Raw genomic sequence first — 53,547 nt, 5'->3', positions numbered from 1 at the left:
TTTAATGTTAAGGTTGGGTGGTAAATGGAAATAGGAAATTCATAATATTTAATGCGTGATATGGAATCTGTGAGAATCTAAGGATTTAGATTCCGCTAGAATGTGAGATATTTAATTTGTAATTAGAAAATGTGGAATCTGTGGAATCTAGAATCTATAAAACTTACACTCTTAGGTTTAAGATTCTAGATTTAGATTCTAGTTTTAGAATCTATGTGGTTTATGGGATTTTAGGAATGTTTAATTAGGAGTTATGGAATCTATAAACTTTAGATTCTAATCCTAGATTCCAAAGCACGAGTAAGGGAGAGTTTATCGATATTATCTAGTCCTACGCCTGTTGGCACACCTTGTGCGATTTTAGAAAACCTTAGATTTAAGTCTTTTAGTTTATCCTCGATATATAAAATCATCGCATCACTCGCAAGTGTCGGGGTAAAAGCAAATATTATCTCTTTTATATTATATAGATTAATATTTGCAATAATATCCTTAAAATCAATATTTTGTGTTCCATCAACGACCAAATACACACCCTCAAAAATATGGGCATCTTCAATCGTTAAAATATCTTTTGGGCTTCCTACAATACAAAGCATTCCGCTAAAAAGCCTACTTTCATCTTCACATATATTGCAGATTCTACTCTCACTGATACCGCCACAAATCTCGCACTTTTGGACACAATTTACCGCATCTTCTATGCAATGTGCGATATTTAGGGCTAAAACTTTATTTTCTATGGCTAAAGAATATGCGATTTTAAGGGCTGATTTTTTACCTATGCTTGGGATTTGCTCTAATTGCTCAATTAACAATTCAAATTTACTATTTTTCATCGCAAAAATATAGCATAAAATCACCCTTTTAGCTACAATTTATAGCAATAATGGCAAGTTTAATAAATAATTTTAAGGAGCAAATATGCAAATCAAGCAATTTATAAAGAAGTTTATCCCACAATTTATGCTAGATAAAAAGATACATATCTCCAAGCAAATAGCAAATTTCCGCACACTTAGCACACAATACGCCCAATATCAAAGCATAGTCAAATGGAGCTGTGTCGATAAAAATGGGAATCCAATCCCGTGGTATACATATCCTGCAATTGAGTTTTTGGGGAATCTAGATTTTAGCAAAAAGAATATTTTGGAATATGGCAGTGGAAATTCATCGCTATTTTGGGCGAAAAGGGCGAAAATGGTAGTTTCTATTGAAAATGATAGAGAGTGGTTTAAAGAAGTAGCTTCTAAAAAATTACCAAATCAAGAGATTTATTTAATAGAAAATAACTCTAAAGGCAATATGGGGGGGGGTAGCAGGTAAAATCCAAGATTTAAACGCTAAAGATTCCATAGATTCTAATATCTCACAAAAACAAGCAGATTCTGCGTCTTCTATAAACTCCGCACAATATAAAAATCTCCCATTATACGCCACATTCCCACTTACGCTAAATACAAAATTTGACATCATTATTATCGATGGGCTTTATCGATTTGAATGTGCAAAGGTGGCTTCAAGTCTGCTAAATCTAAGCTCAAATGATGGATATATGGTAATTTTGGATAATGCCGATTGGCATAAAAATACGGCGAAGTTTTTACGCGAAGAGTTAGATTTAATCGAAGTAGATTTTCATGGATTTGCCCCGATAAACGCCTATACGCACACCACAAGCATATTTTTATCGCGCAAATTTAGATTCCAACCAAATGGGGGAATCCAGCCCCACTACTCTATCGCTGCACTTCATCACATCGCAGATTAATCTATTTGAAAGTTCGATATAAGGCGATTAAATAGCAAGATTCTAAAAAATTTTAAGAATCTTGCAATAGCAAATATCTTTATAATGGGAGATTATATTGCCTTATTATCTTTTCGGCTTCATACATTTCTTCACTTGTTGGGATTGGAGTAGATTCTAGCTTATATGGAATCTTTAATTCTTTATATTTATAGCTACCGAGCTGATGAAATGGTATTAACTGCACTTTTTGCACACAAGAATATTGCTGTAATAATTGTGCTAATTTGTGAATCTTTTCATTTTTTAGCGTATAGCCCGGAATGCAAACATATCGTATCCAAACACATTTATTGATTTCTTGACAATAATTAAGCGTTTTTAGTGTATTTTCATTGCTCTGCTCGGTTAGCTCAATGCAATCATCTTCATCAACTTCTTTTATATCCAAAAGTAGCATATCAGCCTTATCAATGCACTTTTTAGAAAATTTCAAATCCACAAAGCCATTTGTATCAATCGCACTATGGAATCCAAGAATTTGTAAAGCATCTAACAAATGATATAAAAATTCATGTTGTAAAAGTGGCTCTCCACCAGATATGGTAACACCGCCTTTTTTGTAAAATTTCTTATAAGCTAGGATATTTTTTAGGATATTTTTTAGATTTATTTCTTGACCGCCATTCAAATCCCAAGAATCTGGATTATGGCAATAAAGACAACGCAAATAGCAACCCTGTAAAAATAACACAAAGCGAATCCCCGGACCATCTACAGCTCCAAATGTTTCAATTGAATGGATTCTGCCTTTTATTTTTTTGTAATTATCAAGAAATTGCTCTTTATTCATTTTTTGCTTTACTGCCATTTATACAACCTTTATTGATTTAGATTTTATAGCCACTTTATCCCTCCTTAAAAAGAAGGGATAGGATTTATAATTTTTGATGGAATGTTCGAGAAATTACATCCCTTTGTTGCTCTTTTGTGAGTTTGATAAAATTAACAGCATAGCCACTCACACGAATTGTTAATTGTGGATACTTTTCTGGATGTTCCATAGCATCTTCTAAAACTTCTTTTTTCAATACATTAACATTTAGATGATAACCTTCATCGCTAAAATATCCGTCCATTAGTTGAACTAGATTTTGCTTTTGTGTTTTATCATCACTTCCTATTGCTCCCGGAACGATAGAAAATGTATTTGAGATTCCATCTTTTGAATATTTGAATGGAATCTTAGCCACAGAGCAGAAGCTCGCCACACAACCACTTGTATCTCGTCCGTGCATTGGATTTGCACCCGGAGCAAATGGCTCACCTGCTTTTCTACCATCTGGAGTTGTTCCTGTTTTCTTACCATAAACTACATTTGAAGTAATAGTAAGAACGCTCATTGTAGGAATAGATTCTCTATATGTATCGTGCAAAGATAATCGTTGAGAGAAGCCTTTTACAAGACTTACGGCGATTTCATCTACTCTATCATCATTATTTCCATATTTTGGATAATCGCCCTCAATTTCAAAATCAACTATTAAATCTTGCTCATTTCTAATTGGCTTAACTTTCGCATATTTTATTGCTGAGAGTGAATCTGTAATAACAGACAAACCAGCGATTCCACCTGCCATAGTTCGCATTACATTATCATCGTGGAGTGCCATTTGTATTCTCTCATAGCAATATTTATCGTGCATATAGTGAATTACATTCAATGTATTAATATACAATCTTGCAAGCCAATCTAGTATAATATCAAGTTTTTCTCTAACCTCATCATAATTCAAATACTCACCTTCGACAGGAGCGATATTTGGTCCTACTTGCAATCCGCTTGTTTCATCTTTACCTTCATTTATCGCATATAATAATGCTTTTGCTAGATTACATCTTGCACCAAAAAACTGCATTTGTTTTCCAAGCTTCATCGGTGATACACAACAAGCAATACCATAATCATCGCCAAATTCTTCTAGCATAATCTCATCGGATTCATATTGAATGGATGATGTTTTAATGCTAACTTCCGCACAATATTCCTTAAAATTCTTAGGCAATCTAGTATTCCAAAGAACAGTCATATTCGGCTCTGGAGCTGGTCCAAGATTTGTCAATGTATGTAAGAATCTAAAGGACATTTTTGTAACCAAATGTCGCCCATCAATACACATTCCGCCAATACATTCAGTTACCCAAGTTGGGTCGCCGGAGAATAGCTCATCATATTCTGGTGTTCGCAAGAATCTAATCATTCTTAATTTCATAACAAAATGGTCTACCATCTCTTGAATTTCTTCTTCGGTATATTTGCCACTATCTAGGTCTTTTTGTGCATAAATATCAAGGAAAGTTGAGATTCTACCAATACTCATTGCCGCACCATTTTGCTCTTTTGTCGCTGCAAGATATGCAAAATATAGCCATTGAATCGCTTCTTTTACATCAGTAGCTGGTTTTGAAATGTCGAATCCATAAGATAGAGCCATTTCTTTTAATTCATTTAATGCTTTAATTTGCTCTGATAATTCCTCTCTAGCTCGTATTACATGAGAATCTACAACATCTGGGACCATTTTCTTTTTGGCTTTTACTTTTTCTTCGATTAATTTATCTACGCCATATAAAGGCACTCTTCTATAGTCCCCGATAATTCTTCCTCTACCATAAGCATCTGGTAATCCTGTAATAATGCCTACTTTTCTAGCTAAAATCATCTCATCAGTATATGCATCAAATACACCATCATTATGGGTTTTTCGGTATTTGAATACATTTGCCACATTTGGGTCTTCCTCTTTTCCATATGCATGTAATGAAGTAACCACCATTCTATAACCACCAAATGGCATAATAGACCTTTTTAATGGCTCATCTGTTTGGATTCCTACGATTTTCTCTAAATCCTTATTGATATATCCCGGTTTATGAGATGTTATAGTAGAAATAATATCGGTGCTAACATCATAAACACCATTTCTGCTACGCTCTACTTTCATTAGTTCGCAAACTCTTTCCCATAATTTCAAGGTATTATTTGTAGGGTTAGCTAAAAAATTACTATCTCCATCATATGGAGTATAATTTTTCACTATAAAATCTCTAACATTGATTTCACTTTCCCATAAACCTCCTTCAAAATTAAGATTAACTTGAGGTTTTTCTATATTACTCATGATTTAGCTCCTTTAATAATTTAATTTATAGTTAAATTGCAATGTTTAAATGATTATTTATAAACAATCTAACCATAAATATATTATAAAACAACTATGATTGTATATAGTTTTTAAAATAGTAAAATCTTTTAAATTACAGAAAAATTACAAAAATCTTTTAACTTTAGCTTAAGAAATTACGAATTATGGAAAAATATCAAAAAAAATCAATAAATTTATTATTTTTTATTGACTTTTAAGATTTATTTAGAAAGCAAAAATATTGTTATAGATATTATGCAAATCTTTATTTAATTATATGCGAGACGAATTTCGCAAAATTATCCATTATATTCCCACCTTTACGGAATCCAAGCCCACAGCTCTCATAGGCAAAAAACACATTTGGCTGATAAAAGCTCCCATTGTGCGAGTTTAGCGGATAAAATTCTTGGTAAATGCTCTTATAATTCCCATATTCGCCGCCTTTACTTTCCAAGATTCCACTAGAATCTAGAATCTCGATATTCGCCCCCTCTCTGCCAAATGAGACCTTTTTGACCTGCTTTTTATTTTTTAGCGGTTCGTATGAAGATTCCAGCAAAAGTGGGTGATTTGGAAATAAATCCCAAAGAATCTTTAAGATTCTCTTGCTTTGAAAAAGTGCGGTGTATGGGGGATTTAGAAAAATAGTATTTTTATTTTCAATCATTTTATTAATGATTAGGGCGAGTTCCGGCTCATCAATGCTGATAATCTCCCACGGCAGGAGCTTAAACAAAAACTCATATTGATTATTTTGGTAGAATACGCCCTCACTCTCGCTAAACTCCACCTCATCGATATAGCAAAATTCACTTACAAGCCCCGCATTTTTCGCACATTCCATTAGAAATTTCGTGGTTCGCTCCTCCTCGCTATTCCCACGAATGCTTGAAAATAGCACACCCCAGCCCTCATACATCTCGCCAAATCGCCCAATGTCCTCGCCTAACGTAATCATTCGCTTAAAATTATCGCTAATCGCCTCAAAGATATTGTTAAATTGAGCGTTTTCATTCATCTTGTTATGCTTTAAAATCGCCCATTGAATGAGTGCGGATTCGTAAAGCAAAGTGGGCGTATCGGCGTTAAATTCAAGCAATTTTATCGGCACTCCATCAAGCCCACCAGCAAAGTCAAATCGCCCATAAATATGCCAATGCACCTCATTTTCCCAGCTACTCTTTATGCTCTCAACTAGGCTTGTTGGGATATCTAGCTCGAAAAATAGATTGTTTTTGATGACATATTCCCCAGCCTCTACAAACATATCATAGAGCGTATTTCCCGCCTCATAAAAGGCGTCCGCCTCGCTTTGGCTCACTTCTATAACCTCATTTGAAATATAGCTCGTATTGTCGCTATCTGTGTGCCACTCCAAGCCAATCGCCTCCAACGCCCCCTTATCCAACGGCGTAACCTCAAATATTTTCATTTTTGTCCTTTTTTAAATTTTTATTTTACACCCCAGCAAAACAAGGGCTTTTAAGCTACTAAAGTGAATTTTTTGCAAAATAAGCAAAGTTTCATCGCCAAAGATTCTAGAACTTTGCCTTAGGGATTTAAAACAATCTTTCTAGCTCAACTTGCGGTTTTACAATGAGTAGAAAATCGCTTGTTCTCCTTAAGTGAGAATTTCTTTGGCTTTCTCATAATCCTCTAGCGTGTCGATTCCAATGGATTTGCTCTCTACTTTCACCATTAAAATTTTTTTATTATGCCACAGGGTGCGGAGCTGCTCTAGCTTCTCAATCTCTTCTAGGGGCGATTTTGAAAGCCCACAAAACTCCCTTAAACTTTTGGCACTAAAAGCATAAATCCCCAAATGTCCTAAATGCTCCATTGCGATATTTTCGCGATTATATGGAATCTTACTTCGTGAGAAATATAGGGCGAGATTCCTAGAATTTACCACGACTTTTACTAAATTTGGGTCATCTGCCTCCGTGTCGCTTATAGTTTTATAACAACTTGCCATAAAAATAGAATCGCTAGAATCTGTGGAATTTGACGCGGAATCTGTAGAATCCAACGCTAAATTTGCAGAATCTAGCACAAAATCCAACGCAGAATCTCCCCAATTTATCGCATTTTGCATTGCATTTTTTAGCTTTTCTATAACGCCAGGCTCGATAAATGGCTCATCGCCTTGCAAGTTTATCACCACTTCATTTTCGCCTAAGCCTAGATTTGAAACTGCCTCCGCACATCTATCCGTCCCGCTTGTGTGAGTTTTGGCAGTCATTACGCACTCGATTTTATGCTTTTTACAAACTTCCAAAATCGCCTCATCATCACACGCCACGACGCAGGAATCTAGCTCTTTCGCGATATTTGCTACACGCACGATTATCGGCACTCCATCAAGTGGCAAAAGTAGCTTATTTGGCAATCTTGTGGATTGCAATCTCGCTGGTATTATTATCATTTTTCAACCTTTTTTATTTTTTTAGATTCTAGTATATCTACACAAAGTAATATTAATATAATAAAAAAAATCACCATAGCATTTATATATACCACCTTGCTTGAAAATAGATAGTGCAAACTCCCAAGCAAACTAAAAGGCAGAATGAGAGAAGCACATTTGAAAAATAATGATTTATTGCAAAAGCTAAAAATAAACATACACAACATTAGAGCAAAAAGCAAGAATCCAAGCAAAATATATCTCCGCTTGAAAATCTCCAAAAGCACCTCACTTGGGCTAATGCCAACTATATAAAGCAAAATATGCAAAAACGCAAATAAAAATGAGCTAATGCCAATTTCTTTTTTATAGTTTTGTATAAATGATAGAAATGGAATCCTTGATAGATATTTGGATAATAGCATTAATGTTAAAAGAAATATAGATAATCTTCCAAGATAATGCAAAACTTCTGTGCTAAACTCAACACCAAAAAAGCCACTAAACACACCATAAAAAATAAAAAGTAGTGGCAAAACAAATAATACTATATATGCTATTATTTTTCTAACTAACATAATCCAATCCATTTGTATTTTAAAATATTAGATTCTATTATATTGAAAATTTTTGTGGAATCTCGTGGAATCATTGGTAGATTCTATAAATTTTTACAATCTTTGTTGTGGGTTTTTAAAAAGTAAAATATTAAATTTAATATTTCTATAATCTATTAAGGATATAATTTAACCGATATTTTAGAATCTTATAAAACGCTATTAAAGTAGCTAAAGGAATTTATATCTTGGAGAGTTCGACGAGTCAGTTGTTAATGATTATATTAGCAATAGTTTTTGTTGGGTTAAATGGATTTTTTGTATTATCAGAATTTGCGATTGTTAAGGTTAGACGCTCTAAGCTAGAAGAGTTAGCAAAGAAAAATAAGGGCAATGCGAAATTAGCATTAAAAATAACCAAAACGCTCGATACATATTTGAGTGCTACACAGCTAGGAATTACGCTTTCATCACTTGCTTTGGGTTGGATTGGTGAGCCAGCGATTGCAAGAGTTTTAGAAAAATTATTTCATTCTTTCTTTGTTGATAATCCTATCTTACTTCATACAATTAGCTTTATTATTGCTTTTACTATTATTACCGTATTGCATGTCGTTTGTGGCGAATTAATCCCTAAATCAATAGCTATAGCAAGAGCCGAACAAGCAACATTGATTGTAGCTAGACCACTTCATTTATTTAGGATTCTATTTTTTCCATTGATTAAGGTATTTGACACATTGGCTGGATTCTTTTTAAAGCGAATAGGCATAGAACCAGCCAAAGAAAACGATAGTGCCCATTCTGATGAAGAGATTAAGATAATCATAGGGGAAAGTTTAAAGGGCGGATATTTAGATTCTATCGAAAGTGAGATTCTAAAAAATGCTGTGGATTTCAGTGATACAACCGCAAAAGAAATAATGACACCTAGAAAAGATATTATATGCTTATTTGAGAATAATTCCTATGATGAAAATATAGAGATTGTAAAACAAACAAATCACACAAGATACCCATACTGCAAAGAGGGCAAAGATAATGTGTTGGGAATGATTCATATCCGTGATTTACTACAAAGCACATTGCAAAATAAAAAAGATAATAATCTATCAAGTATCGTTCGTGAGCTTATAATCGTGCCTGAAACGACATCAATTTCTAGCATTTTAATGAAAATGAATAAAAAGCAGATTCACACTGCACTTGTTGTAGATGAATATGGCGGAACGGCTGGATTGCTAACTATGGAGGATATTATTGAAGAGATTATGGGTGATATTTCCGATGAGCACGACAAGAAAAACGATGATATAATAAAAATCGATGATAACACCTATGAAATTGATGGAATGCTAGACATTGATAGTGTTGCAGAAACACTTGACTTTGAGATTCCAGAAGATGTTGAGCAAGTTACAATTGGTGGATATGTATTTAATCTTCTTGAAAAAGAACCAATTGTTGGCGATAATGTGGTAGATGGAAACTTTGTATTTGAGGTTTTAGAAGTCGATGGAATGCGTATAAAAAAGATTAGAGCTAAACGATTGCAAGATAAACTACAAGAAGATGAAAACGAAAAGGAAGCAATGTTTAGCGACTTAGTTTAATTATTTTATAATAGCTACAACATTGCGAATTAAAGAATTATTTTCTTAATTCTTTAATTCTTGCAGATTTACCTTTTTTCTCTCTTAGGTAATATAATTTAGCGCGTCTAACTCTACCTATTCTTAAAACCTCGATACTCGCCAAACTCTCGCTATAAATTGGGAAGTTTTTCTCTACGCCGATGTTATTTGCACCTATTTTGCGAATGGTAAAGCTTCGATTTACGCCATGTCCTCGAAGCGATATACATACGCCCTCAAAATATTGGATTCTAGTTTTATCACCCTCTTTGATTGTTATACCAATCTTAATAGTATCCCCTGCTTTAAATTGCGGAATTTGCTTATCTTGTATTTGAGTTTTCTCAAACATTTCTATATATCTATTTTGCATTTTTCACCTCGTCAATTTACCTATTTATGGTAGTTTTGATACATATCGGGACGAAAATATTTGGTTTTTCGTAGCGATAATTCATTTTTAAAAGCTTTAATTTTGCCATGATTTCCCTTTGAATATTCTAAAGGGACGCTTAAATTTGCATTTTTTTGCAATTTTTTATCATTTTTTGTGTGATTTTTAGTAAAAACGGGCGCTTCCAATAGATTATTTTCAAAGCTCTCGCCAAATAAAGACTCCTCATTCCCCAAAACTTGTGGGATATTCCTAGCCACACTATCGCAACCCACGAGACTTGCCAACTCACCGCCAGTCAAAATATAATCACCAATCGAAAAAACCTCATCGACAAAAGCCTCCACCACACGCTCATCAATGCCCTCGTAGCGCCCACAGATAAAAATGATGTGGCGATGGGACTTCGCCAATCGTTTTGCGTCGTTTTGATTGAATTGCTTTGCAACTGGCGTTAGATAGATGATGTGGGAATCTTGCATTTTAATCGCCTCTATCGCACTATTTAGCACATCAGAGCAAATCACAAGCCCAGCTCCACCGCTAACTTGGAAATTATCCACTTTTTTATAGCGATTCGTCGCAAAGTCCCTAAAGTCGATAAACTCGACCTCGATTAGATTCCGCTCAATCGCTCTTTTTAATATGGAATCCTCGAAATATCCGCGAAGCAAGTGCGGGAAAAGGCTTAGGAATGTGAATCTAATCTTAGATTCGGCGTTAGATTCTGCTTGGGATTCTGCGACGAATTCTATTTGCACTTTAGATTTCGCTTGGGATTCTATGTTAGATTCCACTTTAGATTCTATGTTAGATTCTGCTTTTATGGTTTTCACGGCGATTTTTATACTTTTTTAAGATTCTTCTAGGATTCCAAGCGTATCTTGCGTTAAAATGCGTTTGTTTTTCAAATCTGTTTTGATGATATAACGCTCGATATAGGGGATTAGAAAGATTTTTTGCTTAGGCTTTTTCTTGGAATTTTTACTCGACACACCGACGGAAGAATTGCCAAAATCGCCAAAATTGCTAGAAGCACCAGAATCTAGCAAATCTCTATCCACATTCACCACCAAATAATCCACGCCTACAATCCGCTCAATCTCCGCCACTTCGCCCAACAGCAAATCGCCATCATAGATTTTCAAGCCGATAATATCAAACCAAAAAAATTCATTTTCGCCTAAATTGCAGTATTTTTCTGTGAGGGTTTTGGAGCTGTAGAGATTGTGAGAATTAAGCATTTTGGCAGATTCTATGTCATTTATCTCGCTAAATTTCGCACTATTTTTGTGGACGTTAAAAGATTCCAAAGTTAGCATCAAATCCCCACAGCGGAAAATATTGCCACGAGTGAAAATATCCAAAAAATCGCTATAAATATTTAGGTGGATTTCGCCCTTTAGCCCAATGCTTTTGCCACATTTGGCGACTAAAATATCAAATTTTTCTTGCATTAGAAATTAGATTCCGCCCCAGAATCCACAAAAAAACCACGAGATTCCACCTTTTTAAAGAATCTAGATTCCGCCCCAGAATCCACAAAAAAACCCGCAAGATTCACGCCTAAACACACCCAAGATTCCCCAACACAAAGCCAAAAATCACATTGATTTAACCACGATTTTATAGCTAATGCCATCTTTTGCCTTGCAACCGGAAATCACCGTTTTAATCGAGCTTATCATCTTGCCATTCTTGCCGATTATCCTCCCTGCGTCTGCGTCACTTGCGTATATGGTGATATTTGCGGTATTTGTAGATTTGTCAAACTCTCGTTTCACATCGATTAAACTAGGCTCAATGGCTATCATTTTCACATATTCTTTTATGAAGTTTTCTACCATTTCGCCTGCCTTTTAGGATATTTGAAAGCCTATTTTACGATACTTTTCACTCTATCGCTCATCTTAGCACCGACGCTAAGCCAGTAATCCACTCGCTCTTTATCGACATTTTTGAAGTCTGGTCGAAGCGGATTGTAATAGCCAATAGATTCTATCCAGCCCCCGTCTCGCCTCTTTCTGCTGTCTGTAACTACGATTCGATAAAATGGCTTTTTCTTGCGTCCTACTCGTGTTAGTCTTATAACTGTTGCCATAATGCTCCTTTTAAAATTTTAAAATTGTAATATTACCAAAAATCTCGTATTTTTATCGCATTTTGTTAAGATTTGCACCCTTAACCATATTCATTATATTTTTCACGCCATTTGGGGAGCTCATCTGCTTCGCCATTTTGGCAGCCGTTTCAAACTGCTTTAAAGAGCGGTTTATATCACTCACATCAAGCCCACAGCCCTTGGCAATCCGCTTTTTACGACTGCCATTTAGAATGCTTGGATTCTCCCGCTCTTTTTTAGTCATCGATGAAACCATAGCCTTTAAATTCTTAATCTCAACAGAATTGTCAATATCCACATTTTTTAGTGCATCGCCCATAGCCCCAAGCCCGGGCATCATCGATATTAGGGATTTCATCGAACCCATTTTTTTAATAGATTCAAGCTGGTTTAGGAAATCTGTGAATGTAAAATTGCCTTTTTTGATTTTCTGCGTGATTTGCTTTGCTTGTTTTTCATCAACTACAATGGTGGTCTTTTCGATGAATCCAGCGATATCCCCAGCCCCCATTAGTCGCCCTACAATCCGCTCTGGCAAAAATATATCCAAATCAGCGACCTTCTCGCCACTACCGATAAAGCGAATTGGAACATTGATTTGCTTAGTAACTGATAGGGCAATTCCGCCTTTTGAATCGCTATCAAACTTACTTAAAACTACGCCACTTAAACCAATCTCTTTATTAAATGTATCGGCACTCCGCACAGCATCTTGCCCGCTTAGGCTATCTAGCACATAAAATGTCTCATTTGCCTTCACTTCGCTTTTTAGATTTTTTAGCTCACTCATTAGCTCGGTATTTATGGCAAGTCGCCCAGCGGTGTCTACTATAACCACATCATAGCTAGAATCTTGGGCGAATCTTATAGATTCTCTAGCGAGTTTTATAGAATCTAGATTCTCTTTAAAGTAAAAATCCACTTCAATTTCACTGGCTAATTGCCGTAACTGCTCGACTGCGGCTAATCGCTGCAAGTCGCAGCCCACAAGCAAGACTTTCTTGCCACGAAGTTTTAGGTAATTTGCAAGTTTCGCACTGCTGGTTGTTTTCCCGCTTCCTTGTAAGCCTACCATAAGCACGATTGTAGGGGGCTTTGGAGCGTATGTGAAGCCATAAGTGCCACTAAAAATGGCATTTAGCGAATCTTTCAGGGCATTTGCAAAAGAATCCTTGCCAATGCCATTTTTCTTGCACTCGATTTCGACTTGAGCGATGATTTCTTTTACGACTTTGTGATAAACATCATTTTTAAGCAGCACCTTTTTTAGCTCATCTAGCGAGCGATTGAGTGCCTTTTCATCATCTAAGAATCTAATTTTATTGACAATGCCTTTAAACGAGCTAGTTAATGTATCAAACAAAAAACACTCCTTAAAAACTATGTAATTGAATCCTAGATTCTACAATTATTTTAGAAAATAAACAATATACTAGTATAAATTTGATATATTTAAGGTTTTTTATCATATAATAAATTTTATTGTTTAATGCTACAATTTATTGACTATTAATCAACAAATTATAAAAAATTTAAGGAGAAATGTTTTGAGTGATACTAATTTTACAGAAATATTGAAAGAAAAAAAGTTAAAGATTACTCCACAAAGGATTGCTATTTTAGAGGAATTAGATAAAAATGGTCATTCAACTGTAGATGATATATTTAATAGAATCAAAATCAAGATTCCCTCCGTTTCCCTTGCAACTGTGTATAAAAATATATTAGCATTACAAAGTATGGATATATTAAAAAGTGTAAAAACTCCCACGCAAAAGCAAAAATACGAGATAAACAAAAAGCCACATATTCATCTATTTTGTAAAATCTGCGAGAAATTAGAAGATTTTGAGATAGATATAAGCGACTTTCAAGATTACTGCAAGAATGCAAGCGGATATGAAAACATTGAAGAAGCTTCGATACTACTAACTGGAATCTGCAAGGAATGTTCTGCTAAAAAAATATAATTCAATATTTTATAATCTATAAGGAATCTTTAATGTCCCTTGAGATTATAGAGATGTCTAGCTTGTGGAATGATTTTTATATAATATAGAATCTCTCCACTTAAATATATAATCCTCCAAAACAAAGATTCTAGCAATTCTAACGCTAGTAGAGCCTCCTTTTCAAAAAAAGTTTTAAGCTTGATAGTAGCAAGTTATATTTTATATAAGATTTAATTAAATCCCTTAAAAACCTGCTTGAATCCTATTTTTCCATAGCCATTCTATTAGCGATTTAAAGAAACTTGCTATTCTCCCGCTAAATCGTATGCCAAATAGCTCACCTATGGCATATCCATCCCCAAGTGAGCAGAAACTCGCCACCATTTTATAGCTAAAATTATCCGTGATTTTCTCGCCATTCAAAATAGCTGGAAAATGCTTTGCCAAAAATCGCCCTTGCTGGATTGTAACTTGTGCTGTAGCTGGGTAAAAAGTCCCTGTATGTGTATCTTTTAACGCACAATTATCACCGATAAAAAAGTGCTTCCTAGTGCTATTATCAAGCGGGAGAAACTCCGAATTTACCTCGATTTTTGATTTTATGCTTTTTGGGAAACTCTTTTGTATGACCTCATTGCCCTTTACACCAGCCGTCCAAATAATCGTATTTGCGGTGATTTTCACCTCATTTCCATTATTATCAATCCTAATGCCATCTTTAAAACACTCTAGGATTTTAGAATTATCCCTAACCTCCACTCCAAGAGATTCTAATCGCTTATAAGCCTTTGCAATTAGGCTTTTGGCAAACATAGGGATAATGCTGGGCATAGCCTCAATGATGAAAATCTTAATTTTTGAGCTAGGAATCCCAAGTCGTTCACTTTGCTTTTTTATGCTTAGTGCCATTTCACTTGCGAGTTCTACGCCTGTTAGCCCACCGCCACAAACGATAAATCTAAGATTATTTTCATCTCTATCTTGCAGATACTGCTCGATTTTGGATTTTATGTGCTGATGGATTCTTAAGCCGGATTCATAATCTGTAAGATTTAGAGCATATTCGCCAACGCCCTTAATACCAAAAGATTCGCTACTAAATCCTAATCCGCTAATAATATAATCAAATCCACTAAATGTGGCATTCTTAGTTATTACGCCATCACTAGTGATTTCTAGCACTTTATCTTGAATGACTTTTATTTCCTTTGGCAGAATCTCGCTAAACTTAAAACGGACATCTTCACCAAAAGCCGCCACTTTATGCAATAAAACTGTGTGATAATGGTAATCATATGGATTTATAAGCGTAAATTCCGCCTTTTTAAAATACGCATTATCGATACTTTTTATAAAGCTCATAGTGGCATATCCAGCACCTAAAAGTAAGATTTTTTTCACAAATAATTCCTTTAAAATTTATTTCGCAGCGGAGCAAAGCCCCGCTTTACGATAAGGGGCGTTGCCCCTTTAAACCCCCAAAACGAGCGAAGCGAAGTTTCCTCGTAAAAGCTACAAGTATTTTTTATTTCATAAAAAAACTTGAGAAAGCTAAGGTATTTGACTTCGCAGACAAGTAAAACTCGTCTTTGCGATAAGGGGCGTTGCCCCTTTAAACGAAACTTCGCTACCGCTCGTTTTAACCCCCCCCCTAAAGCTACAAAATGAGCAAAGCGAAATTTCGTGTAAAACAAGGCTTTAGCCGAAGTTTCCTTGAAAACCTAAATCTAATAGAATCCTTAAAAATCCCTTAGAATCTCCCTTAGAATCCATCTTGGAATCTCAAATAAGCCAAAACATTACTAAAGAATCCAAGAATCCTTTAATAATTATTTCGCCCCAAAATCTAAATGGAATCTAGTGGAATCTAAATATAATCTACCACATAGATAACGCCCCAAATCGCCAACCAACAATATAGCGGTGCATAACGCACCGCTACAATATCATCACAATACCCGCATAAAAATGCAAGTATCAATTAACTAGCTATTTAGCTAATATCATTAGTTACGATAACCTTTAATGCGTCGTGTTTTGCGGCATTGCTAAAGACATCCCAAGCATTATCTTTATCGCAAATCTTGCTTAGCTTAAAGCTTCTATGCTCCTTATTTGAGAGACTATCAGCTTTGATTTTGCCGTCCACCACACCTTGAAGTAATTCAGGGATAGTAAATGTGCAAACTAATCCAGTTGATAAAGTGATATTTTTAATCCAAAGTTCATTTAGATTAAACTGCACTGGCTTTCCATGCACACCTAAAACAGAGACATGTCCGCCCGGATTGATAATCCTTTGGCATAAATCAAAAGTAGCTGGGAATCCAACTGCCTCCAACGCCACATCTACGCCCTTGCCGTCAGTGATTTCAAAGATTTTTTTGATTGCTTCTTCTTGGTTTTTGCTATTTACCTTATGAGTTGCCCCAAAGATTTTCACCGCTTTATCGAGCCTTTTATCATCTAAATCCACCATAATAATCTTACTTGGGCTATAGAATTGTGCTGTCATAAGAGCGGCGATTCCTATCGGTCCAGAGCCCACTATCGCCACAGTTTGCGATGGAGAGATTTTCCCGTATTTTACGCCGATTTCATATCCAGTTGGTAAAATATCGCTAAGCATTACAGCTTTTTCCTCCGGCAAACCTTTTGGCAAGGCATATAGGCTATTATCTGCGTGTGGGATTCTCACATATTCGGCTTGTGTGCCATTTATCTTATGTCCTAGAATCCACCCTCCATCTTTGCAGTGTGCATAAAGTCCTCTTTTGCAATACTCGCATTTTCCACACGAAGTAACGCAAGAGATAATCACTCTATCGCCTTTTTTAAAGTTGCTAACGCCACTTCCCACTTCCTCTACGATTCCTACACCCTCATGTCCTAGCACAATATCTTCTGTCATATAATCCACATGCCCGTGGCTTATGTGTAGGTCTGTGCCACAAATGGTCGTAGTTGTGATTTTAACTATCGCATCTGTGTCTTTCAAAATCTTTGGTTTGTCTATAGTATCTAATGTATAATCATTTGCTTTCCCGTGATAAACTACCGCTTTCATTTTTGCCATATTAATCTCCTTAAAATTAATTATTTCGTAGCCTTAGCTACTTAAAATATTTTAGCCAAAGACTGCGAGAGATTCTAAAAAGATTCTCCGCAATCCTTACTCCAAACGCCAAACCTTTACCTTACTACACTAATCCAGTTAGATAGAATACAGCTATAACTACAAATACAGTTAATGTTTTAATCACCGTAATTGCAAATATATCTTTATATGATTGACGATGGGTCAATCCCGTAACTGCTAAAAGTGTAATAACCGCACCATTATGTGGTAATGTATCCATACCGCCAGATGCCATAGATGCCACTCTGTGTAGAACATCCATAGGGATTCCAGCGGCATTTGCATTAGCTATAAAAGTATCTGCCATCGCTGCTAGTGCGATACTCATACCACCAGATGCAGAGCCTGTAATACCTGCTAGTGCCGTAACTGTGATGGCTTCATTTATTAGCGGATTTGGGATACTTCCAAGTGCACTTGCAACTACCAAGAATCCCGGTAATGCCGCAATAACCGCACCAAATCCATATTCACTAGCAGTGTTTAATACCGCTAAAAGTGAGCCAGCAATCGCAGATTTAGTCCCTTCGGCAAATTTCACCAATACTGTTTTCCAAGCAAATACAATAACAGTTAAAATCCCCATTAAAAGGGCTATTTCCACCGCCCAAGTAGCTGCCACAGCACTTACTTTTTGAACGACATCAGGCGGATTCCCTATTACTGCTGGTGAGAATGATACACTCTCTCCATATATCTTAGGAATAAGCCTAGTCAATACTATATTCACAACGCCAACAACTATCAAAGGAGATATGGCAATCACTGGATTTGCTAATTTGCTGCTATCCACTGACTCTGGCTCATTAATATGCCCAGTTCCATATCCCTCTCCTGCTCTAAAAGCGCGTCGTCTCATCCATTCTAAATATGACATACCTGCTACCATAATCACTATTGAACCTATGATTCCAAGTATTGGAGCTGCATAGATATTTGTATGAAAAAATGTAGTAGGGATAATATTTTGAATCTGTGGCGTTCCCGGTAATGCGTCCATAGTGATAGTAAAAGCACCTAGTGCAATAGTTCCGGGAATTAATCGCTTAGGTATATTTCCTTGTCTAAACATTTCTGCTGCAAATGGATACACCGCAAACACAACCACAAATAGAGAGATTCCGCCATAAGTTAGCAAACAGCACACAATAACAATCGACAACATCGCTCTTTGTGCTCCAATTATCCTAATGGTCGCTGCAACTATCGACTTTGCGAATCCACTTAGCTCAATAACCTTGCCAAATACTGCACCTAGCAAGAAAATCGGGAAGTAGCTTTTCACAAATCCCGCTAATTTATCCATAAATAGCCCAGAAAACATAGGCAATACTAATGATGGTTCTATTAGTAACACAGCTCCCATAGCAGCAATAGGGGCAAACAAAATAACGCTATACCCCCGATAAGCCACAAACATTAAAAAACATAATGAAGTTAAAACAACTATAAAATCCATATTTTATCCTTGTAACGAGTTTTTAAAGCCTATTGCTATTGAACTGTATAACCACCATCAATAACCATCGCCGCTCCTGTGATATGCTTAGCAACATCACTAGCTAAATAACAAGCAAGCTCTGCTACATCATTAACATCTATAAGCTGTTTTTGCGGAATAAGTGGATATAAAACTTGCTCCAATGCCTCCTCAGTGCTACAACCTCGAGTTTTACCTAAATCCGCCATTTGCCCTAGCACAAGCGGAGTTGCAATATATCCCGGGCATATTGCATTAACAGTGATTCCATCTCTAGCACATTCTAATGCAGCAACCTTTGTAACACCAATAATCCCGTGCTTACAAGCATTGTATGCGACTTTTCCAGCGAATCCTATAAGTCCATTAATGGAGCTTATATTGATGATTCGCCCGAATTTCTGCTTTTTCATAATTGGAAATAAATATTTCGTGCTTATAAAACACGCTCTAAGCATAATTGCAACCATTTGGTCGAATTTCGCCACTGGGAAATCCTCAATCATAGCTACATGTTGAAGTCCAGCATTATTGACAAAAACATCAACTCTGCCAAATTTGTCTTTTGTAGTATTGATTAAGTTTTTAATCTCTTCTTCTTGGCTCACATCGCATTTAATCCCTAAAACATTGCTACTATTAAATTCGCTAACTTTTTTATTCAATGCCTCTGTGTTAATATCGCTAAGAACGACTTTTGCACCTTTTTCAAAGAATTTTTCAGCCATAGATAAGCCAATTCCACTTGCACTTCCCGTTACAATTACTACTTTATCTTTCATTTTTCTCTCCTTACAATGCTAATTCAAACTTAGCTTCAGTTTTTGCTTGAATTTCCTCTAGGCTAGAATCTGGCTGAATCTCAATTAGCTTCATCTTGCCATTTTCAAACTCAAATACACCCAATTCAGTTACCACCATATCTACACATTTTGCTCCAGTAAGTGGCAGGGAACAGGCTTTTTTAAGCTTGGAATTGCCATTTTTATCAGTGTGTTCCATGGCAATAATTACCTTTTTGACACCATTTACTAAGTCCATTGCTCCACCCATGCCGGGGACTAATTTACCCGGGATTATCCAATTTGCTAGATTCCCATTTTCATCTACTTCTAAAGCCCCAAGAACAGTTATATCCACATGTCCGCCACGAATTAGGCTAAAGCTAAATGCAGAGTCAAAGAACATTCCGCCCTCTTTTATGCTACTTGCTTTTCCTCCAGCTGTGGTAATGCGTGGATTCTTATTTTCTTCAGTTGGCATTCCGCCCATTCCTAGCATTCCATTTTCACTTTGTAAGATAATGTGAACACCCTCTGGGATATAGTTACTTGCCAATTCTGGCATACCGATTCCCAAATTTACTAGATTCCCGTCTTTGAATTCTTTTGCAACTCTTTTTATAATAGTTGTTGTAACTTGCTCTTTTGTTCGTTCCATTTTATTGCTCCTTTCTGCTATCTACTACATAGTCTACAGCCACACCCGGCACTACCACACTATTAGGATTTAGTGCTTTATCCAATACCTCTTCTACTTCAACTATTACCAAATCAGCAGCCATTGCCATAAGTGTATTGAAGTTACGAGTTGTGCCATCATATGAGAGATTTCCATACTTGTCCGCATAAGTGGCGTAAATCAAAGCTACATTTGCATGAAGTGGCTTCTCTAATAAATAATCCTTGCCATCTACATTTATAACTTCTTTGCCCTCTGCAACTAAAGTCCCAATCCCTGTGCTAACAAGCACTCCGCCTAGTCCGCTACGAGATGCACGAATACGCTCAGCTAATGTTCCTTGTGGGATTAGCGTAACATCTAGTTCCCCAGCACTCATTTGCCTACCAGTTTCTTTATTTGTTCCAATGTGAGTAGCCATTAATTTTGAAATCTGCTTATTTGCGATTAGCTTCCCATAGGAATAATCCGCCATAGCAGTATCATTGCTAATTTGCGTTAGGTTTTTTGTGCCTAACTTTACTAATTGCTCGATTGTTTTATGAGCAGTCCCGCAACCCAAGAATCCTCCAATAAATACAGAATCCCCATCTTTTATAAGTTTTGCTGCATCAAGTGCAGAAATGATTTTCATATTATGTCCTTTCTTTTTAAATTTACTTCTTTAGGCGAATAAAATCCGCCCTACAACAGGGAGTTTCGCTCCCTTGACCCACCTAAAGCGTAGCTTCTCGTAAAGCGTAGCTTACTTGCCAAAGTATTAACTTCGTGTAAAGCTACAAAACGAAGTTTTCTAACCATTATTTTTACTTCGTAAAAAATCGAGAAGTTAAGGTTTTTATCGTATAATAGAACCAATATCTATTTTGCAATAAAAGGCATTGCCCTTTTAAAATCTCTAAAGCTACGAATATTTGGTAAAAAACTCGGCTTTTAGCCTCGTTTTGCTAACGCAAAAATTAGAGAGGCTAAGGTTTTTAGGCGAACAAACTGCAGTTTCCTGCTAAGTCCGCCCTATTGCAAGGGGCATTGCCCGTTTGCTATAAATTTTATTAAAAACCCAGCCTTACTTTCGCTTTACTCTCGCTCGAATATCCCCGCTATACCTTGTCCGCCACCTATACACAATGTCGCTAAGCCAAGCTTAGAATCTCGCTTAATCATCTCATATAAAAGTGTAACTACCACTCTAGCCCCACTAGCACCTATTGGGTGTCCTAAAGCGATTGCTCCACCATTTACATTTAATCTATCAAGTGGTGGATTAAATTCTTTAATACAAGCTAAGCTTTGGGCTGCAAATGCTTCATTTGCTTCGATTAAATCTATATTGTCTACTTTTAGATTTGTGTCTTTAAGCACTTTTTTTGCAGCCATTGCCGCACCAATCCCCATAATGCTAGGGTCAACGCCCACGCTTCTAATAGCCTTAATTTTGGCAAGTATTGGCAATCCAAGCTTTTTTGCTTTGTCTTTACTCATAAGTAAAATCATAGCTGCTCCATCATTTACACCACTTGCATTTCCAGCTGTAACTGTGCCCTCCTTGTCAAATGCAGGGCGGAGCTTCGCTAAGCTCTCCAAGCTTATATCATCTTTGATAAATTCATCAGTATCAAATGCAGTTTCACCTTTTTTACTCTTTAACATAACAGGCACAATCTCATCTTTGAATTTCCCTGCTTTTCTTGCCTTTGAAGCTTTTTGTTGTGAGTCTAGGGCAAATGCATCTTGCTCCTCTCTTGAAACATTATATTTCTTAGCAAGATTCTCCGCAGTAATCCCCATATGCACCCCACTAAATGCGTCAGTGAGCCCATCTTTTATCATAGTGTCTACTACTTTTTGGTCTCCCATCTTATATCCACCTCGAATATTTTCTAAGGTAAATGGAGATAGAGACATATTTTCAACACCTCCAGCAAATATTACATCACTATTACCAAGTGCTATTTCATTAAATGCTAATTGCACGGATTTAAGCCCCGAACCACATAGCTTATTAATTGTATAAGCACCCTTTTCTTGTGGAATCCCACTATAGATGGCGACTTGTCTTGCGACATTTTGCCCTTGAGAACTTTGTAAGATTTGTCCTAAAATAAGCTCATCTACTAGATTTACATCTAGATTTGTGTCCTTGATAATCGCCTTTGCAACACTAGAAGCCAAATCTCGTGGGCTTGTGCTTTTCAAACTACCAAGAAAAGAGCCTATCGCTGTTCGTTTCGCTGCAACAACTACTACTTCTCTACACATTGCGTATCCTTTCAAATAAATTTAAGATGTCTTTAAATAAATATAACTCTAAACACATCTTAAGTTTATTCTACCCCCCCCTATTAAGCGAAACTTAAAATAACTTAAATCAAACTTAAATATTAAAGTTTTATTGCTTATTAAATGTTATGTAAATAAAAAGTAAAAAAAAGTAAATCAAAAGTAAAGAAAGCTAAAAAAAATAAAAAATTTATTGTATATTAAGTAAATTTATGAAAATACAATTAACATTAACTATCAAAGATTCTATTTCTATATTGCAGAATCTAAGCTATTAAACCACTAGATTTTTACAATATCTCAAAATATAAAGATATATTTAAGCACTTTTGGACTAACATTCGGCATTCAAGCTAGGAAATAGCAACAATCTAAATCAATCTTAATAAATATAAATGAAATCACAACTAAAAGAATTAATCGCATTAAACAAAACCGAGCGAGTGTGGCAAATGCCATTTTTCGCGGGGCTAAATGTCGCTATCGTGCTATTTATAGGAGCACTCTTTAATCGCCCTGATTTGGGGCTGGTGGCGATGATTGGCACGACGATATTTCTATATATTCCAAGCACCTCGATTTATCATCGAATGCTAGTTTTAATGGCGGCTGGATTTGGCATTAGCTTTACTTTCGCTCTTGGGTTAATTGGGCAGTTTTTTCCACTTCTAATTCCGCTAATTGTGTGCGTTGTAACGATAATTAGCTCGATGATTGTGAGATACTACGACTTGGGGGCTCCGGGATATTTTTTCTTCGTTTTGGCGTGTATTTTAGGGGCGAATCTCCCATTTAATCAAAGTGATTTTATTATGCTAATTGGGCTAGTCTCGCTTGGTGCGATGAGTGCGAATATCACTGGCTTTATTTACTGCCTCCTTGTGATTTATGTTTTTAAAAATAATATTCCCCAAGAAGTCCCTAAGCGAGGGAAACTCGGCTTTGATGTCATTATAATCGACCCCATAATTATTGGGCTTTTCGTGGGCTTTGCGGTGTTTATCGGCGAGGTTTTGGGGTTGGAGCGGAGCTATTGGGTTGGAGTGAGTTGTGCTGTGATTATGCAAGGGCTTACGATTAAGGCAGTTTGGATTAAGCAGTTACAACGGATTATTGGCACTTTTATTGGGGCTGGATTTGCGTGGTATTTACTTGGGTTTAAGTTTGGGAATGTGGAATTTGCCCTTTTGATGTTTACATTAGTCTTTATGACAGAGTTTTTGGTGGTTAGGAATTACGCTCTAGCGATTGTTTTCATCACACCTTATACGACTTATTTGGCTGAGGCGGGGAACTTTATGCAATATGACCCAAATCTTATTGTGAGTGCAAGGGTGGTTGATATTGTGCTTGGAAGCCTCATTGGAGCTATTGGAGGCTGGGTGCTACACAAAAAGAGACTTCGAAGAAGAGTTGGGATTTTTGCAAGATTGTTTTTTAAGAAAAAGTTTTTGAAATAATGGGATTCTAGATTTTATTTAATGGTTTAGAATATATATTAGCCCCAAGATTCCAACTAGCATTAAAACTATATCGCTAATTACACTAATGGCTTTATTGAATCGTAAAAATATAGATTTTTGCATAAGTAGCGAATATGAAATAAGTATGCCAAAATCTAGTAGAATCCAAACTACTACCAACATCGCTAAGCTAAGATAAATCGAACTAGAAATGTGAATAAACTGCGGGAAAAACGCCACAAAGAATACAATATCTTTGGGATTGCTAATAGCTATACCAAAGCCCTCAAAAAAGCTTGATTTTAGGGATTTTTTATGTATTGTTTGCGATGGGATAGATTCTTGAATGTGGTTGTTATGTTTTAAATTTAGCAAGGATTTAAACCCAAGATAAAATATAAAAATACAACCAAATATGCTAATAGCAGACAAAAAAGCTGGTGATATGCTAAATGCCCCTAAAATTATTGCGATAGATAGTGAGATTAAAATCAATGAAGCAAGATTCGTCCCTATGCTCGTAGCAAGAGCGAATCTAAAGCCATATTTACTAGCATTTCTAATGACTAATGCCACAACTGGTCCGGGCGTGATAATCAACAAAACTACAGCAAAAATATATGCAAATAAGATTTCTAGGTTCAAAAAACTTCCTACAAAAACATAGTTTTATAAGAAGTGTTGTTTATCTAAGAAAACTTTCACTTTATCAACCGCCACCTTTTGCAGCTGCTCCCAAGCCCCACATAGGCAAGAAGATTCCAAGTGCGAGTAAAAGCACCAAACAAGCGATAAAGAAAGTCATAATCGGCTCAATATAAGCAGATAAGTTATCGATAATATAATCATATTTGATTTTATAGTATTCCGCCACGGAGGCAAGCATCTTATCTAGCTCACCAGATTGCTCACCTGTATTTACCATTTGGATGGTCATAGGCTCAAAATATCCAGTCTCCGCAAAAGCCTCTGTAAGAGTAACTCCTCTTTTAATAGACATATCAACAACTAAAAATTTATTTTTTATATAGTCATTGTTAAGCAATATTGCTGAAGATTCTAAGCCCTCTTCTAGTGAAATACCCGCTTTTAATAATAATGATAAAGTCGTTACATACTGATTCATAGTGGATAAAAATATAATATTACCTATTAATTTTACTTTTAGTATATATTCATCAAATTTTAATTTGAATGTTGGACTATGTTTATATCTATTCTTAATAAACATTACAAAAACAAATATTCCTAAAGCTACGACTAATCCATAATTAGTCATAACCTCTTCTATTCCTATTAAGATTCTAGTAGGAAGAGGTAAATTAGCACCAAGCTCGGCAAATATACTCTTAAACTGCGGTATAACAAGCAATATCAACGCAACAAATGCGATAACCATAGCAGAAATAACGATTATAGGATAACGCATAGCTTTTTTGAATTTCGCTCTATTATCTCGTAATTCCTCTAAACTTCGAACGAGCATTTCGAGAGATTCAGCTAAATTACCTGTTTTTTCACCAAGTGAAATCATAGAGATAGTAAGCCCACCAATGAGATTCTTATGGTCCATAAAAGATTCTGTTAGCGTCCTACCACTATTAACACCATTTAAAACAGAATCAAATATAACAACCAATCTCTCATTATCTGTATATTTTATTAAATCTTCTAGTGTAGATTGTATAGAAATACCAGCATTCAACATAAAAGACATTTGCTTAAATGCTGCAATCATATCATCATATTTAATTTTTTTATCTTTGGTTAGGTTATTATAAAACCTTAGATAAAACGGAGGTTCAGATTCCACTGCAGATACAGGCTTAGCCTTATATTTAGTTTTAGCAACATTAAACGCCATTTCTGGTGTTGTCGCCCTAACAAGAATATCAATCTTTCTGCCATTTTTTCTTGAAGAAACTTTATAAAATTTCATAATTTTGCCACCCTATATACTTCATCTAAGCTTGTTCTACCTTCTAATGCTTTTAATAAAGCATCTTCAAACATAGTAACAAAGCCATCTTTTCTAGCTTCTGCTAATAATTCATCTTTCGTTGCGTTTGCAGAAACTAAACGTCTTATACTTTCTGTTCCAAGCACAACTTCTGATATTACTTCCCTACCAGAATACCCCTGCATTCCACATTGACTACAGCCATGTGATTTATAGAAATGATAATCATCTGGGATTAGATTCCTAATTTGAGCTAACATATTATCAGGAGGCTCTACCTCGTATCTACAATGTGGACAAAGCTTTCTAACCAATCTTTGTGCTTGTAATCCGCATAATGTAGAGCCAATAAAAAAGCTCTCAACCCCCATATCCAAAAGCCTAGCAACCCCGCTTATGGCATCATTGGTGTGGAGTGTGGCTAACACTAAGTGCCCAGTTAATGCAGCTTGTAATGCAATCTGCAAAGTTTCTCTATCACGAATCTCACCAATCATTATAATATCTGGGTCTTGCCGCAAGATAGAGCGTAAGCCCGCTGCAAATGTCATTCCAGCTCGTTCATTAACCATAACTTGCTGAATCATTTCCATTTGATATTCCACAGGGTCTTCCACTGTGATTATCTTACGAGTTACATTTTTAATAGCATTTAATGCTGCATATAATGTAGTAGTTTTACCACTTCCCGTTGGTCCTGTAACTAGAACGATTCCATTTGGCTGCTTTATCGCTTCATTAAATCTATCAAAATTTAACTCTGAGATTCCCAAATCTTCTAATTTTACTAAAACCTTACTTTTATCCAGAATCCTAATAACGATACTCTCACCTGTAATAATTGGCAGAGTTGAGATACGAAAATCAAATGGATTCCCCATAATTATATCACTATATCGCCCATCTTGTGGCTTTCTACGCTCGGCAATATCAAGATTCGCCATTAATTTCATTCTAGAACTAAGTGGAGCAAACATATCCTTATCAAACTTAAATGCCTCTCTCATAACTCCATCTACACGAATCCTAACGACTGTCGCATTTTCAAAAGCTTCAATATGAATATCACTTGCTTTTTGTTTAACTGCTGTTTCAAGAATAACATAAATAAGTTTTGTAATAGCAGACTTATTATCACCCTCATCTCCTGCAAATGTAACAAGTCCATTTGTTCCACTCATCTCTTCGCGAATAGCTTGAACTAAAAGTTTTACACTATCATTTAAAGACAAACGAATTACGATGGATACAATTTGTTCTTTTTTTGCGATACAAAATAATACTTTTTTTCCACGAATAGAACGAGTAATAGCCTCTTTTGCTCGAATATCAAATGGGTCTGCTAAAACAACCTTGACAATATCTTTTTCTTCATCTTCTGCAAATGGAAATGATGTATATCGCTCAATTATACTAAATGGAACATAATCCGATACCGATGGATTAAATTCATAAGTATCCAAATCCACATATTCCATATTTATCATTCTTGATAATAACTTTAGAATATTTTCTTCACTATTTGGAAAATCTTCTAATATCGATAGTAGATTTAACTCACCTCTTTTACAAAGCTCAACGAAGAATCCAAGCAATTTGGATTCTTCAAGATAACCCAAATCAACAAGCACACGAACAATTTTTTTGCGTCTAACCTGATTTCTTTGCTCTTCAAGGGCTTTTTCTAATTGGGCATTAGTAATTAGTCCCGCAGAAATTAATCTATCACCAATTCTAACTTTAGCCACTAAATTATGCCTTGTTTTATATTGTTTAATGCATCTATAGCATCTCTGGAATTAGTATTTGCAATATATCTATTTAAAACCTCGATGGCTTGCTCTTTTTTACCTGTGGCATAAAGAGATTTTGCATAGATTATCCAACTTTGCGTTTTTAGCTTAGTCCCAGAATCTGCACTTGAAGCATTTAATGCCCATTTAATGGAATTTTTATAATCCTTATTTTCATAATAATATTCAGCAATATCTATTGCAATATCATAATTATTACTTCGTTTAAAATCAGCTTGTTTTAATTCTATCTCTTTTTCTTTGGTAATTTTTTCAGAACTAATATTTATAATAGGCTTTCTTGCTTTTTCTATAGGAGCGGAATTAATAGTTTGCGTTGTATTTTGTGTATTACCACTAGATGCATTTGCATACCGAGTAGGAGTATTTTCAAATACCTTGACTTCTTCAACTGGTGCTTTTGCTATAACCTGCTGATTTCTACTTGGACTCTTATGGAATCCAGAATCTACAAACATATTAACCTCTACAATTTGACTAAAAGAATCATTTGCACTAACCCAGCCATTATTTGTTTTTAATAAACCATTAGTATTTATATTTTCAGCACAAAAAATAGCATTATTTGAATAATATCCTACAGGTTTTGATTTAAAACTAGCTTCTTTACGAACTGTAAGCTTATCAACTATAACCTTTCTACAAACAAAATCGATAGCTGGAATCTGCTCTGTTTGTGATACTGCATTGGCACTACTAGAATGATTTTGCGTTGTATTTGAATCTACAACAATAGGAGTATTATTTGTAGATTCTTTTGCTTTTGCAATTTGTTTGGCATATTTTACTGCATTACTTTTAGCAGTATATCTATCATATTGGAATTTTATAAAAACCCCTACAAAAATGATAAAAGTAATAAATACAACTATAAATATATAAAATATTATTTTTTTATATCTATAGGCTTTCCACCTATCTTCTAGCTCAATTATTTTTTTCATACTAATTTACTTATCTTAGCTTTTAAATTTTAGATAAAACTATAAATTTTGTTCCTTATCTTCATCTTTAGGCTTTTCTTCTTCAGGGTCATCTAATCCTATACTAATATCATTAGTTTTTACAACTGCATCTACTGTTTCGGAATATCCTAAATCTTGTAAGCTTGGATTATCGCCTGTTCTTTTTATTATATGTGGTGTGATAATTATAACCATTTCAGTTACTTGCTCTGATGTTCCATCATAAGAAAATAAATATTTCAATAAAGGAATATATCCTAAAATTGGAACTCTACTTGTGTTATTCGACACACTTTTACTAATCAATCCACCTAAAACAACCTTATCACCATCTCTAGCTCTAACCAATGATGAAAGCTGATTTGCAGATAAGTTTGGAGGCTCAGGTAACGCTGTAGCTTCATTTTCTGTATTTAAGTCCTTAGTTCTAGTAACTGACGGATTTATTTTTAACATTATATACTCACCTTGAACAGACGGGGTTACATCAAGCAAAACCCCAGAAAACACCGTAGGATAGCTTGTAGCAGTGTTTGTGGTGCTTCCGCCTGTAGTTGTATTTTGAAATACCGAGCTTTGTGAATATCGTAAAATACTTCCAACGCTAATCAAAGCAGGTTGATTGCTAAGAGTTAGCACTTTTGGATTAGAAACCGACCTAACTTTACCATATGAGTTTAGAAATTCTATGATTCTAGTTAATTGAACTCCAGAAGAAAATAGATTAATTTGAGTTCCGCCACCACCAGCAAGAGCGATTCTTGTGGTATCTTGTGTTTCATTATCTGTGCTGTATGCAGGTATTATAAGATTCCCTATATTCCAAAACTGATTCCAATCAACCCCAACTGTGTTAGAATTGCTATGTGTAACTGTTAATATATTTACATCTATCATAACTTGATTTTGAATCTGGTCTTCTAAGCTCTTAATATATTTTCTAACGCGTTCAATCTGCTTTATAGTTCCAGTAACCGTAACAAGCCCTGCAATCTTATTAACAATAACGCTTTGTCCATCGCCTATATCCTCTTGTGCTCCTGTTCCAGTTTGGGTAGATTGTCCTGTTGTGGTGTTATTGGAGGTAGAAAAGATTCTCTTTGGCTGATGTGCATCACCCGGTCTAAATGCAATTTCAAATAGTTCTTTTTCTAATTTACCCCAAAAGTCAAATTGGTCCATTGATAGGATTTTTGTCCCAGACATACTATCCACAGTTCCTTGTTGTAGCCCATTAGAGGCTAATGACTGATAAACACTATGCTGTAAATCCGAACCAGAGCCAGTAGTAGAACCCTGTAGCCCACTGCTACCGCCACCGCCACTAGTAGATGAAGTTCCTGTGGTGCCATCTGTTGTCATAGCATTTTGTGATAATACTATATCTGTGTTACTTGCACCTACTCTAGAAGTTCCAATATAATTGATTTGAAATGTCTCTGTCATCAAAAAAGATACTTTGAGTAAATTGCCATCAAATTCATAATTCAATTCATTTTCAGTCAATATCAAATCAAAAATCTTCTCTATAGGCAATTGTCTAACATTTACAGATGCTATGCTTTTCGACAATTTTTCTTTTGCCGCCCTATCTTTGATAAGCATACTATAGCCACATTCTGATGCCAACTGACTTAATAAATCACCGACAGCTACTCCATCTTGACTAGAAGTAGATATGGTAAATAATCTATCTTCACATAAATTATTCGCATTTAAAATATAGCAACCTGCTACTAAATTTAAAAGTATTAAAACAACAAATTTTTTTCTCATCTCTCATTACCTAACTATTTAATTTTGACTTTATTGTCATTTGAATAGACATATAAAACTTTTGTATTAGTCCTAAATTTTAACTCAACCCTATCTTGCTTTATATCCGACACTGTCCAACCTTCTACAATATCATTTTTACTCACCCAAGTATTATTAATACTCGCTTTATCCTCAAAAATACCATTAAGAGTAAGCACGGCTTGTTCCGTTTTTAAAATACTAGCCAAATCTTCCTCCGATTGTGGATAAACATATATAAAAGGGTCTTCAATATTCGTATTATTCTTTATATAATCAACTCTATCAAATGTGATAATCTCATTTTTAAGCTTTTCATCTGCACTTAATGCTGGCTCTTCTGCCGCATTAGATACTTGCACTTGATTAGCTTTAGGGCTACTTGCATTATTATCTACATTTTTTACTGCCTTATTGACATTTTGACTTGCTGTTGCATTATTATCAGTAGCCATATTTATATTATTAGTATTAGATATATTCGTATTATTAGAATCTTGATTTATTGTTTTATTATCATTAGCGATAACAAACCCAATAATAGCTAAATACAATAAAAGAATTTTCATTGTTACACCCCTCCTCTAAAGTTTCTTATAGAAACACTAAAGTTTAATCTATTATCTTTACTTTCTACGATAATGCTATCTATTGATATAAATTTACCATAAGTTTCCAGCCAATCTATATATTTTAATATTGATGAATATCTACCATATCCAAATAACACAAATGATGAATATTTCATTCCCCCTAGAGTGGCTTTATCACTCATCTTGACATCTGTCCCATTAACAGTAAGTCCCATTGAAATTGCGGCTTTTGAAGCATCATCAAAGGTTAAAAACCAATCCTTGCTATAAACAAAAATCTCATCTCTCAAACCCTGCAATATTTTCAAATCGCCTTGAGCTTGGGTTATTTCATTTTGAACTGCCCTTATTCGTTGCTCTAATGCCAAAAAACCGCCATTTTCCATAGAATCTATATATGCTTGTTCTTGTGTAACCTTGCTTTCTATCTCATTATACATATCTTGTTTATTTAATTTAAAATTATTACTCAAATCAAATAATAGAAAATATACAATTGCGGCTAATACTATGCCTACAATAAGTCCAAATAAAATTCTTTCTGATTGATTCTTACTAGATAAATAATCATCTAATTTATCTAATTGTTCATAAACCTGTGTTTGAAAATTATTCATCTAACAACCACCTTAACTATGGAATTTAAGTATCCGCTTACGGAACGTCCTAATTCTTCATTATTTTCTAAATTAACTTTAGCTGATATTGATTGCAATTGTGTAGCATTATTATTCAAATTAGATAATGCATTACTAGCAGCATCAACAGCAGTATTTGCAACATTGGCGACATTACCTGAAACCGCACTAGCAAATGTTTGTGCTCTAGATGTTAAGTCATCATTACTCTCTTTGCTTAAGCTAATCTTTTCAATTTTATCTGTAAATACACTTTTATAATCATTTTTTTGATTTAAAACTTTTATAAAATCTGTAATATCTTCTTGTGATTTAGCAAATAGATTTAGCTCTACTACTAAATCTTGATTATTATTTGAAGCAGCTGTGGCTTTTATAACTCTTACTTTACTATTATTTGCAACTTGCAATATATCATTTAGAATCTTAGATTTTTGTATATAAGCAACTTGCCAAGTATGTATATCGTCCATATCGCCTCTCATTGCTATTATCTCTTTATCCACTGCTTGTTTTTGTTGCTGTAGGTTTTCTATCTGCTTTTTAAGGTTTTCTTCATCTGCTCTAAATTGCTCTGCTTTAGGAAAAATCTCTGTATCATAAGATTTTTGCAACATATCGCCTCTAACAGAGAAAAAACTTGTCATACCAAAATTATAAATAGGATAAAGAAGCGATAATACAAACAAACCTGATGCTATCATCACAAATTGTGCCGATTCTCTCTGGCTTAAAGGCTTTGGTCGTTTTAAGTGAGAGAAGTTAGGAAGGCTACCCGGATTTGATATTAAATAACTAGCATAGGTTATTGCAATATCTGCTGTGGCAAACAAGCCTTTTTGCGTTGTAATAGAAGCTAATAAATTTAAAGGTTTAGTTTCTATTAAAAATGCATCTCTAAAGAAAGATAAAAACTCATTATCATATTCTATACTCATACCATAATAAATCATAGTTGGGTCTAAATCCTGATAAACGCGTTTTATATACATAATATTTTCTTCAATATCTCTACTAATTTTATTTAGCATAGAATCTATATATGATTTATAATTAGCAATGTCTGGTGATTTCCCAGCAATAAAATTTTCAAATTCTATACTATTTAGCTCTAATGAAGATTCTTGATTAAATTCAACTCGAAGTTTATGTATATTTGAACTAAGAGTTTTCATATACACTGGCTCACCCTTACTATAAAATGAAAATGTGCTACTATTTTCGCCAATAAATACAAAAATATGATTTGAAATAGTGTCTAATTTATCAGTTTTATATAAAACTAAAGGTAAGAATGAAGCAGAAGTTACAACATCTATGAATTGCGTTCTATCTTTTAACTCACCATATGTTTTTTCTAGATATTTATCATCTACCAAATATACATCATAAGTCCAATTATCGGCATCAAAACCAAAATCCATTTTAAAGTAACATAACTCATAATCCACTTCTGGAGATATATTTAATTGTTTATAAACATTTTCTGTTAAAAATGCCTCAATATCCATCTCATCAATGTTTTTTGGAACTTCTATAGTTGCTTTCATCAAAGCATCAAATGGAAACGCACTTACAATTCTTAATTTATTATCTAGCTTTTTAACATAAGGAACTATATTATTTCCAGTTTTATTATAAACAATTCTTGTATTAGAATCATAATAAATTATATTGCTTACATTTTTAGTATTCTTTACTTTAAGCTTCATAAATATCCCTAGATTTAGAAAATTTTAAGCCCTTATCAATGGCTTACAAAACATTAAATTTATTAAAAACTCCAAAAATAAATCGGTATTTATATTAATAACTTTAAACATTCTTAAATATTTTCATTAGTTTATTAAGTTATTAAAACTACCTTTAATGTGATACAAATTTATTAAATTTAATGATTTTCGCAAAATTATAACACAAAAATAAAAAATATTAAACAATAAGTTAATATATCACAATAAAATATATTTACATACAACATAACTAATCCAAACAAATACAAAAAATAAACACATTATAAATTGCATTGCACTGCCCATATCTTTTGCTTTTTTTGCTAGTGGATTTATCTCTAAACTTATCAAATCAACTATATTTTCTATTGCTGAATTGATGAGTTCTACAACAAGACATAAAACACAGGGCAAAACTAATAATATTTTCTCAATCCAACTTTCTCCCAAAAATATCCCTATGGGAATGAAAATAACAGCCATCACTGCAATCTGGCGAAATGCCACCTCATCAACCCACGCAGCTTTTATGCCATCGAGAGAATAAAACAATGCATTATAGATTCTACTTAAGCCTTTTTTGCCTTTTTTACTATTTCTATTTACTTTATGTTGCTTTTTATTATTATTTTTCACAAAAATCCTTTATATATTTTCCAAAATCAACTTAGGCAAATATTGCTTTTAGTCATTTTCTATAAATCTTAGAATCTAATTCCTTAAAAATATTCTTTGTGGAGAGCAATTAATATCAAAAATACACAAATCTATTAAGATTCTCGTAAAACTATCCCATAAATTCGATTTTGTAAGATATATGTGGATATTAAAATCGCACGATTTTTGCACCAAATCCACCACTTTTACTTGGGGCATCGCTAAAACTTTTTACTTTTGGGTGAGTGGATAAAAACTCTTTAACCACACGCGAGAGGATTCCACTTCCTATCCCGTGATAAATAATAACCTCATCATATCCTGCCACAAGACAATTAGAAATATATTTATCAAGCAATTCTATCGCCTCCTCTGCCCTTTTTCCATGTAAATCAAGGCTTACATTACAAGTTATGCTATTTTTAGTAATATTTATTTTTTGATTATCTTTAATCTTAGCGGATGGTCGCAATAATGATGTATTAATTTTTAATTTTATCCCGCAATCAAGCTCAACTAAAGCTATATTATCTTTTAAACTAAGTATAACGCCACTATTTTTTCCACTTTGCACCCTGCCTCCAACCTCAAATTTAATATTTTTATCAATCTTTGGTTTTGGAATAGATGAAAAAAATCTATCTTGTTTATTTAAAAATCGATGGATTTCCCTCGTATCACTTCGTTTTAATACCTCTTTTAACTCCCTTAACGCTTTGGAATATGTGGATTCTAAATCTAGTGTTTTTTTTCGTAATTCTTCATTTTGTTTTGCTATTAAGCTACTTAATTCCTCATTTTTATTTTGATTGGATTTAATTAAGGATTCTAGTTCCTGCTCTTTTTTGTTTAATTTTGTTTGCAATATAGATGTTTTTTCAATCAATTCATTTAGATTCTCCAAATTATCACCATAAACCTCTTTTGCCTTATTTATGATATTTACAGGAATCCCATAACGCAAAGCACTCTCAAATGCGTAGCTTTTACCAATGCAACCTTGCAAAAAAGAATAAGTTGGCATTCTTGATTTTTCATCATAAAGTGCTGCGATTAATTCAACTTTTGGATTATTTGCCATCATTGAGGCTAATTGCTTGTGATGTGTGGTTATAACAATTTTTGTGTGTTTGTTTTGCAAGTATTCTAATATTGCAAAATAAAGTGCACTTGCTTCATTTGAATCTGTCCCAAGCTCTATTTCATCGATACCTAGCAAAAAATTATCCATTGGGAGTAGATTCCTAAATTCGAGCATTCTCCCTGCAAATGTGGAGATGTCATTATTGGAGTTTTGCGGGTCATTAATAATGCTATAGATAAATTTAAAATATGAGATTCTAGATTTATGTGGATTTATCTTAAAAGGGATTAAATATTTTGCTAAGAATGCGGCACTTAGAATAGATTTTAAAAGCATTGTTTTTCCGCCGGCATTTACACCTGTTATTATTAATATTTGTTTTGTAAAATTAATATTGCTAGGTATTGGATTATGTAGTGCTGGATGTAAAAAATCGCTCAAAATTATCTCATTTTTTTTATTTGGTAAAATAAAATTATAATTATTTTCTTTGGCGAAAACCACCCTAGCTTGCATACAATCAAACTTATCAAATTCTCTATTTATAAACTTTAAGAATAATAAATGTTTTAAAAAAATACTAGAAATCTCTTGCTCGATTGCATATATTAAAATCTCCATTTCATTTTGCAATTTATCTAATCGCTCATAAATATTTTGCAACGCTAAAGGAAATACATAAAAATACCCTGAAGCGGAACGTTCTAAGATTCTACCTTCTAGAATCTTATCAAATCCAGCTTTTAGCAAAAAACACTCTTTAGTATCCACTAAATGAATTTGTTTATCAACAAAATATGAAAATAATTTTTCTTTTTGAAGGATTCTGTTAATTACCTTTTTAGATTCTATCTTTTGTAAAGAAATACTTGCATTTATAGAATCTAGCTTTGGATAGATTCCACTTATTAGCTTACCTTGAGTATCAAAGCTATTTGCAATCTCAACTAAATCTTGCGGAATCTCTATTTTAGAAAGCCAATTTGGAATATGTTTAAAATTATCTAAATTGAGATTTTTTAGATATAAAAAATATTTTATAATTTTTACAAACTCAAATATAGAATCTAGCTTCAAAACACCTCGTTTTGAAATGTGGATTAGCTCAGTATCAAGATTTGAAATATTTTGCGGGGGAGTAAAATTGATATTATCAAGCTCATCTATAAAAACCTTAAAAACATTAATATCTCCTTGCAAGAAAAATGGCTCTTGTCTGGAAAAATAAGAATGAAAGTTTTCAATAAATGCTGTTAAATCGAGTTTTTGTGAAATGGAATGTAGATTTTTTAATAACATTGCTCAATTGGGATTGTTTTTCCAAAAAATTTTGTATCTTTCTTGCCTACAAAACTAAGAGTGCCATTTATAAAAGTAAAATTTTGTTGATTAATGGTTAAATCGCCACATTCTACGCTCTCTCCGCGTAAGAAAGAGGCTATTATATCTGCATCTTTTTTATTATTACCATCTTGCATAAAAGTATAGATTCCAATGATTATTAAAATAACAATAAAAAGAATACTCAAAATAATCCTATTTCTTTTATTGAATTTATTTTTAAAAAGAAAATATAGTGTGCTACCGACTAAAATTGCGATTAATATTATGATAAAAAGTTTCATATACTTCCTCGCATTTGATAGGTAATATCCCCCGCCCCAAATCCTACAATAATACCAGTATCCAATACATCTAATATTTGTTTATTTTTTAATATCTCAATGCTAGAACCATTTCGTTTAATTTCATCTGCAAAAATTGGCAAGTATTTTCCAAAATATCCATTAAAATCTATATCAATTGGCTCTTCATAAGCACGCCAAACAGGTAGAATCACAAGTTTATCAACACCTGTAAAACAATTTGCAAATCCATCAATGTTATTTATCGTTCTTGAGTATTTATGTGGCTGCCAAATAACACTAATTTTATTAATATTTTTTAGTTTTGTATATTGCTTGATGGAATCTAATGTGCTTTTTATCTCTGTTGGGTGATGTCCATAATCATCGATAATAACACATTTATCATTGCAAATTATGTCAAATCGTTTTTTTACACCTTTATAATTTTTAAGATTTTTTTGTATTGTTTGAATACTAACTTCACCTAAAGAAGCCAAAATAGCCAATGAAGCATTTATAGCTACATGATTTCCAAATCCCCAAACCTCAAAATCGCCAATAAATTTATTATCATTATATAAGCTAAAAGCACTAAATGGCTCATTATCAAGTAGAAAATATCGTAAATTAACAATATCTTTGCTAGGATATAATCTAATTGCATCAAAATCTAATTTTGACAAGAAATCATCTTCAGCATTTATAATACGAATCTTAGCCTTTTGTAGAAAGCTTATATAGGCATTATGAAATAAATCTAAATCATAATTATAATGCTCCATATGCTCTGGCTCTGCATTTGTAACAATAGCACAATATGGATTCGAATTTAAGAAACTTCCATCACTTTCATCAGCCTCAAAAACCACGCTATCACTTTTATTTGCACGAACATTTGAGTCAAACTCTTTTGATTGTGCCCCAATAATCGCACCATAATTATTTAAAATCGCACTTAGCATCGCTGTTGTGCTACTTTTCCCGTGAGCACCACAAACAGAAAAAACTCTTTTTTGCTGTAGAATTATTTTCAACGCTTCACATCTTGATAAAACCTTAATTCCCTTATCGTTAGCTACTTTAAGTTCGATATTATCAGGTTTAATTATCGCAGAATGTATGACAAAAGATGGGTCTGTTATGGCATCTTTACTATGTGGAATATTGATTTTAACGCCTAGCGATTCTAGATATTTTGTAGAGCAACTTACTGCTATATCTGAGCCACTAATCTCCACACCTTGTGCTTGCATATATCTTGCAAGTCCAGAGATTCCAATACCCCCTATACCTACAAAATGTATTTTTTTTATATCCAAAGTTTTAACCTCTTTAATACTTCTTGAGTAGTATGTTCATCATAAACAAGAGCGATTCTAATATATCCTTTTCCCGCATCATTTCGTCCTAAATATCTTCCGGGTAACACTAGAATCCCTTCCTCTTCATAAAGTTTTTTTGTAAATACTAAATCATCGTCAATTTTAAGCCAAATATAAAATGTATATGGACTAATAGTTATATTTAAAATATCTCTTGCTATACGCAAATTTGTTGCATATTTATCTCTAAACATTTTTGGAGATTCTTCATCATTCCACGCTAAAGTAGCCGCTTTTTGCAATGGAAGTGGGATAGAACAACCAATATAAGTTCGATATAGCATATATTTTTTTAAAATATTTTTATCACCAGCAATAAACCCACTTCTTAAACCCGGAGCAGACGACCTTTTGGATATGGAATTTACACATAAAATATTTTTAAAACTAGGATTATTCACACTCTTTGAAGCTTCTAAAATAGAAGCTGGGGCGGTGGATTCATATATTTCGCTATAACATTCATCATTTATTAATATAAAATTATATTCCAATGCCAATTCCACCCAATATTCTAACTCTTGTTTGGTTAGGATTGCCCCTGTAGGATTATTTGGCGAATTTAAAATAACCAAATCAACTTTTTTAAGAGAATCTTCATCTAAATAAGGTTTAAAATTATTAGAAGATTCTAGATTCATATAAATAATATCTGCTCCACTTGCAATAGCACTTCCTTCATAAATCTGGTAAAAGGGATTAGGAAACGCCATTGTTTTATGTGTTTTATTCTCAAGAAGAAATCTAAATACAAAACAAGGAAAATTAAATAAAACCTCCCTTGTGCCAAATGTAGATATAATCTCATCTCTCTCTAAATGGATTCCAAAACGACGATTAAAAAAGCTAATTTGAGAATCTTTAAGATATGTTTCACCAGCACTTGAAGGATATTTATTTAAAAGATTGACATTTTTAGATAATTCATCTTGGATATTTTTCGGTGTTTCAAATTGTGGCTCACCTATAGTAAGTTTAAAAATATCTTTTTTAGGACAAATATCTTTTATCAATTCATTTAATCGCTCAAAAGGATAAGGGGCAAAATCCATAATATTTACCTTAATCTAATGATTTTTATCGCTTTTAAATCGTTTGCTAGAATTATCTCTATTGGCTCTATTATTTTTACTTTTATCAACTCTATTATTTCTTCTAGTATTTCTATCTCCAGATTGATTTGCTCTCTTATTTGTATCTTTTCTACTATCATTTCTTGTATTTTTAGAAGCTACGCTTTTGGAATCTAAAGTAGAATCTAAACTATTTTGAAGTCTTTTAATCTCACTTTGTGAAACTCCGCTATCTTTTGCTAATATATCAGATAAATATGATAAAAGCTTACAAACTAGCTGTGTATTGTCTATCTTAGAACTTAATATAGGATATAAATCAAGAGAATTAGATGATATTTTATATTCTAGAATCTTAGAAACAAAATCATCTTTTGTTTGCGTATCCGACAATTCAAATAATTCTAAAGATGTTTTTATTTGGTCTTTTATTCTCTTTAAATCACGAAATTCAAGTGGAGTTACTAATGTGATTGCCACACCTTTTTTCCCTGCTCTGCCTGTCCTGCCTATTCTGTGGACATAGCTCTCTGGATTTAATGGCATATGATAATTGAAAACATGACTTACATCTGTTATATCAAGTCCGCGACTTGCCACATCTGTAGCAACTAGAATCTCTACCCTATTTTCTTTAAATGCTCTAATTGCACTTTGTCTCTCTCGTTGCTCCATATCTCCGTGAAGCGGAGTTGCCTTATATCCTTTTGAGATTAAAAATGTAGCAAGTTTATCTGCCTCTTTTTTCATTCTCGTAAAAATAATACTTTTCTGTGGCGAAGTAGCATCAATAAGTCTCATTATCGCACTATCTCTTTCATTTTCATTGATAATATAATATTTTTGTTCAATATCAGTATTTGTTACATTCGCCGCTGTGATTTTTACATTTTTAGGATTATTTAGAATCTTATTTGCAAGATTTTTTATTGGGGTTGGCATTGTGGCAGAAAATAAAAGGGTTTGCCTCTCCTTTGGAATAAATCTAAAAATATCTTCAATGCTTTCTAAGAATCCCATATCAAGCATTTCATCACTTTCATCAAGAACGATTATCTTAGGATTAAAATTTTTTATTCTATCGTTTCGTAAATGGTCTAGCAATCTACCGGGAGTTGCCACCATAACTTGTGGCTTTTTATTTAAAAGCTCGATTTGTCTTTTTATCGACTGACCGCCATAAATGCAGATTGTTTTAGTTCTCAAAAATCGCCCAAGTTTAAAAATCTCATCACTAATTTGCATTGCAAGCTCCCTTGTAGGAGTAACAACTAATGCTTCAATATCATTATTATTTTTTAGCATATTTAGAAGTGGAATTGCAAATGCAGCCGTTTTGCCTGTGCCTGTTTGTGCTTGTGCTATTAAATCATGTCCTTCCAAAATAAATGGAATTGCATCTTTTTGCACTGGACTAGGAGTAGTAAATCCTAATTCAAAAATACCTTTTAGAACCTTTTCTTTTAAGTGAAATTCTAAAAAGCCATTTGTATCGTTATTTTTCATATATTTATATACCTTATTATTTATATATTACACTATTCAATTTAATTAGTATTTGTGTAATTATTCGCCTTATGTTGGATTGATATTAATTCGCCGATGATAATCTATGATGATATATTCACCATAATTTTGAATTAATGTATTTAAGGCTAGGGATTATAACCAAATGTTGATTAGTTTTAGCTATAATTTGATGCTCTTAAGAAAAATATTATCTTTAAAAAAATTATTGTATTAAAAAATAAAAGGAATGTTTTGGAATTAGCATTAATAAATCTATTTAAAGAATTACCATATATCGTATCATTTATCGCTGGAATCTTAACATTTCTAAGCCCTTGTATTTTACCTTTAATCCCACCCTATATGTCTTATATAGGTGGAATATCACTAGAAGAATTAAAAACAAATTCACTGAAAGCTAGAATATATATATTCCAAAGAGCCGCTCTTTTTGTATCTGGATTTTCATTAATTTTTATCCTAATAGGAATCTCTTTTAACACAATACTTAGCACAATATTAAGCAATCCAATCACAAATTATATCGCTGGGGGGATTATTATAATATTTGGAATCCACTTTTTAGGCATAGTTAGATTTAATATTTTATATAAAACAAAAAGATTAGAATTAAAACATAACAAAACTAGAAAAGAAGGAAAGATTGGATTCTTAATCCACACTATATCACCATTTATATTAGGTATTGGATTTGCACTTGGTTGGAGTCCTTGTGTGGGTCCTATTTTAAGCAGTATTATGGTTTTAAGCAGCACTGATAAAGCAAGTGGATTATCTTTAATGATAATTTATGCTATCGGTTTAAGTGTTCCATTTTTACTAACAGCTCTTGCGATTGAGCGATTTTTCACTCTATTTAATAAGATTAAAAAATATGCAAGAATAATTGAAATAATAAGTGGGATTCTGCTTATTATAATAGGCATCACAATAGCATTCGGCGGATTGGACAGATTAAATGAAATTTTAATATAGGATTATATTATGATACTAAAAAATGCATTCATCTACGACACATCAATAAAACAAAAATGCGATATACAAATAAAAAATGGGATTATTGTAAAGATAGATTCTAATATTAGTGATAATGATGATATATTAGATTGCACAAATAAAACAATAATGCCACAATTTATCGACTTAAATGTGCTTCCAAAAAATAAAACACTATCAAGAAAATCTTTGTTATCTTTAGCAGAGAAATCTATGAAAGGTGGCGTTGGAAGCATTGTATTAAACAGCGACACAAATCCAAAAATTGACAATGAAATGGCAATTGAGTTTATTAAAGGTATTAATAATGATTTACAAGTGGATATTTATCCTAGCATATCATCTGTAAATAATGAAAATAAAATTTGTGATATTTCTATAATGCACTCACTTGGTGGCATTGGAATCTCACTGCAAAGCAATCAATCCCCAAATACCATTGATAAAATAGCAAAATATGCAAAAATGCTTGATATTCCTATATTTGTAAATGCTGATGATAATTTAGGCGGTGTTATAAACTATGGCGTTATGAGTGCAAAACTTGGACTTCCACCAAAGAATCCACTTAGTGAAATAAAAGAAGTTGCAAAGATTCTAGAAGTAGCAATATTTTATAATATAAAGATTGTTTTTAGATGTATAGTAGAGCCTAGAAGTATAAAACTAATAAATGAAGCAAAAAAGCTAAATAAAAATATCTTTTGTGAGACTTCTATCCACCACTTAATATTAAATGATGAAAGTTGTGATAACTACAATACAAGTGCAAAGATTAATCCGCCATTAAAAGATAAAAAAACACAGGAAATATTAATAGAGAATCTCAAAGAAAATAATATTGATTTGCTTACTTCCTTGCAATGTGCTTGTTATAACTCCCTAAAAGAAAAAGTTTTTAGTGAAGCTGAATTTGGAATCGATGGGATTGCTTATTATTTTTCACTTATTTTTACCAATTTAGTGAAAAATGATATTATCGATTTGCAAAAAATCTCAACTATTTGCTCTAAAAATCCTGCTAAAATTCTAAACTTAAATTACGGAGAAATAAAGGTTGGTAAATTGGCTAAACTTATGGTGTTAAATCTAAAATCCTCTTATAAAATAGAAGATTTTTTCCTACCATATAATAATCAAATTTGCGATGGTGTAATTGAAAAATTTATATAGATTATTAGGAATAGGTATTGAAAGATAGAATATTTGAAATCTTAGGATTAATGCTTGATGAAATAATCAACGCTACCATAGTCGGCTCAAAAGCGATTTTTATATTAATATTTGGAATCTGGTTTGCCTACTTTGTGGGTGGGAAAGTTAAAAAAATACTGCTAAAAACGCTCAAAGATGAAATGCTAGCTGGATTCCTATCCAAAGTCGCATATGTGGCGATTATGGTGCTTGTGGTGGTTGCTACATTAGGCACGATGGGCGTTCAAACGACTTCTATAATCGCTGCACTTGGAGCAGCTGGACTTGCAATTGCATTAGCACTTAAAGATTCTCTATCAAATCTTGCAAGTGGTATTATGCTAGTGGTGCTTCGTCCATTTACCAAAGATGACACGGTGGAGATTGAAAACAATATCGGCATAATTGAAGATATATCGCTTTTCCACACTTATATGCGAACACCCGATGGAAAAGTGATAATTATGCCAAATGCAATTGTCGCCACCACTGAGATTATAAACTACACTGCAAAGCATAAAAAAGGCATTAAAAAACTTGATGAAGATGATAGTGATGATAAGACAATTCGGCGGATTGATTGGCTAGTGGGAGTGGGCTATAATAGCGATATTGACAAAGTAAAAGAAATCATTCTCCAAGCAGCTCTTAGCACGAACAATATCAATGATGGAAAAGAAGATTCTAGTAAAAAAGTATTTGTTGGCGTAAATGAGCTTAAACCAAGTGCGATAGAATTCGCCGTTCGTGCGTGGGTAATTGACAATGATGCCTTTTTTAGCACAAAATGCAATATGATAGAAAATGTCAAAAAAGCACTAGATTCTAATAAAATCGAGATTCCTTATAATAAAATGGATATTAATATAAAAAAATGAAGTTAATTGGAGCGAGTGCAGTTATAACCTGTGATGATAATTTTAGTGTTATCAAAGATGGTGGAATCTTATTTGATGAAAATAAAATAATAAAAATTGGCAAATTTAATGAATTAAAAAAAATGCAATATATCGATGTAAGATTCTATGAATCTTGCGTTATAACACCATCTCTTATTAACACACATATCCATTTTGAATTTAGCCAAAATACCTCATCGCTAAATTATGGTAACTTTGGAGAGTGGCTAGATTCAGTGATATTAAAAAGAGAATCTTTAATGAAAGATTCTAGTGATGCTATAAAAACAGCACTAAAAGAAACACTATCTTGCGGGGTTGGCTCTGTAGGTGCTATAAGTAGCAATGGGTTGGATTTAGAAATCTTAAATCAATCTCCTTTAAAAGTGCTATTTTTTAATGAAATCATAGGAACAAATAAAGAATATAATGAAAAAATAATGAATGATTTTAACGAGAGATTAGAAAAATCTCTACTTTTAACTAGTCCTAATTTTAAATCAGGGATAGCTCTACACTCTCCATATTCTCTTAATTTTGAATTAGCTAGTTATGCGATAAAAAAAGCGATGGAGCATAAACTATTAGTATCAACGCATTTCTTGGAATCTAAAGAAGAATTGATGTGGTTGGAGTATAAAAAAGGGTATTTTAAAAAATTTTTCAAAAGATTTTTTAATGACGAAAACGCCCTGCCATATTATTCAAAAGAAAGTTTTTTAAGATTATTTAAAAATTGCGAAAGTCTATTTGTGCATTGCTTATTTTTAAACAATGATGATTGGGCTACAATATCAAAACTAAATGTAGATATTGTAAGCTGTCCTCGCTCCAATCGATTATTAAATAATAGATATTTTGATTTCTTAAAGGCAAAAGATTATAGATTACCTTTGATTATTGCCACAGATGGCAAAAGCTCAAATAACAACCTAAATATTTTAGATGAAGCAAGAGTTGCATTATTTGCATATGAACAATTTAATATAAATAATCTAGCAAAAGAGATTCTACTATCAATAACCAGAAGACCAGCAAAGAGATTAAGATTCAATAATGGATTTTTAGAAAAAGGGAGAGCAAGTGATTTTGCTATATTCTATATAAAAGATATAGAAAATTGTTCGCAAGTAATTCTAAACTTCTTATTACACGCAAAAAAGGTGGAGGACTTGTATATTAATGGAAAAAGGATAGATATTGAAAACTATTAAAAAAATCTTTGGAATATTCATTGTAAAGCCATTAGAATTTATACAAAAATATTTTAAAACTTTTGTTTTTTTATTTATTGTTGTGCTTATCATATCATCAGGAACACCAAAAAAAGATTTTAATGCAAATCTTGCAAAAATCTATCTAAAAGGTCCTATTTTTGAAAGTGAAACATTTATGGCTCAAATAGAGAATCTAAAAAATTTTCCAAATCTAAAAGGAATCTTACTCATTATAGATTCTCCGGGTGGTGCTCTAGCTTCTTCTGTTGAAATAGCAGATATGGTAAAAGAATTAAATGAATCCATTCCCATCGTTACATATGTGCAGGGTGCTATGGCAAGCGGAAGCTACTATGCTGGAATGTATGCTCATACTATTGTAGCAAATCGAGGTGCGATGATTGGCTCAATAGGCGTTATAATGAATGGATATAATATAAAAGATTTGATGGATAAAATCGGCATTCAATCTCAAAGTCTAAAAGCAGGTGAATACAAGGAAGCAGGAACGATAACAAGACAATGGAGTGATACAGAAAGAATATATTTGCAAAATATGCTAGATAAACAATATAAAATGTTTATAAACGATGTAGCAAATGCAAGGAATCTAGATGTGAAAAATTATAAAAACTTTGCAGAGGGCAAGATTTTCAACTCCTATGATGCACTCAATCTTGGATTAATAGATTTAGTGGGAACACAAATCAATGCGATAAATATATTAAAAGAATTGAGTAATGTAAAAGATATAGTATGGGTAAAACAAGGAATAATAGATTCTTATCTAAAAAAAATGACAACCCAAGCAATAAATCAAGTATTTTATAACCTAACCAAAATACAATGACTTTTACAATACTAATAGATACGCCTGATAAAGAGGGTTTGGTATATGAAATATCTTCTATTATTCTAAAAACAGGTTTTAATATTGAAAAAAATGATGAATTTGTAGATAAAGAACATAATCATTTTTTTATGAGAACAATAATAAAAAAAGAGCATAATATTTCAAAAAACAATTTATATCAAAGTTTATCACAAAAACTACCAAAAGAAAGCAATATAAGAATCTTTGAAGACACTAAAAAATCAATAGTAATTCTCTGCACAAAAGAGCCACATTGCTTGGGTGATATTCTAATAAAAAATAATATTGGGGAATTAAATGTGGATATTAAAGCTGTGATTTCAAATCACGAGAATCTAAGGGAATTAGTGGAGAAATTCAATATCCCATACTTTCATATTTCACATAAGATAAATGGGGCTGAGCATTTGATAATCCAAAAATGTAAAGAATTAAATCCATCATTTATAATACTTGCAAAATATATGCAGATACTTTCACCAACATTTGTAGAAGCCTTTCATCAAAAAATTATTAATATTCATCACTCGTTTTTACCCGCATTCATCGGGGCAAATCCCTATAAACAAGCATATGATAGAGGTGTGAAAATCATCGGTGCAACCTCACATTTTGTAACAAATGAGTTAGATTGTGGTCCTATAATCTGCCAAGATATTATGCAGGTAAATCACACTTATTCGTGGAAAGATATGCAAAAAGCTGGAAAAACCATAGAAAGAGTGGTTTTAGCAAAAGCTATTGATTTAGCGATAGAAAACCGCATTTTTATACACAAAAACAAAACAATTATTTTCTAAATTCTTAAAATAAAATATAAAAATACTTAAAGTAATATAAAAATATGCTATAATCCTAAAATTATCTTTAAGTTATGTTTTAAGGTAAGTAAAGTTTCTTTATACAAAGGACAATAAATGCGCGTTTTAATCATAGAGAACGATGAGAAATTGAATAGGGCGTTAAGTGAAATACTTAATATGAAAAAATATCAAACTGATATTGCCGAGAATCTAAAAGATGGTAAATATTATGTAAGTATTAGAAATTATGATTTAGTGGTTGCAAATTGGACGCTAAGTGATACTAGTGGGGCGGATATTATTAATGCAATAAAAGAGAAATCTCCAAAAGTTCCTATTATTATCATTTCTTCACAAGATTCCGCTGATATTGAAATCAAGGCATTAAATAGTGGGGCTGATGACTACATAAAACAACCTTGTTTGCCTGAGATTTTTATTGCGAGAGTGGAAGCGAGACTTCGCTCTTGGGGTTCAAATCTAATTGAAATAGGCGATTTAATAATCAACCCAGATGAAGAGAAAATCATCTATAAAGGGCAAGAAATCGAGGTAAAAGGTAAGCCATTTGAGGTGCTAACCCACCTTGCAAAGCACCGAGACCAAATCGTATCAAAAGAGCAATTATTAGATGCAATATGGGAAGAGCCAGAGCTTGTTACACCAAATGTAATCGAAGTAGCGATAAATCAAATCCGCCAAAAGATGGATAAACCACTTGGCATTGCCACTATCGAAACAGTGCGACGAAGAGGATATAGATTCTGCTATCCTAAAGAATAAATCTTATTAGCCTTTTTCTTTTAAATATAGATTTTTGCTAGAATCTTAGAGATTCGCCAAAAATCTTACAAAAGAAAAGGTCTTCTCAAATCAATCCTTAAGGAATCTTAATGATACTAAATCGCCCTATTGTGTATTTATTTTCTTTGATATTTGCGTTTTTACTATGTTTAAATCTACTTTTACCTCCTATTAGCGATGATTTCGATGCTTATTTTGCCGCACAAAAAGGCTTTGAATCTGCAAAATATTTTTATTTTCATTGGAATGCAAGAATTGGCGAGTTGCTACATAAAGGTTTTATAGGAGGATTCAATCCATTTTTATTTGATTTTATTAATGCTATTGTGGGAAGTGGCTTTATATTTGCATTTTTTATACTACTATTTGGCAGAATCCCAAAAGATAGAAATGACATAACAACTATTATGTTTATCTGCCTTTTAATCTTAGTGGCTTCTCCATTTGGTGCTGTGTTTTTATGGGGAAGTGGAGCGTTGAACTATCTTTGGGGATTATTTTTTATTATTATTTTTTTACTACCCTATAGAATATTCAGTGAAAAAGCCCTAAATAGGGGGGGGGGAACTACCAGAATCCTAATTTAATAATTCTAATATTATTTAACATATTATGCTTCGTTGCTGGAATGGCAAGTGAGCAAATTGGCATAATAACGATAATTGCTCTTCTTTTTCTCTATATATTTCTAAGATTCTATAAAAAAATAAAAATCCCTTCTTGGTTTGTTATTGGAATTATCTTTTTTATCATTGGATATTTATGTTTATATCTATCGCCGGGTCATCACGCAAGAAGCCAATTAAAGGTATTTGAGGGCGTATATCTAAGTATTCCACAACTCATAGATTTAGGTTTTTATGAGAAATTAAAGCGAGTATTTATAACATTAAATAATTTTAAATCAAGAATGTATATTATTTTTGTATTGTTGATTTTTACCATTTATTATATGAAATCTATAAATCTCAATTCTATTAAAAGAAAGATTCTATATGGATTTTTATATATATTATCAATTACAATTATTTTGATTATTAATAATAATTTCTTCGTTGTTTTATATGGAATCTGCTTTATTTTATTATTGATATTGATGAAAAAAGATAGGATTTTTATACCAATTTTTATTATCCATTTATTGTTTTTATTAACAGCTATGGTAACTATACAATTTCCATCACTTCCAGCAAGAGCGAGATTGGGAGATTCCCTAATGTTGATTGGAGGACTTGGACTATTTATCAATGCCTTTTTAAGCAATAGCCCATATAGAGATAGAATCTATAAGTTAATAAGTGTTTTAATTTGCGTATATGGCATATATGTCGCTAGTGCATATGTAACATTTAGATTGGATTGGAATAATATGGTTAAGCTTATAGAATCCCAAAAAAATCTTGGGAATCTCGACATTGAGGTAGATGATATTTTTCATTCATATTATAGTAATTTTAGTAATTGGGGAAATATAGGAAAAAACGCAAAAGATTGGCCAAATCCAAGTTATGCAAAAATGTTTGGCATAAATAGTATTAAGATAAAAGATTAGATTGATATTCGCTTAAAAGTTTATCTAAGCATTTTGCAATAATATCAACATAGAATCTTGCAATATCTGCAATATCATTCGTCTTTGCATACAAAATGCAAATCATCATATTTTGCAATAAATGTAATATCGTGCCCTCAAATAAGATTCCGCAATGTGGGCGAGTAGAAGAGGATTTAGCTAAAAATGCTGTAATATTATCGATAAATGTGAATAATTCCTGTTTTGTTGCAATATCTACGCAAATATTTCTTTTTAATTCATCTACAAACACCATAATATCGCTATTCAAATTATCCTTAAATACTACATCATTACTAAAACATTTTAGAAATTCATTCTTTATAGAATCCTTATTAATATCTTTTTCAAATATAATATTTTTACTTACTTTTGTGCCTTGTATATACGCACCATCGCCTATATTATAGATTATTTTAGGTTTATAATGCTTAATAGCAATCTCAATACTTTCACGACTTAATGAAAAAATAGAAGAGCTATAAACATCTACATTACTATTTCCTTTAACCTTAAAGCTATAAGGCGGAATCTCGCTATTTTCATCACCATAAAATGAACCTTTGGAATGCTTTGGTTTATCTTTAATATATCCACAATCAATCCCACAAAGAATAATAGTATCACTAAAATTACAAGCCAAGCTAAATCCCGCATTTCCTACAAATGGGGCACAAAATTCAATAATATTAGCATCTTTAAACATATATGAACTTGTAGTGCCACCGCGTATAAAAATATATCTATTAGGCGATAGATTAAGAACCTTATTATTTACCACATTTGCACATAAAAGCGAGGTATCGCCAATAGAAGAATCTTCTAAAACGCTAGAAAGATAATCGATTCGCTCAATTTCTATTTGAAAATCTATGTTGATATTATGCTGTTTAAGTATTTTTAGAGCTGTTCCGCAACTAAAAATAAGCATTTTATTTTGATTATTTCGCAAAAAATCTATATTGGATTCCAAGCTTGGACCACTTCCAATAACACAAATAGGAATATTTAACTTTGTAGTTTTATGCAGAATCTTATTGCTATGTATATTTTGTAATGTGTTTTTAACCCCAATCATTTCATCTTCAAAACTTCCCCAACCGCGAGAATTTACCTTGTAGGCTTCATTTACCATATCTTTAATAGCCGAAATCTTAGGAGAGATAAAGGCATTTAATTCAAGTCGTAAGAAATTATTTGTTACTTTTTTGCTATAAAAATAATGGTTTAAAAATGCTTTGGATACGATATTTTCAATAAAAATATAACAAGATTTATTACTAACTTGACTAAAAAGTCGTTTAAAATCCACAAAATAACAAGAAAGGCTAAAAAGTGCCAAATCCTCTTCAAAAATAAGAAGTGAATGAAAGGTAAAGTCATTTTCTAGTAGAATCTGCAGGAAAACGCCACCACAAAGACCAAAAATATTTGTTTGTGGTAAAAACAATGATGGCAAATGATATAGATTAGATAGTTTAGAATCTAAGATATTATCATATGTAAAATCAACCATTTCATTTATTGCATTTGATGTAATATATAGATTTTTTGTATCTATTTTTGCTAGAGATAGATTATTTGCATAAACTTTCCAAATCTTATTATTTAGCGGATTTAATGCGATAGAATAGGCTATGTTTATAAAAGAATCTTTTGGATATAAATATTTATTATTTACTAAATCAATAATATTTATTTCATCTTTGTTAAAAAGTAATTGATATTGCTTATTTTTCCCTTCTAATGTATCTTTTAGGGCTTTTGCTATGTGTTTATTATGAACCTCAAAAAATGCTAAATTATCCAGCATTCTTTGAAGTAAAGCTTTTTCATCTCTATTTTGTAGAGATTCTAAGATACTTGGCATAAAATTATTGTTTAAGTCCAAGCAATGTATTTAGTATTTGGTCAGATGTTGTAACTGCTTTAGAATTCGCTTGGAATCCTCGTTGAACCACGATTAATTGGGTTAAAGCTCGACTTAAATCCACATTACTCATTTCTAATTTTGAGCCACTTACGCCACCTCTTCGCCCTGTATTTGGTGCTCCAATGATTGGCTCTCCAGAGTTTCCTGATTGACTAAATATATTTCCACCTTCTGCTTGAAGTCCCGCATTATTCGCAAAATTTGCTAATGCGACTTGTGCTAAAGCTAATGATTTACCATTGCTAAATGCCCCAAGAAGTGTTCCATTTGCATCAAATCGAATATCTACCAAATCTCCTGCTTGATAGCCATTTTGCGAGATTGTATAGGTTTCGGAGATTCTATCCACACTTGTTAGTCCCCCAAATGTTCCATTATCTCCAAATGCTAGTTCTAATCGCTGTGGAGCAGTTGAGCCATTTTTCGGGTCAAACTGCAAAACGGGTGGATTCATTCCAGCTAAACTCCCATCGGAATTAAAAGAAACTCTTCCGCCCTCAAATATATTTGGTCTTGTTGGAGAGCCATCAAGAAATTGTGCTGGTTCTGGAAGTAACGCCCTAAAACTCCATTCGCTATCACCTGTTTTGAAAAACTCAAATCTAACAGTATGTTTTGAGCCAAGACTATCTACAATATCTACACTTGTGGCGTGGGTTGCTACGCCAAAAACACCTGTGCTAGTAGTATTTCCTCCCTCCACAAGTGAAGTTGTAGCAAGCCCCGCCATAGCTTCTTTAAAAATCACATTATTAGTGATATTATCCGAATAAAAACTGCTTATATTTATATTTAGATTATTTTGAATATCATCGCCATCATCGGTATTTTGTATCTCAAACATACCAAAATCATTCACTCTAACAAACACACTTGCGGTGCTATCGGCATATGGAATCTGTGGATTTTTTATCATATTTGCATCTTGTTGCATTAATGCCCTTAAATCTTCTGTTGTTCTAAACTGCCCACTTGTGGAATCTGCATTTTCGGCTTTCGTATATTGGTAAGAAAATGCAGTTACAACGCTATCTCCCTCTGCAAAATTTGAAAATGCCCCACTACCATCTTGCGTAATTAGAATATTCTTGTTTGTTCCATCGCCATCTTTATTATTTTGATTTTCTAATCTCAAAAGTCCATTATCCACAAATGCCTCTACACCTGTTTTACTGCTTTGTGCATTAATAGCATTTTGTGCCGCTACAAGAGAGCTAATACCGCTTACAGCAGAATCATTAGTAAAAGAAATAGTCTCACCATTTATTCCAATAGTGCTATTTTCAGCCGTAGGATTGATTGATTGCCTCATTTGTGCCACTTGATAACTAATCCAGATTCCTTGATTTTCTTTTAGTGCTAGAGCATCTCCATCAGCGTTGAATAACGCACCAACATCATAAGAAACTTGTTTTAATTTATTTGCAGAATCATATAATCTTATTTGTGGGTCAGCCTCTGTTCTAGTGCTTGAATCAAGTGAAGAGAGTGAAATCATTTGGTCTGCTTTTCTTCCTGCATTTAAGTTAGCCCTAAGTGAGATAGATGATGATGATTTTGCTGGCATAACCATCGCAGGGTCAATTTGGATGCTCTTAATAGGTCCAGTATGGTCTACCTTAAAAAAATCATCTTCAGTCATATATTCAACATTTTGTAATTCGCCCCTAGTCCAACCTTGCACCACATAACCACCAGTATTTACGAGATTCCCATTTGCATCAAACAAAAACTCGCCATTTCTAGTGTAATTATAGGTTATCCCCCTATCAGGGCTAACGATAAAAAAACCTTCCCCCTCTATTGCAAGGTCAGTTTTAACATCTGTATTTTGTGTATTGCCTTGAGAAAAAACCTTTGTTGTAGCCTCTACACCAACACCAAGCCCTATTGAATAATCATTTTGCCCACCAAGTCCATTTTTATAGGGTGAAGCGGCGATTTGTTTGATTTGAGAAAGCATATCCACAAAAGAAGCCCTTGAGTATTTAAAACCAACAGTATTTACATTTGAAATATTATTACTTTCCACATCTAATGCAATTTGATGTGCCTGCATACCACTTACACCTGACCACAAAGACCTTAACATACATTATCCTTTTAGAATGATTTAATGAATAATTCAAGCAAAAAATATTCCAAATATTTGCAGTTTTGCAGAATCTAAAATGGGTTTATAGATGGGTAGTTTTATATTGTATTTTGGAATCTTGTAATTATCAATTTTTTAGAATCTGGCTTTTTACTTTGATTTGACTTAGATTCTCTAAATTTGTAGAATTTTTAGTTTTTTAGCTTAGAATCTTAGATTCTCACTTTGATTTAGATTCTGGATAGCTTATAGATTCTATGAATCTTGTGTAGTTGTAGAATCTACTAGATTCTGCGAATCTTTAGGATTAGATTTAATAGATTCTATGAATTTTTAAAAATATAGAATCTAAATTGATAGATTTACTCTGCTACCATATTTAGCTATTTTATACCACTTTTAAGATTCTTACTATTTGGTGATTTTTTATTAAGATTTTAGTTTTAATATTCTT

Annotated in this window: 51 protein-coding genes; 14 read left to right on the top strand and 37 right to left on the bottom strand. The window is 33.1% G+C overall.

Annotated elements, in window-relative coordinates:
• Positions 1-269: 269 nt before the first annotated feature.
• The gene (gene recR / locus CCY99_RS08000) at positions 270-839 is read right to left on the bottom strand and encodes a recombination mediator RecR (protein ID WP_112060894.1); all 570 of its coding nucleotides are present in this window, start codon (positions 837-839) and stop codon (positions 270-272) included.
• Between the two features lie 85 nt (positions 840-924).
• On the opposite strand from recR, the gene CCY99_RS07995 reads away from it, so the two are divergent.
• Complete coding sequence (locus CCY99_RS07995) at positions 925-1,329, top strand: hypothetical protein (RefSeq protein ID WP_112060893.1); 405 nt, start codon at positions 925-927, stop codon at positions 1,327-1,329.
• Here CCY99_RS07995 and CCY99_RS09345 read toward each other — a convergent pair.
• Positions 1,282-1,476: a hypothetical protein gene (locus tag CCY99_RS09345; RefSeq protein WP_146744960.1), complete on the bottom strand. Its 195-nt coding sequence runs from the start codon at positions 1,474-1,476 to the stop codon at positions 1,282-1,284. The two genes, CCY99_RS07995 and CCY99_RS09345, sit on opposite strands and share 48 nt — an antisense overlap.
• A 40-nt stretch (positions 1,477-1,516) precedes the next feature.
• Here CCY99_RS09345 and CCY99_RS07990 point away from each other — a divergent pair, with 40 nt between their 5' ends.
• Positions 1,517-1,774 carry a hypothetical protein gene (locus CCY99_RS07990; RefSeq protein WP_112060892.1) on the top strand — a complete coding sequence of 86 codons (258 nt, stop codon included), beginning with the start codon at positions 1,517-1,519 and terminating at the stop codon, positions 1,772-1,774.
• Positions 1,775-1,853: 79 nt separating this feature from the next.
• Here CCY99_RS07990 and pflA read toward each other — a convergent pair whose 3' ends face one another.
• From pflA to CCY99_RS07965, 5 genes are all read right to left on the bottom strand, one after another.
• Positions 1,854-2,624 (bottom strand): pyruvate formate-lyase-activating protein, encoded by a 771-nt coding sequence (gene pflA, locus CCY99_RS07985; protein WP_220092247.1) that lies wholly within the window; start codon positions 2,622-2,624, stop codon positions 1,854-1,856.
• A 67-nt stretch (positions 2,625-2,691) separates the two neighbouring features.
• Positions 2,692-4,935 (bottom strand): formate C-acetyltransferase, encoded by a 2,244-nt coding sequence (pflB, locus tag CCY99_RS07980; protein WP_112060891.1) that lies wholly within the window; start codon positions 4,933-4,935, stop codon positions 2,692-2,694.
• A gap of 289 nt (positions 4,936-5,224) precedes the next feature.
• Positions 5,225-6,394, bottom strand: a complete 1,170-nt coding sequence (locus CCY99_RS07975; protein ID WP_112060890.1) for a glutathionylspermidine synthase family protein — start codon at positions 6,392-6,394, stop codon at positions 5,225-5,227.
• Positions 6,395-6,583: 189 nt separating this feature from the next.
• Positions 6,584-7,387 carry a manno-octulosonate cytidylyltransferase gene (locus CCY99_RS07970; RefSeq protein WP_112060889.1) on the bottom strand — a complete coding sequence of 268 codons (804 nt, stop codon included), beginning with the start codon at positions 7,385-7,387 and terminating at the stop codon, positions 6,584-6,586.
• Entirely contained in the window at positions 7,384-7,947 is a 564-nt protein-coding gene (locus CCY99_RS07965; RefSeq protein WP_181646895.1) for a ferric reductase-like transmembrane domain-containing protein, read from the bottom strand. The genes CCY99_RS07970 and CCY99_RS07965 overlap by 4 nt, the downstream gene beginning before the upstream one ends.
• Before the next feature lie 227 nt (positions 7,948-8,174).
• On the opposite strand from CCY99_RS07965, the gene CCY99_RS07960 reads away from it, so the two are divergent.
• The gene (locus CCY99_RS07960) at positions 8,175-9,539 is read left to right on the top strand and encodes a hemolysin family protein (protein ID WP_258443931.1); all 1,365 of its coding nucleotides are present in this window, start codon (positions 8,175-8,177) and stop codon (positions 9,537-9,539) included.
• Positions 9,540-9,576: 37 nt separating this feature from the next.
• On the opposite strand, the gene rplS is transcribed toward CCY99_RS07960, so the two are convergent.
• The 7 genes from rplS to ffh form a co-directional block, all read right to left on the bottom strand.
• Positions 9,577-9,933 (bottom strand): 50S ribosomal protein L19, encoded by a 357-nt coding sequence (gene rplS, locus CCY99_RS07955; protein ID WP_112060887.1) that lies wholly within the window; start codon positions 9,931-9,933, stop codon positions 9,577-9,579.
• Between the two features lie 20 nt (positions 9,934-9,953).
• Positions 9,954-10,661, bottom strand: coding sequence for a tRNA (guanosine(37)-N1)-methyltransferase TrmD (gene trmD, locus CCY99_RS07950; RefSeq protein WP_112060897.1), 708 nt, complete (start codon positions 10,659-10,661; stop codon positions 9,954-9,956).
• 147 nt (positions 10,662-10,808) lie between these two features.
• Complete coding sequence (rimM, locus tag CCY99_RS07945) at positions 10,809-11,411, bottom strand: ribosome maturation factor RimM (protein WP_112060886.1); 603 nt, start codon at positions 11,409-11,411, stop codon at positions 10,809-10,811.
• A complete protein-coding gene (locus tag CCY99_RS07940) occupies positions 11,411-11,596 on the bottom strand; it encodes a hypothetical protein (RefSeq protein ID WP_112060885.1) in 186 nt (61 codons plus the stop codon). Before CCY99_RS07940 ends, rimM begins: the two co-directional genes overlap by 1 nt.
• Positions 11,559-11,801: a KH domain-containing protein gene (locus CCY99_RS07935; protein ID WP_112060884.1), complete on the bottom strand. Its 243-nt coding sequence runs from the start codon at positions 11,799-11,801 to the stop codon at positions 11,559-11,561. Before CCY99_RS07935 ends, CCY99_RS07940 begins: the two co-directional genes overlap by 38 nt.
• A 29-nt stretch (positions 11,802-11,830) precedes the next feature.
• The gene (rpsP, locus tag CCY99_RS07930; RefSeq protein WP_112060883.1) at positions 11,831-12,055 is read right to left on the bottom strand and encodes a 30S ribosomal protein S16; all 225 of its coding nucleotides are present in this window, start codon (positions 12,053-12,055) and stop codon (positions 11,831-11,833) included.
• Between the two features lie 52 nt (positions 12,056-12,107).
• A complete protein-coding gene (ffh, locus tag CCY99_RS07925; protein WP_112060882.1) occupies positions 12,108-13,439 on the bottom strand; it encodes a signal recognition particle protein in 1,332 nt (443 codons plus the stop codon).
• A 184-nt stretch (positions 13,440-13,623) separates the two neighbouring features.
• Here ffh and CCY99_RS07920 point away from each other — a divergent pair, with 184 nt between their 5' ends.
• Positions 13,624-14,046, top strand: a complete 423-nt coding sequence (locus CCY99_RS07920; protein ID WP_181646894.1) for a Fur family transcriptional regulator — start codon at positions 13,624-13,626, stop codon at positions 14,044-14,046.
• 225 nt (positions 14,047-14,271) lie between these two features.
• On the opposite strand, the gene CCY99_RS07915 is transcribed toward CCY99_RS07920, so the two are convergent.
• The 7 genes from CCY99_RS07915 to CCY99_RS07885 all read right to left on the bottom strand — a co-directional run bounded on the left by CCY99_RS07915 (position 14,272) and on the right by CCY99_RS07885 (position 22,367).
• Positions 14,272-15,429 (bottom strand): FAD-dependent oxidoreductase, encoded by a 1,158-nt coding sequence (locus CCY99_RS07915; RefSeq protein WP_112060880.1) that lies wholly within the window; start codon positions 15,427-15,429, stop codon positions 14,272-14,274.
• A 592-nt stretch (positions 15,430-16,021) separates the two neighbouring features.
• Complete coding sequence (locus CCY99_RS07910; RefSeq protein ID WP_220092246.1) at positions 16,022-17,104, bottom strand: zinc-dependent alcohol dehydrogenase family protein; 1,083 nt, start codon at positions 17,102-17,104, stop codon at positions 16,022-16,024.
• 124 nt (positions 17,105-17,228) lie between these two features.
• A complete protein-coding gene (locus CCY99_RS07905) occupies positions 17,229-18,626 on the bottom strand; it encodes a GntP family permease (RefSeq protein WP_112060879.1) in 1,398 nt (465 codons plus the stop codon).
• A 35-nt stretch (positions 18,627-18,661) separates the two neighbouring features.
• A complete protein-coding gene (locus tag CCY99_RS07900; RefSeq protein WP_112060878.1) occupies positions 18,662-19,429 on the bottom strand; it encodes a 3-hydroxybutyrate dehydrogenase in 768 nt (255 codons plus the stop codon).
• Positions 19,430-19,439: 10 nt separating this feature from the next.
• The gene (locus CCY99_RS07895; protein ID WP_112060877.1) at positions 19,440-20,087 is read right to left on the bottom strand and encodes a 3-oxoacid CoA-transferase subunit B; all 648 of its coding nucleotides are present in this window, start codon (positions 20,085-20,087) and stop codon (positions 19,440-19,442) included.
• A 1-nt stretch (position 20,088) separates the two neighbouring features.
• Positions 20,089-20,742, bottom strand: a complete 654-nt coding sequence (locus tag CCY99_RS07890; RefSeq protein WP_112060876.1) for a CoA transferase subunit A — start codon at positions 20,740-20,742, stop codon at positions 20,089-20,091.
• A gap of 443 nt (positions 20,743-21,185) precedes the next feature.
• Positions 21,186-22,367, bottom strand: a complete 1,182-nt coding sequence (locus CCY99_RS07885) for an acetyl-CoA C-acetyltransferase (protein ID WP_112060875.1) — start codon at positions 22,365-22,367, stop codon at positions 21,186-21,188.
• Between the two features lie 416 nt (positions 22,368-22,783).
• Here CCY99_RS07885 and CCY99_RS07880 point away from each other — a divergent pair, with 416 nt between their 5' ends.
• Positions 22,784-23,848: an FUSC family protein gene (locus CCY99_RS07880; RefSeq protein WP_112060874.1), complete on the top strand. Its 1,065-nt coding sequence runs from the start codon at positions 22,784-22,786 to the stop codon at positions 23,846-23,848.
• 18 nt (positions 23,849-23,866) lie between these two features.
• Here CCY99_RS07880 and CCY99_RS07875 read toward each other — a convergent pair whose 3' ends face one another.
• From CCY99_RS07875 to CCY99_RS07810, 14 genes are all read right to left on the bottom strand, one after another.
• Positions 23,867-24,496 carry a LysE family translocator gene (locus CCY99_RS07875; RefSeq protein WP_112060873.1) on the bottom strand — a complete coding sequence of 210 codons (630 nt, stop codon included), beginning with the start codon at positions 24,494-24,496 and terminating at the stop codon, positions 23,867-23,869.
• A gap of 64 nt (positions 24,497-24,560) precedes the next feature.
• Positions 24,561-25,790, bottom strand: a complete 1,230-nt coding sequence (locus CCY99_RS07870; RefSeq protein ID WP_112060872.1) for a type II secretion system F family protein — start codon at positions 25,788-25,790, stop codon at positions 24,561-24,563.
• On the bottom strand, positions 25,787-27,559 hold the full coding sequence (locus CCY99_RS07865; RefSeq protein WP_112060871.1) for a GspE/PulE family protein: 1,773 nt from the start codon (positions 27,557-27,559) through the stop codon (positions 25,787-25,789). The genes CCY99_RS07870 and CCY99_RS07865 overlap by 4 nt, the downstream gene beginning before the upstream one ends.
• Positions 27,559-28,569, bottom strand: coding sequence for a hypothetical protein (locus CCY99_RS07860; RefSeq protein WP_112060870.1), 1,011 nt, complete (start codon positions 28,567-28,569; stop codon positions 27,559-27,561). Before CCY99_RS07860 ends, CCY99_RS07865 begins: the two co-directional genes overlap by 1 nt.
• Before the next feature lie 39 nt (positions 28,570-28,608).
• The gene (gene mshL / locus CCY99_RS07855; RefSeq protein WP_112060869.1) at positions 28,609-30,366 is read right to left on the bottom strand and encodes a pilus (MSHA type) biogenesis protein MshL; all 1,758 of its coding nucleotides are present in this window, start codon (positions 30,364-30,366) and stop codon (positions 28,609-28,611) included.
• A gap of 14 nt (positions 30,367-30,380) precedes the next feature.
• A complete protein-coding gene (locus CCY99_RS07850; protein WP_112060868.1) occupies positions 30,381-30,956 on the bottom strand; it encodes a hypothetical protein in 576 nt (191 codons plus the stop codon).
• 2 nt (positions 30,957-30,958) lie between these two features.
• The gene (locus CCY99_RS07845; RefSeq protein ID WP_112060867.1) at positions 30,959-31,597 is read right to left on the bottom strand and encodes a hypothetical protein; all 639 of its coding nucleotides are present in this window, start codon (positions 31,595-31,597) and stop codon (positions 30,959-30,961) included.
• Positions 31,594-33,330: a hypothetical protein gene (locus CCY99_RS07840; protein WP_112060866.1), complete on the bottom strand. Its 1,737-nt coding sequence runs from the start codon at positions 33,328-33,330 to the stop codon at positions 31,594-31,596. Before CCY99_RS07840 ends, CCY99_RS07845 begins: the two co-directional genes overlap by 4 nt.
• A gap of 240 nt (positions 33,331-33,570) precedes the next feature.
• Positions 33,571-33,987 (bottom strand): diacylglycerol kinase, encoded by a 417-nt coding sequence (locus CCY99_RS07835; RefSeq protein ID WP_112060865.1) that lies wholly within the window; start codon positions 33,985-33,987, stop codon positions 33,571-33,573.
• A 190-nt stretch (positions 33,988-34,177) separates the two neighbouring features.
• Positions 34,178-36,391, bottom strand: a complete 2,214-nt coding sequence (locus tag CCY99_RS07830) for an endonuclease MutS2 (RefSeq protein WP_112060864.1) — start codon at positions 36,389-36,391, stop codon at positions 34,178-34,180.
• Positions 36,382-36,717 (bottom strand): hypothetical protein, encoded by a 336-nt coding sequence (locus CCY99_RS07825; protein ID WP_112060863.1) that lies wholly within the window; start codon positions 36,715-36,717, stop codon positions 36,382-36,384. Before CCY99_RS07825 ends, CCY99_RS07830 begins: the two co-directional genes overlap by 10 nt.
• The gene (gene murC, locus CCY99_RS07820; protein WP_112060862.1) at positions 36,714-38,039 is read right to left on the bottom strand and encodes a UDP-N-acetylmuramate--L-alanine ligase; all 1,326 of its coding nucleotides are present in this window, start codon (positions 38,037-38,039) and stop codon (positions 36,714-36,716) included. Before murC ends, CCY99_RS07825 begins: the two co-directional genes overlap by 4 nt.
• Positions 38,030-39,154, bottom strand: coding sequence for a succinyldiaminopimelate transaminase (locus CCY99_RS07815; protein WP_112060861.1), 1,125 nt, complete (start codon positions 39,152-39,154; stop codon positions 38,030-38,032). Before CCY99_RS07815 ends, murC begins: the two co-directional genes overlap by 10 nt.
• Before the next feature lie 15 nt (positions 39,155-39,169).
• The gene (locus CCY99_RS07810; protein WP_112060860.1) at positions 39,170-40,681 is read right to left on the bottom strand and encodes a DEAD/DEAH box helicase; all 1,512 of its coding nucleotides are present in this window, start codon (positions 40,679-40,681) and stop codon (positions 39,170-39,172) included.
• Positions 40,682-40,936: 255 nt separating this feature from the next.
• Between CCY99_RS07810 and CCY99_RS07805 the strand changes: the two genes are divergently transcribed.
• The 9 genes from CCY99_RS07805 (at position 40,937) to CCY99_RS07765 (ending at position 49,044) form a co-directional block, all read left to right on the top strand.
• Positions 40,937-41,680: a cytochrome c biogenesis protein CcdA gene (locus CCY99_RS07805; protein WP_258443913.1), complete on the top strand. Its 744-nt coding sequence runs from the start codon at positions 40,937-40,939 to the stop codon at positions 41,678-41,680.
• A 9-nt stretch (positions 41,681-41,689) separates the two neighbouring features.
• Entirely contained in the window at positions 41,690-42,874 is a 1,185-nt protein-coding gene (locus tag CCY99_RS07800) for an amidohydrolase family protein (RefSeq protein ID WP_112060858.1), read from the top strand.
• A gap of 17 nt (positions 42,875-42,891) precedes the next feature.
• Positions 42,892-43,773 (top strand): mechanosensitive ion channel domain-containing protein, encoded by an 882-nt coding sequence (locus CCY99_RS07795; RefSeq protein ID WP_112060857.1) that lies wholly within the window; start codon positions 42,892-42,894, stop codon positions 43,771-43,773.
• Positions 43,770-45,008, top strand: a complete 1,239-nt coding sequence (locus CCY99_RS07790; RefSeq protein WP_112060856.1) for an aminofutalosine deaminase family hydrolase — start codon at positions 43,770-43,772, stop codon at positions 45,006-45,008. The genes CCY99_RS07795 and CCY99_RS07790 overlap by 4 nt, the downstream gene beginning before the upstream one ends.
• Complete coding sequence (gene sppA, locus CCY99_RS07785) at positions 44,995-45,861, top strand: signal peptide peptidase SppA (RefSeq protein WP_346437021.1); 867 nt, start codon at positions 44,995-44,997, stop codon at positions 45,859-45,861. Before CCY99_RS07790 ends, sppA begins: the two co-directional genes overlap by 14 nt.
• Positions 45,858-46,685, top strand: a complete 828-nt coding sequence (purU, locus tag CCY99_RS07780; protein ID WP_112060855.1) for a formyltetrahydrofolate deformylase — start codon at positions 45,858-45,860, stop codon at positions 46,683-46,685. Before sppA ends, purU begins: the two co-directional genes overlap by 4 nt.
• 117 nt (positions 46,686-46,802) lie before the next feature.
• Positions 46,803-47,471, top strand: coding sequence for a homeostatic response regulator transcription factor HsrA (hsrA, locus tag CCY99_RS07775; protein WP_112060854.1), 669 nt, complete (start codon positions 46,803-46,805; stop codon positions 47,469-47,471).
• Between the two features lie 110 nt (positions 47,472-47,581).
• Positions 47,582-48,079, top strand: coding sequence for a DUF6056 family protein (locus CCY99_RS07770; protein ID WP_112060853.1), 498 nt, complete (start codon positions 47,582-47,584; stop codon positions 48,077-48,079).
• A 41-nt stretch (positions 48,080-48,120) separates the two neighbouring features.
• Positions 48,121-49,044, top strand: coding sequence for a DUF6056 family protein (locus CCY99_RS07765; protein WP_112060852.1), 924 nt, complete (start codon positions 48,121-48,123; stop codon positions 49,042-49,044).
• On the opposite strand, the gene CCY99_RS07760 is transcribed toward CCY99_RS07765, so the two are convergent.
• Positions 49,028-50,935: a 6-hydroxymethylpterin diphosphokinase MptE-like protein gene (locus tag CCY99_RS07760; RefSeq protein ID WP_146744959.1), complete on the bottom strand. Its 1,908-nt coding sequence runs from the start codon at positions 50,933-50,935 to the stop codon at positions 49,028-49,030. The two genes, CCY99_RS07765 and CCY99_RS07760, sit on opposite strands and share 17 nt — an antisense overlap.
• Before the next feature lie 4 nt (positions 50,936-50,939).
• Positions 50,940-53,090 carry a flagellar hook protein FlgE gene (gene flgE, locus CCY99_RS07755; RefSeq protein ID WP_112060850.1) on the bottom strand — a complete coding sequence of 717 codons (2,151 nt, stop codon included), beginning with the start codon at positions 53,088-53,090 and terminating at the stop codon, positions 50,940-50,942.
• Positions 53,091-53,547 lie beyond the last annotated feature (457 nt).

This window comes from Helicobacter sp. 16-1353, assembly GCF_003288815.1.
Lineage (GTDB): Bacteria > Campylobacterota > Campylobacteria > Campylobacterales > Helicobacteraceae > NHYM01.
This window is presented reverse-complemented; position numbering and strand designations above follow the sequence as displayed.

Bases quoted from the DNA above. Each gene is read 5' to 3' on its own strand.
- recR (WP_112060894.1), bottom strand. From the start codon at position 839: ATGAAAAATAGTAAATTTGAATTGTTAATTGAGCAATTAGAGCAAATC.
- CCY99_RS07995 (WP_112060893.1), top strand. From the start codon at position 925: ATGCAAATCAAGCAATTTATAAAGAAGTTTATCCCACAATTTATGCTA.
- CCY99_RS09345 (WP_146744960.1), bottom strand. From the start codon at position 1,476: ATGTCAAATTTTGTATTTAGCGTAAGTGGGAATGTGGCGTATAATGGG.
- pflA (WP_220092247.1), bottom strand. From the start codon at position 2,624: ATGGCAGTAAAGCAAAAAATGAATAAAGAGCAATTTCTTGATAATTAC.
- pflB (WP_112060891.1), bottom strand. From the start codon at position 4,935: ATGAGTAATATAGAAAAACCTCAAGTTAATCTTAATTTTGAAGGAGGT.
- CCY99_RS07975 (WP_112060890.1), bottom strand. From the start codon at position 6,394: ATGAAAATATTTGAGGTTACGCCGTTGGATAAGGGGGCGTTGGAGGCG.
- CCY99_RS07970 (WP_112060889.1), bottom strand. From the start codon at position 7,387: ATGATAATAATACCAGCGAGATTGCAATCCACAAGATTGCCAAATAAG.
- CCY99_RS07965 (WP_181646895.1), bottom strand. From the start codon at position 7,947: ATGTTAGTTAGAAAAATAATAGCATATATAGTATTATTTGTTTTGCCA.
- rplS (WP_112060887.1), bottom strand. From the start codon at position 9,933: ATGCAAAATAGATATATAGAAATGTTTGAGAAAACTCAAATACAAGAT.
- rimM (WP_112060886.1), bottom strand. From the start codon at position 11,411: ATGCAAGAAAAATTTGATATTTTAGTCGCCAAATGTGGCAAAAGCATT.
- CCY99_RS07940 (WP_112060885.1), bottom strand. From the start codon at position 11,596: ATGGCATTAGCTATAAAATCGTGGTTAAATCAATGTGATTTTTGGCTT.
- CCY99_RS07935 (WP_112060884.1), bottom strand. From the start codon at position 11,801: ATGGTAGAAAACTTCATAAAAGAATATGTGAAAATGATAGCCATTGAG.
- rpsP (WP_112060883.1), bottom strand. From the start codon at position 12,055: ATGGCAACAGTTATAAGACTAACACGAGTAGGACGCAAGAAAAAGCCA.
- CCY99_RS07910 (WP_220092246.1), bottom strand. From the start codon at position 17,104: ATGGCAAAAATGAAAGCGGTAGTTTATCACGGGAAAGCAAATGATTAT.
- CCY99_RS07905 (WP_112060879.1), bottom strand. From the start codon at position 18,626: ATGGATTTTATAGTTGTTTTAACTTCATTATGTTTTTTAATGTTTGTG.
- CCY99_RS07900 (WP_112060878.1), bottom strand. From the start codon at position 19,429: ATGAAAGATAAAGTAGTAATTGTAACGGGAAGTGCAAGTGGAATTGGC.
- CCY99_RS07895 (WP_112060877.1), bottom strand. From the start codon at position 20,087: ATGGAACGAACAAAAGAGCAAGTTACAACAACTATTATAAAAAGAGTT.
- CCY99_RS07890 (WP_112060876.1), bottom strand. From the start codon at position 20,742: ATGAAAATCATTTCTGCACTTGATGCAGCAAAACTTATAAAAGATGGG.
- CCY99_RS07885 (WP_112060875.1), bottom strand. From the start codon at position 22,367: ATGTGTAGAGAAGTAGTAGTTGTTGCAGCGAAACGAACAGCGATAGGC.
- CCY99_RS07880 (WP_112060874.1), top strand. From the start codon at position 22,784: ATGAAATCACAACTAAAAGAATTAATCGCATTAAACAAAACCGAGCGA.
- CCY99_RS07870 (WP_112060872.1), bottom strand. From the start codon at position 25,790: ATGAAATTTTATAAAGTTTCTTCAAGAAAAAATGGCAGAAAGATTGAT.
- CCY99_RS07860 (WP_112060870.1), bottom strand. From the start codon at position 28,569: ATGAAAAAAATAATTGAGCTAGAAGATAGGTGGAAAGCCTATAGATAT.
- mshL (WP_112060869.1), bottom strand. From the start codon at position 30,366: ATGAGAAAAAAATTTGTTGTTTTAATACTTTTAAATTTAGTAGCAGGT.
- CCY99_RS07850 (WP_112060868.1), bottom strand. From the start codon at position 30,956: ATGAAAATTCTTTTATTGTATTTAGCTATTATTGGGTTTGTTATCGCT.
- CCY99_RS07845 (WP_112060867.1), bottom strand. From the start codon at position 31,597: ATGAATAATTTTCAAACACAGGTTTATGAACAATTAGATAAATTAGAT.
- CCY99_RS07840 (WP_112060866.1), bottom strand. From the start codon at position 33,330: ATGAAGCTTAAAGTAAAGAATACTAAAAATGTAAGCAATATAATTTAT.
- CCY99_RS07830 (WP_112060864.1), bottom strand. From the start codon at position 36,391: ATGTTATTAAAAAATCTACATTCCATTTCACAAAAACTCGATTTAACA.
- CCY99_RS07825 (WP_112060863.1), bottom strand. From the start codon at position 36,717: ATGAAACTTTTTATCATAATATTAATCGCAATTTTAGTCGGTAGCACA.
- CCY99_RS07815 (WP_112060861.1), bottom strand. From the start codon at position 39,154: ATGGATTTTGCCCCTTATCCTTTTGAGCGATTAAATGAATTGATAAAA.
- CCY99_RS07810 (WP_112060860.1), bottom strand. From the start codon at position 40,681: ATGAAAAATAACGATACAAATGGCTTTTTAGAATTTCACTTAAAAGAA.
- CCY99_RS07800 (WP_112060858.1), top strand. From the start codon at position 41,690: ATGATACTAAAAAATGCATTCATCTACGACACATCAATAAAACAAAAA.
- CCY99_RS07790 (WP_112060856.1), top strand. From the start codon at position 43,770: ATGAAGTTAATTGGAGCGAGTGCAGTTATAACCTGTGATGATAATTTT.
- purU (WP_112060855.1), top strand. From the start codon at position 45,858: ATGACTTTTACAATACTAATAGATACGCCTGATAAAGAGGGTTTGGTA.
- hsrA (WP_112060854.1), top strand. From the start codon at position 46,803: ATGCGCGTTTTAATCATAGAGAACGATGAGAAATTGAATAGGGCGTTA.
- CCY99_RS07770 (WP_112060853.1), top strand. From the start codon at position 47,582: ATGATACTAAATCGCCCTATTGTGTATTTATTTTCTTTGATATTTGCG.
- CCY99_RS07765 (WP_112060852.1), top strand. From the start codon at position 48,121: ATGGCAAGTGAGCAAATTGGCATAATAACGATAATTGCTCTTCTTTTT.
- CCY99_RS07760 (WP_146744959.1), bottom strand. From the start codon at position 50,935: ATGCCAAGTATCTTAGAATCTCTACAAAATAGAGATGAAAAAGCTTTA.
- flgE (WP_112060850.1), bottom strand. From the start codon at position 53,090: ATGTTAAGGTCTTTGTGGTCAGGTGTAAGTGGTATGCAGGCACATCAA.